Below are 51,645 nucleotides of genomic sequence, written 5' to 3' on the forward strand. Positions count from 1 at the left end.
TTTGAGGGCTAATACCAAACCACCAGTTGAACTGGTGGTTGCTGACTTAAAATTATTTTCAAAGAAACGAGGACTCAATGAATCAGCAATCCAAAACTATTTTAAAAAAAGCTATTATTGGTATTTTATGTTCAGTTATTCTGATATTGTTAGACCAGTTTACAAAACATCTTGCAGTAAAGCACCTGAAAGATCAGATGCCTGTTGTTTTATGGAAAAATGTTTTTGAACTCAGTTATTTAGAGAACCGTGGTGCAGCTTTTGGTATCCTTCAGGGAAAACAGTGGCCACTTATCATTTTCACAGTGATTGTTTTAATGATTATCATATATTTATATCTGATGCGTATTCCATCCGAAAAGCATTTCGGATTACTCAATGTAATCGCCATTCTGTTTTTTGGCGGTGCGATCGGTAACTTTATTGACCGGGTCATGCAGGGATATGTTGTTGATTTTTTCTATTTCAGGCTGATCGATTTCCCTGTATTCAACGTTGCAGATATATACGTGACTGTGGCTGCAATACTTTTAATATTATGTCTGTTATTTTATAAAGAAGAAGATTTTGAACGTATTCTTCCGGCAAAAAAGAAAAAATAACAATATCTGCATGCCAGAAATACCGTATCAGACAAGAATGGAGTATTTATGAAACAGGAAACTTTCGAAATAGAGGCAGAATATGAAGGAGAACGCTTAGATAAATATCTAAGCGTTATTTTTGAGCAGTCTGAGAGTACTTCAAATGCACCTTCACGTTCTTTTTTTCAAAAATTAATCAAAGATGGACATGTAACAGTAAATGATTCCCAGGAAAAGGCAAATTATCGTCTGCATATGGATGATCTTGTATGTGTGGAAATTCCCGATGCTGTAGAAACACCGATCCTCCCGGAAAATATTCCTCTTGATATTTTATATGAAGATGATGATCTTCTCGTTGTCAATAAACCGAAAGGAATGGTTGTTCATCCATCCGCAGGCCATTATTCAGGTACTTTGGTCAATGCAGTCATGTTTCACTGTAAGGACAGTCTTTCAGGCATTAACGGTGAAATACGTCCGGGAATCGTACACAGGATCGATATGGACACAACCGGTTCACTGATTGTATGCAAAAATGATGAAAGCCACGTTAAAATTGCCGAACAGATCAAAGAACACAGTGTCAACCGCAGATACCGCGGTATTGTATATGGCGTTGTAACGGATGATGAAGGGACGATCAATGCTCCGATCGGCAGACATCCGACCAACCGGAAGAAGATGGCAATCAATGAAAAGAATGGGAAACCTGCGATCACACATTATAAAGTACTGGAACGTTTTTCAAATTATACTTACATGGAATTCAAATTAGAAACTGGCAGAACCCATCAGATCCGCGTACATATGGCAAGTATCGGTCATCCATTGCTTGGAGATACCGTATATTCCAGTGGAAAAAGTCCATTTAAGACGCAGGGTCAGACACTCCATGCCATGACTATTGGTTTTGTACATCCGTGCACGAATGAATACATGGAAATATCGGCTCCACTTCCGGAATATTTTTTGAAAATATTAAAAAGTTTGCATTAAATTTCGAAAAATTATTTTATTTTTCGAGAAAGTGTAGTATAATTATACAAAAGAAAGTGAGGGATTTTTATGTCAAATAAGATATATACCATTGGACGTGAATTTGGAAGCGGAGGTAAAGCAGTCGGTGAGGCGCTTGCTGACAGACTTGGTATCGAATTATACGATAAAGAATTATTACAGCAGGCGGCAAAAGACAGTGGTTTTTGCGAAGAAATTTTTGAAAATCATGATGAAAAACCAACCAGCAGTTTTTTATATTCACTGGTTATGGATACATATTCCGTTGGAAGTTATAATTCTTCACCATTTTTGGATATGCCATTGAACCATAAAGTATTCCTTGCACAGTTTGAAACGATCAAAAAGATTGCAGATCGTGAATCCTGTGTTATCGTCGGCAGATGTGCGGATTATGCACTGGCAGATTATACGGACTGCATCAACATTTTTATTCATGCAGATATGGAGAAACGTATCAAAGCTGTCAGCAAACGTCTGAATATCACAGAGAACAAGGCGAAAGATCTGATCCAGAAAAAGGATAAACAGCGTGCCAGCTATTACAATTATTATTCCAGCAAACGCTGGGGCGATTCCAACAGCTATCATTTGACTCTTGATGCAGGAAAACTTGGTATTGATGGATGTGTCGATATGATTTTAAAATTCCGTGAAATTATGGATGCACAGAAATAAAATACGAAAAAGAATATGCTTAATATAATTTTTATCCTCATCAAAGCCTTTTTACTTTGATGAGGATATTTGATTTTTTAATGTAGAAAAGTGTATGCAGATCATCCGAAATATGTTAAATTTTTAATAGAATTTTTTTATAAAAAACGAAGAAAAGGGAGTAACTACAGATTATGAGACTCATAGTACAGCGTGTAAGCACAGCTACATGTCGGGTAGATGACCGGATAACAGGAACTATTCAGAAAGGTTTTATGGTGTTAATCGGTATATCTGATTCTGACACAAAAGAGATTGCAGATAAAATGATAAAAAAACTAATTGGACTTCGTATTTTTGAAGATTCTGAAGGAAAGACAAATTTATCATTGCAGGATGTTGCAGGAAGCCTGTTATTAATATCACAGTTTACTTTATATGCAAATTGCAAAAAAGGAAACAGACCGTCTTTTATAGGTGCTGGCAAACCAGATATGGCAAAGGAACTTTATAACTACATTATTGATAATTGTAAGAAACAGGTACCAATTGTAGAACAGGGAATTTTTGGGGCAGACATGAAAATTTCTCTTGTAAATGATGGACCTTTTACAATCATTCTTGATTCTGATGAAATCGTTGGGTAAAGATTTATTGTATCAGACACAAATTTCGTATGTATCAGAGTATCAATGTTTTATGTATTGGTAATTTTATATGTTCGCAAAACACAAGTTTAACGAATAGTTATTACACATCCGCACATCACGCCTATAGTTTGCCTGCGGCAATTTTTGCAAGGCATTGCAAAAACAACGGGTGCTACTTTAGCGCATGGCATACGGTAAAATCCGGCAACATCAGACAAGGGAGCACCCTCCAAAATCACGCCTAAAAAAAACAGGGGAAACCGGAAACACCGGCGCCCCTTTAAATTATTTACGTCGTTTATCTTTATTTTCTTCCAGTTCACTGATAAACCAGTCACGCCCGATTTTTTTTGCAGTGATATAACCACCACGGCGAGCCTTGGCGCGTGCATAAGACGCGTCAATGCCATTTTTAAACGCCCATTCAGTAAGTGGAATATCTCTACCAGTTTCCATTTCCAAAGTCACTTGTGAATGTGCTTCTTGATCAACATCACGGCTATATTCAAAGGCTACCAAAGAATAAGCGTCCTCTAAACATTTTACATTATCCGGGACCCAGTCAATATAAATTTTCTTAATTGATTCCAAAACTTTCAAACAACTTTCATAGTCTGCACTTGTCAAATATCCCATATAACTTTCCTCTCTTTCTTTTGATATATTTATTATATACCGCTAGAGGGAGAATGTCAAGCAAATAATGCACCGCTAGAGGGAGAATATTGCACAAATATATCATGTACTTTTTGTGCAAAATTCCGGTTATTTTCCCGAATTTAAACAGCTAAAAATTATAATACTACGCCGAGGAAAATAACCATTAGAAAATGAAAGTCCGTTATAGAATTATCGGGTGCAAGCCAACACCGTTGGCATTTTGCACCCGATAATTCACTGAATACCCAAAAACGGTATTTTCTTAAGTATAAACATGATCATGCGCCATATTTTATCAAAATTTACAATTACAAGCACAACTGGTATCAGCCATTTAACCACGGATAAATCAACAAACACACTGAACAATCCAACCGCAGACGTCAACACACCGACCAATTCATCCAGTACACTCTGTATACCGGACGGTAATGTAGGCAAGCTTATAGGCGCAAAAACAAGTTTAAGTAATGCAAATATCAGTTCTAACAATCCCTTAATAATCATTGAGTCAACACCTCTTTCAATTTATTCTGTAATAACAAAAGAACCGCACCGACCATAATAATATCAGTCACAAAATAGATCTTTTGCTGAATCTCGGGCACTTGTTTGCTATATGCCGATAAACTAATAGTCTGTTTAGGAATAATATAAGTATCTTCCCACTTTAAACCGGGAAACACGATACCAGTATCAGTACCGGACGCACCTTTAATACCGTTAAGCAGTTTCACAAACATATCTATTGGTGTATAGAGCATGCCTAACTTATCAGAAAAAAATTTATTTAGGCGGTCAAAATAGTCTTTGAAATAGCCATCTTCAGGCACAAATACAGACACTAAAGCGTTAATCAATCCCGAAAAGAAGTTATTGAAAAAGGTTGTAATCTTGTTAAGCAAACCGGACATAATACCAGTTTGTTTTTTGCTTTCCTCTGTTTGCTGTTTGCTTTCATCAGTCTGTTTTTTCGCCTCTGCTAATTGGTCTTTAGACGTGTTATCAATATTATTCAATTTGCTTTCTATCGTTCCAGTCTGCTTACCTAAATCAGTAAGAACCGCCTTTACATTCTTAAATGTAAAAATACGGTCATAGTTAACCCCGAAAGCGTCCGTAACAGTAAATGAAATATGATCGACCATTTTCAAAGTAAACTTAGACGAAGCACTTTTCTCAATAAAAATTGTAGGTGACTTATCAGAACCAAAAGAATATTCCTGTCCACCAACTATAACATACCAATCTTTTCCAATACGATTAACCGTTAATTGTGAAGTATTATGTTTCGCACCATCTTTTATAGCGTCGTCATAAGAAAGTGCTAACTTATACCAATGTGTCGGATCGAGTTGATTAATACTATACGACTTTGAATATGTGATATCAAAATAATATGTCACACTGCCCGAATTAACGGTGCCGGAATCCGTACTAGCACCGCCAGTAATAGTTTTACCCGCATAAGTGAAACTTGTACTGCCCTCACGAACAGAAAAACTTTGTCTATTACCCGCCAATCTAAAAGACTTTTCGATATCAGCATTGGGATAAGTTTTAGTCGTTGCCGCTTTAACGTCTACGCAATCCAACACAACAGCGGAAAAAACTACGCAAAACGCTAAACACAACGGCAAAACCGAGGAAGAAAAGAAACGCCATACTTTCATTCGGTGTCACCCCCTGTCTCAAATCTGAATATTTTCCGAAACTGCCATAACTAAACGCCGGAACAGACGTTAAATTATAGGTTGTATAATCAACGTTATAAGATGAGGACGAACTGTACCGATAAATGTCAATACAGGGATAATTTCCTTGCACAACACTATCACTATCAATATCCAAATCATACACAAGACGATAATGCTCCACCCAGTAATCATTGTTATACGGAAATTCTCTACTACAAAAGCAGAGATAATCTGTATCGCCGAGATTAGAAAGAACACCCCTATAATAGTCAATATAATAGGCGGGCAACTGATAAGATACGCCGTCGTTAGAAGCATAACTGGCAATAGGCGAAACATCATTAGTAAGAACAACAGGAACACCCCCTAACTCATCATCCATCAATTTTTCTTCTGTATCATCATCCGAACGCACAACATAAACAGGAATACCACCCGTTTCCGTATCGTAAAGATCAGACAGACCAATATCCTCTATGCTTTCTTTTAATTCAGTATCGTCATTATCAATGCTATCAGCAGAAGTATCAACATGAGACTCCAAACCGTTTTCGCTATGTTCCGTATCAACCGTCCCAGTCTCGGCAGACTCCATAGAATCTTCCTCAACAGGTTGTAAATCATCCAAAACATTCTCATCCATGCCATACCCCCTTATTTAAAATCAATCTTACCACCAAACGCCATTTTCATGAACGTGGTTACAATCATTTCTCCGATTGCAAATGCCATGCCATAAGGAATAGCACCCTTAACAACTTCCGTGAATAACGCAATACCATCTATCATGTATACCTCTTCTTTCCTTGCCATTCGTTCCGATAACGTTTCATTTTTGCATATGTATCATAGCAATCATAAAGCACCGGAGAATGAAACCAAACATATGTTTTACTTGTTTCAGTTATCAACTTACCGTTTTCCTCATGACTTTTTGAACCATCAATCAAACGGTTAAACTGGAGAACTTTACAAAAGTTACTGCACAACACAACATTGCGAATTTGTTCACGGAACGGTTTAGCTAAACGCCCATAAACTTGCGTCGTACCTACGATCGTTTTTCTTTGTTTCCTTTGTTGTGAAACCTCTATCATAATATCAATATCAATATTCTTACTTTCCAATGAGTTGAACTCCAAGTGTATTTCATCAATCAGATAAATTACACCCAAGTAACCATTCTCAAGATTTTTCAAACAGTCAATGCCGTTATACTCAATAACTTGAGTCCCCGGCGGCAACCCCTTGATATCAACATTCGTGCACAAAATAGCTTGTGGATATGCATAGCAAAGTTTTTTAACATACTGCACCGCACTCAATGTTTTACCACTACCCTGTTCCCCACAAAATATCATCAATCCCTCGGGCTTGAAATAATCGGGATGTTCCGCAAGAAAAGCTGTATTGTGCTTTATTACTTTAAAAACATTAAAGGGATTCAATGAACCCTCTAAATATTGACCGCAAACACTCATATCACACCACCTTAAAAAATAAGAGGAGCGACCGCCCCTCTTAAACCAAACTTAGAATCTAAGTTTTCCCGATCTGAAAGCCGCCATCAGTGTACGTGCTAATTTACGAACACCCCACCACATGAACACAAGACCGATACCAGCACCAACGACACTTGCAAGCACACCCACGACAGTAGAAACACTAATCTGCCCTGTCATAGCTGTTAAAACGCTCGCCCAATCGGAAGCACTAACCGCACTAGATGCCGCAACAGTTGAACCAATAGGCATAATCCACACCCCCTTTACTTAAGTGATACATTTACAAGAAACGCACGACCACCAGACAGTTCATAATTGAACAATATTTCTTTTCCAATGTCGGACGGTTTCAACAAGTCAACCTGTTCTTTAGGCATAAAGATTTCATCCGTTTTCTGCCCTACACAACCATTCTCTTTTTCACGATCTGTTAAATCCTGCACAACGTTCACAACGCAATACGTTTCACCATTTTTCCTTGATACAAACTTACGATACCCAACTAACTTTGTCATGTCTTTTTTCCTCTCTTTCATTCTTTAAAGGGTAATTATTTAGTTATCAATGTTCGCTTGCGTTTAACCTTGAAATTTGATAAAATAGATATGCCAATATCAATATCAAAACAAAGTTCGGTTGCATATAGGTTACCATCCTGTTTTCCAATACTTGACGGTTTCCAATGCACCGACAACAACCATTCGAACATTAATAAGATGTTAACTAGTAGTTAACTGCCTTACAAGTATTATAATACACTACTATATAGCAGTTGTCAAGTAGTTAACTGCTAATTATATATTTTTTTTTCGAGGAATTTACTATGGGTAAAAATAAAACAAAAGTAACTGGTTTCAGAATAGAGGATGAATCCATACTTGAAAAACTAAATATCATTGCAAAAGAAAACTGCCGAACAAGAAATAAGGAAGTAGAATACGCACTAAAACAGTATGTAGAAAACTACGAACAAAACCACGGCAACATAAAAATTAGCATGCTTAAAAACGACGGAAAAATAGATACGGTTAACATGTAGCCTACTTGTCAAACACCGTCTTTTCATCATTAGACAATTTAATAAAGCCATCCATAAACTCTTTACATGTACCTGTATGTATCTTACCATCCTTAAATATACGCACCTCATGAATACGTCGGAGAAACGCACACCATGTTTCATACTGGTCACGTTGTAAATCTCTGTACTGGTCACGCAATGAGATATTCGATACAATATAGACTTTAGTAAAGCAAGCCTGTTTATTAGCATATCTACACCGCAATTCAACAGGATAGCCGTCTAAATAGTTGAGCATATCGCCTATGCGGAGACTAGAACGGAATTCCTCAAATACAATTACATCTTGCCCTTTATAGCCGTCAAAAGGATGTTCGTAGTCTGTCACACGGAACACATTAGAATAGCCATACTGCTCCATAATTGACCTTGTTTTTCCGCTCCCGGTATCTCCGTAAATATAAACGGTTGTAAGTTCACGCCAATCGTTTTTATATTTTTCTTCCAAGACCGTTTGACGTGCACGCTCAATTTTATCGAGATTAAGCAGATATTGCGGATTGCTTTCAATAATTTCATAATTTGTTAACCCCTCTTTTATCATGGCATATAGATCGTCTATATCGTTCCTATGCCCCTGTCGTTCAACAGGAAGTTCGCCCCATTCCTCTTGAGTATCTTCCACCCTAGTATCTTCTTTATCCGTATTCGACCATCTGCCACACTTAAAAACATAGTCTCTATTTTCGGAACTTGTACCCTTGCAAACATCAAAATGCGCACCATCAAACCGCTTTTTCATAGTGCTAAACCGGACAGCACCAGAGCAGACTAGAAAGATATGCGTGTGATACGTTCCACCCTCATGCCCGATTTCATCAGACATGCACCAGTACAAACACCCCTTGAACCCTTGTAAGATGGTTTTTAGTTTATCATGTTTGAATCCCTTTTCTTTAGGATTGTTAATAGTTACAAGCCATTTTCTAGATTGTACATCATTCATAATGCGACACCCCCATATTTATTTTGCGACTGCGACAGAAGTTAGTAAAGTCATGTCGCAAGTTCAAACCCTTATTTTATAAGGCATTAAATACGTTTTGCGACTGCGACAGAAGTCGGGGGTAATACTAACCCCGACTTACCCACTCACACCCTCAGACGTTCTCTGTATGCGCCTAAAAGACAAAATCTCCTACCCCTGTACGTCTACAGGCATTTTGCCACACTGTGAGGGGATAACCGATTTTGGCGCATAAAAATAGATAGAGCTTTTCGCCCTATCCCCCTAAAGTATTTTATAAAATTATCCGATTACATAACTAATTCGTTAAACTTTTATTTTTTAAATAGTGCTAAATACAGGCTTGCACGACAGGCGGTAGGATGTACAAGCCTAACGCACTATTCAAAAAATACTTTTCAGTTTAACGAATAGTTATGTTTGGAATCAGATGATACAGTTTGTCAACTCAATGTACGCTGTGTCGGCAACATTTCTCATCTGCATTTTTACTAAAAATATTGTATAATAAAGAAAGTTCAGGAGGCTTACATATGAAATTACAGCAATTATACAGCTATACCAGAAAAGCAATTGATGAATATCAAATGATCGAATCCGGCGACAGAATCGCCATTGGTATTTCCGGAGGTAAAGATTCTCTCACACTTTTATATGCATTGAGTGGTTTGCGCCGATTTTATCCCAAAAAGTTTGACTTGTTAGCTGTGTCAGTAAATCTCGGTTATGAAGATTTCGACCTCACTGCCGTATCAGACATATGTCGTGAACTTGATGTTCCATATCATATCGTTAACACAGAAATAGCTAAAATCATCTTCGAAGAACGTGATGAAAAGCCTTCCTGCTCCTTATGTGCGAAAATGCGCAAAGGAGCATTAAATCAGGCTATTAAGGAACTAGGCTGCAATAAAGTGGCATATGCACATCATATGGATGATGTGATCGAAACTGCATTTTTATCCATGATTTATGAAGGACGTTTTTATGTATTTCCTCCAAAAACTTATATGGCTGATTCTGATCTTACGATAATCCGTCCTCTGATCTATGTATCTGAAGCAGAGGTAAAAGGATTCCGAAATAAATATCATCTTCCAGTCGTAAAAAATCCCTGTCCAATGGATGGTAATACCAGACGTGAATATGTAAAACAGCTTATAAGACAGCTTAATTTGGACAATCCAGGTGTAGAAACCAAACTTTTTCATGCTATCTTAACCGGAAATATACCTGGATGGTCAATTATAAACAACGAACAAAATTAAACTTTATACAAAGTTGTATTCTTTACTCTCATACTTATTATGAAAATAAAATTTTTACTGTAAAGTGCGTAGAATGGAGACCTGCTATGAAAGAAAAAGCATATTATGAAACAATAAATGTAAAGAATGAAGTAAAATTACGAAAACTATTAGAGGCATTACCCCCTTTTTGCAAACAATTTTTTATCGGCATCGAAGCAACCAGCTCCTCCAGGACAAAAATTGCATATGCTTACGATATCGGCTGTTTCTTTGATTACCTGCATACAACAAATCCGATCTGTGCCAAAATGAATATTACTGAGTTTCCCATATCTATTTTAAATGAGATTACACCAATGGATATCGAAGAATATCTCTCTTATCTGAAATATTACGAAAAAGACGGAACGGAACATACAAATGATGAGGTTGGACTAAAACGAAAACTTTCTTCTTTACGCTCCTTTTATCATTACTATTATAAAAATGGACTGATTGAAGATGATCCTACAGTTAAAGTAGACATGCCTAAAATACATGAAAAGAATATCATCCGTCTGGATGTTGATGAGGTTGCAAAACTTCTTGATGAAGTAGAATCCGGTGAAAATCTTACTGCAAAGCAGCAACAATATCACGAAAAAACAAAAGTACGGGATCTTGCAATGATGACACTTCTGCTTGGAACAGGTATCCGTGTTTCAGAATGTGTTGGTCTTGATATGGAAGATGTTGATTTTAAAAATAATGGTATTAAGATTCACCGCAAAGGTGGCGCAGAGGTTGTTGTATATTTCGGAGATGAGGTTCGCAAAGCACTTATGGATTACTTTGTGGAACGTCAGAAAGTTACTGCAGCTGACGGAAGTATTAATGCCCTCTTTTTATCGCTTCAGAATAAACGCATGAGTGTGCGAACTGTTGAAAATATGGTAAAAAAATACTCCAAACTGGTAACAACCTTAAAACATATTACACCGCATAAACTCCGCAGTACCTATGGTACGTCACTCTATCGGGAAACCGGTGATATTTATCTGGTTGCGGATGTTCTTGGCCATAAAGACGTCAATACTACCCGCAAACACTACGCTGCTCTTGATGATGAAAGGCGAAGAAGTGCTGCTAAGTATGTCAAGTTAAGGGAAGTTTAACTGATAGAATATACAAGTATATAGATGAATCATGAGAATAAATACGAAAGACATTTTGTAACGCGATTATTATTGAAATGATATGATACAAAAGTGTTATCCGTTCAAGAACTATATAACACTTTTGTACAATATCCAGAATTTTACATCTCCGGCAACAGAATACTGTTGATTTTTTCTTGAATCCTGTGCTGCACCAGTTCTGCAATCTCATGTGTTTTCAAAGAACCGTATTCGTCAAATAAAATAGGTTTCAGATAATGTACCTGTGTTGTAACAGGTCCCAGATTAAAACTGTTAAAAACCTTATAGGAATCGATCAGAGCAACCGGTATGATCGGTGCTTTTGTCTTTAAAGCAATTTTAAAACTTCCTGCTTTAAAATCACATACATTATTACGATTATTAAAATCATATCCCCCTTCCGGGAAAAGAATATAACGTTTGCCCTGTTTGACATCTTCTGAAACTTCATTGATGATCGTAAGTGCCTGTCTTACATCTTTTTTATCAAGACGTTTTCCCTGCAGCAGATCAACAAATTCCCGGACAAGAATTGTATTGGACTTTGCGCGATCCATAACAATGGAACACGGATTTTTATGTGTATAGATAATACCAAGTGCATCATATTTTCCCTGATGATTCGGATACATCATATAACCACCCTCAGATGGGAGATTTTCCAATCCATATGCTTTTGTTTTAATTCCACCAGTCGTTTTCATAAGGCGGATCACGTGGCGCGCAAGCTCATATCGCTCTTCTTCTGAATATTTTTCAGGATGATCCGCTTCCTTTCGCATCTTTGGAATCATATATGGTGCCCTGAAAAGATTCATAAGAATTACATAAATAAACTTTAACATAACTTCAATGCTATCCTCCGTACCTGGCACAGAAACATCCTGAAAAATTCATTCTACCCAATGATGCTTTTTTGCCGAATGTAACTATTATAGCCTATTTTGAAGAAAAATACAACATTCTTACATATGGCTCCGTCAAGGTCTATTTTAAGTATTCTGCTGAATAATATGGTACCGTCAGATATTCCCCCTCATGGATGTCATCCGGGAAAACATGATTGATCGTACATACTTCTTCTATATACTCTGAAGTATCTTTATAATCATCTGTCATATATATCCCCGCAATGTCACTCAATGTCTGTCCCGGTATGATCTGTATGCTGGTGTAATATTTATAAGTAGTACTCGATTCACCGGCTGCCTGCGCACGGATAGTACCAAAACATGTAAAGCAGATAATTCCAAATAATACCATTGATAATGCGATCAAAAAAACTGGTTTCTGATTCTTCCTATTCTCTCTTATGCTTCTCATAAATAACCTCCATCTAATGCGAACATCTGTTGCGAACAACTGTTTGTATATCTGTATCATAATACACGAACATTTGTTTGTCAATAATAAAATCGAACAAATTTTCGGAATATATGTTTGCATTTCTGTTTGTAATATGATAGAATAAATAATAAACACAGGGCAGAATAATCCCTTTACAAATTGATGAAATATATTTTATCGTATAACAGGAGGCACTTTATGGCATATGGCAAAATCAGCAGTAAGCAGCAAGAAATATTAGAATATATCAAGCAGGAAATTTTAAACAAGGGTTATCCTCCTGCTGTTCGCGAGATCTGTGAAGCAGTTCATCTGAAGTCAACCTCTTCTGTTCATTCACACCTTGAGACACTTGAGAAGAATGGCTATATCCGAAGAGACCCTACAAAACCACGTGCAATCGAGATTATTGATGACAATTTTAATTTAACCAGACGTGAAGTTGTTAATGTTCCTATCCTCGGTCAGGTAGCTGCTGGTCAGCCGTTACTTGCTGTTGAAAATATCGAAAATTACTTTCCGATTCCTACTGAGTTTATGCCGAATGCAGAAACATTTATGCTAAAGGTAAAAGGTGACAGTATGATCAATGCAGGAATATTTAATGGTGATAAGATTCTTGTACAGAAACAGTCTGACGCACAGAATGGAGATATTGTTGTTGCTCTTGTAGATGATTCTGCAACAGTAAAGACTTTTTATAAAGAAAATGGTCACTATCGCCTGCAGCCGGAAAATGACACCATGGATCCAATTATTGTAAACGAATGTTCGATCCTTGGAAAAGTATTCGGTATTATGCGATTTTTAAATTAAAGAGAAAAAGAAAAAATCACCAGCTTTTCATTATGATCTGGTGATTTTTTCTTCATATGAGATTTATATATGCAAAAATAGTTTCTATTTATAATATCTGATTACCTTTATAAAATTTTATCCCTTACAGTTCATCCACACTGATTTCTTTACCATCTTTCCAAATACGTTCCAGATCATAAAACAGTCTGTCTTCCTTTGAAAAAATATGAATAATGATATCATTATAATCCATCAGAATCCATGTAGATGACTGGTTACCTTCTACCTGTCGTACTTTAAGATCTGCTTTATACAAAGCCTCATCGACTGCATCGCGCATTGCCTGGATCTGGTTCTGATTCATTCCATCTGCAATGATAAAAAAATCTGCGATCGGTGAAATCTCACGGATATCAATTACTTTGACATCCTCTGCTTTTTTGTCTTCCAGTGCTTTTACTGCTATTTTACAATATTCTGCTGAAGTCATAAATTTACTCTCCTATTATTCTGTAGATTTTCCGGTACTGTTCACTCACAGTCAGGAATAGATTTAAGTTTCAAAATATTAATTATGATTTTTCCTGTACTGCCGGTAAAAATCATACGTCATCTTTGTCGTTGAATCAATGCTTCCACCACGGCTGGACAAATAAGCAAGCGTATCATGCAGTATTTCCGCCATACAGGCATCTAAATCCTCGAAGGCAATCTTTCTTATATAAGGAAGATTCTCAGCCTTATCGCGCCCAGGCTCAATATAATCTGCAATATAGATGATCTTATCTAAAAGGCTCATATCCGGCTCACCTGTCGTATGAACTTTGATCGCATGCAAAATCTGTGGATCAGACACCTCGTACACAGTTTCAGCCAAAAAGGCTCCTAATTTTGCATGTAAAAGATATGGGCTTTTGTATTCTACCGGATTGATCAGAATATGATTTTGCTCACACATTTCTATTTTCTGGTCATTCGGGATGCATTTTGCACAATCATGAAGTAACCCTGCAAGCATTGCCTTTTCCATGGAATACTCATGTGCCATGGCAAGACATCCTGCCGTATACATAACACCTTTTGTATGTTCGTAACGTCCTTTATCCAGTTCTTTTTTTAATTTTTTTCGAATTTCAATAAGTTCCATGATGCCCTCCATTCCTGCCCGTTTCACAATGAAAATACCATTTTCATCACAGGTCTGTGACATGGCATAAATCCTGTGTGCCTTATCCTCTATTTTTCTTCATATAAATGGCGTTTCTTAATATATGTCATTACTTTAGAAGGAATCAGGGATATATCTGTCTTTCCACATTTTAAAGCTGACCGGATCTCACTCGATGAAATATCTGTTTTTCCACCTGTAATTGGATAAATTTCAGCCGGAAACAATTTTTTCAGGGCAGAAATCTTTTCCTCAACTTCCGACAAATTCATATCATCACGTACCGCAGCCAGAATAACTGCCTTTTCGCAAATAATCTCTGGATGATACCATTTTTCAAGATAATCAAGTGAATCTGCACCCATAATAAAGAAAAATTTCATATCCGGATATATTTCTTCTAATTTTGTGAGCGTCAGATAAGTATAACTTGTCCCTTCCGCATCGACTTCAATTCGCGAAAGTTTAAAATATGGGATATCGCAGATAGCCAGCTCTGTCATTTCTGCCCGGATGTCTGCGGCTGTCATTTTATTTTCATCTTTATTTGGTGAATGACCTGCCGGAATAAACCATACCTCATCTAATGCAAATTCTTCATATGCACTCTGTGCAATATTTAAATGTCCCTTATGAATCGGATCAAAAGAACCGCCTAAGATACCAATTTTCTTTAAGTGCTTTTGTCCGACCCTGCACTCTGCTTCTAACATATCAGCCTGGCAGCTCGTACTTGGTATTTTTCTTTGCCTGACGGAATAAAATGATTTTCTTTCCAATTACTTTTACAACATCAGAATGTGTTCGTTCTGCTGTCATTGCAGCGATTTCCCTCGGATCATCGATACAGTTTTTTAATACAGCTACTTTGATGAGTTCTCTCTTTTCTAAGGCTTCATCCAACGCCGTGATGATCTCCGGCGTAAGGCTTGCTTTTCCGATATGAAAAATCGGATCCATTGTACTTGCACACCCACCAAGGTATGCGCGCTGTTTACTTGTTAATGCCATAACGTTCCTCATTTCCGCACCGTTTCCCAGTGCCATTAATATCACATCAGTTTCTTATTATTTATAATAATCAAATTCAAATCCATACATACGCACAGTATCACCATCTTCGATTCCCTGAGTTTCTAATTCTTTTAGGATGCCCTGTTCTTTCATAAATTTCTGGAAGAATAAAAATCCTTTTTCGGAATCGATATTGGTATAACCAAGCATTTTTTCAATCTTTGGTCCCTCAATCTCAAATGCTCCGTCTGCCGCCTGTGAAATCGTGTAAGGCTCATCCTTAAAGAATCGTAATGCCGGATCAAACTCAGGTTCATAGATCACCGGTTCACTGCTGCAGTGATCAAGCAATTCCTGTACGTGATACAGTAACTCTTTTAAGCCCTTTCCACTGACTGCCGAGATTGGGAATACACGGATTCCGTCTTTTTCAAACTCCTGTCTTAAAGACTGGACGATCTCATTCTCATCACCGTACACGGCATCCATCTTGTTTGCTGCAATCACCTGCGGCTTTTCTAAAAGTTTCGGATCATATGCCTCTAACTCTTTCATGATAGCACGGATATCTGCAATTGGATCACGTCCTTCCGTTCCAGCTGCATCGACCACATGGATCATAACTTTTGTACGCTCAATATGGCGTAAAAACTCAAGTCCAAGTCCGACACCTTCAGACGCACCTTCAATAAGTCCTGGAATATCTGCGATGACAAATCCCTTTGCACCGTCTAAGTCTACAACTCCAAGATTTGGCTGCAGGGTTGTAAAATGGTAATTCGCGATCTTCGGCTGTGCATTGGTGACTCTTGACAATAACGTTGATTTTCCGACATTTGGAAATCCGACCAGCCCGACATCTGCGATTACCTTTAACTCTAGCTTTACTTCAAGTTCGATCGCATCTCCACCAGGCTGCGCATATTTCGGTGCCTGCATGGTAGAAGTTGCAAAATGCTGGTTTCCAAGACCGCCACGGCCACCTTTTAAAATTACCTGCCTGCGGTTATCGCCGGACATATCAGCGATCACTTTTCCGGATTCTGCATCTTTAATTACAGTTCCAGCAGGAACCTTTAAGATCAGATCCTCCCCATTCTTACCATGGCAGTTACGTTTTCCGCCCTCTTCTCCAGGCTGTGCGGCAAATTTTCTTCTGTGACGGTAATCAGTAAGTGTATTTAATCCGTCGTCAACCACGAATACAATATCACCGCCGCGTCCGCCGTCTCCGCCATCCGGACCACCATCCGGTACATATTTTTCCCTGCGGAAACTAACATGACCGTCTCCGCCTTTTCCTGATTTTATAATAATTGTTGCTCTGTCTGCAAACATATTTTTCTACCTCAAATTTAACAAAAACATATACATAAAGCCGTTATCATCATAACCTCTGGTACATGTAAATTATCTGTCACATTCTTAATACAAATAGAACCCGGCTATTACATCCATCTGCGATGGATGTGCCATCTGTGATGGGTGTTCATAGTCGGGTCCACAGTACATTTTATTCAGCTACTGGATAAACGGAAGCCTGTTTTTTATCTCTTCCTTTTCTTTCGAATCTTAAAATACCATCTGTTAAAGCAAATAATGTATCATCTCCACCGATACCTACATTAACACCTGGATGAATCTTTGTTCCACGCTGTCTGTATAAAATGTTTCCAGCTTTTACAAACTGTCCGTCTGCTCTTTTTGCTCCTAATCTCTTAGATTCGGAATCACGACCGTTCTTTGTAGAACCAACTCCCTTTTTATGAGCAAAAAACTGAAGGTTCATATTTAACATGTCTTACACCTCCCTGAATTTTAGAATGATATAATCATTTCCATAAGTGTTTTGTATTCCCTGCAAACCTAAAACCAATGACCTCATAAGTAGATCGGCATCATGTCCTGCCGGGGAAGAAAACGATAAGCTTATCTTTCCTGTCTCCTCATCCGAATCAGTAGAAAAGGCATCTTTCGTATATAAGCCGAGACTGTTTACCGTATTGATGACCAATGCGGAAATCCCTGCACACACAATATCTTCGCCTTCCTCTGCATATCCGGCATGTCCAAGACATTCAAAGCCTAAAAACTCGTTGTCACGGTTTCTGAAAATCGTTATCTTTGTCATAACAACTTTCCCTGTCGATTACGCGTTGATCTTTTCAATCTTAACCTGTGTAAACGCCTGTCTGTGACCGTTTTTCTTGTGATAGCCAGTCTTTCTCTTGTACTTGTAAACGATAACTTTTTTACCTCTGCCCTCTTTTACGACAGAAGCCTCAACAGAAGCGTTTGCTACATCAGAGCCAACTTTGATACCGTTGTCAGATACAGCTAAAACCTGATCAAAAGTTACTTTCTCACCAGCTTCTTTTCCGAGCTTTTCAATGGTAATGATATCGCCTTCGGATACTTTGTACTGTTTACCACCTGTTGCTATAATTGCGTACATATGGCACCTCCTATTATCATTACTCGCCAGTTATGGTGCCTTCTATCTGGTTTTAATACAGAATAGACGGACTTTTAGACCTCACTGTGCGGCATACTTCGTTACTTTAGCATATTTTTTTTATTACGTCAACTGTTTTTTTCATATTTCAAAAATATTTTTAAATAAAAGCAAAATATATTAAAACTAATGCTCCAAGCACAATCCTGTACCAGCCAAATACTTTAAAGTCATGTTTTCTGATATAGGACATCAGGAAACGGATCACAATAATTGAAACAAGGAATGCCACCACTGTTCCAACTCCTAAAATGATAAACTCTGCTCCAGTAAATGCGAATCCGAACTTTAAGAGTTTTAACAGACTCATGCCAAGCATAACCGGAACTGCAAGATAAAATGTAAATTCTGCAACGGCAACACGTGAAACACCGATGATCAGTCCACCGATGATCGTTGCACCGGAACGAGAAGTTCCCGGAATTATGGAAAGCACCTGAAATAATCCGATCATAAACGCTGTCTGATAAGAAATATCAGCCAGTGTCTTTATCTTCGGTTCTCTTGTCTTATTCCAGTTTTCGATCAGAATAAAAGCTACACCATAAAAGATCAGTGCAATGGCAATTACGACCGGAGTATGAAGATGTGCTTCAATATAATCATCAAATAAAATCGTAACAGCCGCTCCCGGAATGCATGCTACAACTACCTTAAACCATAAAGAAAATATATCTTTTCTTATTACCGGCTTTGTTTTATCTTTAAACTGAAACGGAAACATCCGGTTCCAATAAAGAACAACGACTGCAAGGATCGCACCGAGCTGGATAATAATAAAAAACATTTCTTTGAAAGAATCGCTTGCGTTTAACTGCAGAAATTCATCAACTAAAAGCATATGTCCGGTGCTGCTGATCGGCAGCCATTCTGTAATTCCCTCCACGATTCCAAGAAAAATTACTTTTAAAATCTCAATAAAACTTAAATCCATTTTACACTCCATTCCTGTCAGGATAAACTCTCCCGCAATGATTTTTTTATTTTTTTTCTGGTAACCTCTACCAGACCGAGTTTTGTCATCTCGACAATCTGCGTTGGTACCGGATCTTTTTTCAATGCCGCTCCAAAAGCATTCAAAAGTTCCATTTCTGCCTTCTTTGATTCCAGATTAATAAAATCAACGATCACAATTCCCGAAATATTGCGGAGCCTTATCTGCCGTGCAATTTCTTCTGCAGCTTCTATATTCACTTTAAGGAAATTTTCCTGCATTTCTTTTTTTGCAATATTCTTTCCGGTGTTTACATCGATCACCGTCAATGCTTCTGTCGGCTGGATGACAAGGTACGCTCCAGACTTTAGCCATACCCGCTCCCTCAATGCATCATGAAGCTGCGAAGCAATTCCACTAAGGGCAGCTAACGAAATCATTTCGTCATTATAATAACGGATTTTTAATCCATGCCCGGTAAGTACTTCATCTACTCTCGATTTAATACTGCCTCCGGTCACAAGCTGCTCTGTGCCAATGCCATACATGCCACAGATTGATTCATAAATTGTCCGGTCATCTGTCACAACTTCTTCCAGATCTGTTTCATAAAGCCCGTTTAACATCTTCTTCCACGGCTGATCCTCTTTATGAACAAGAGAATAGCAGTTTAAATGTTTTGAACCTGAAATACTTCTTTCGACCTCTTTTTCAAGCTGAATTAATTCAAAAAGCAGTTCATCTTTTGATGCCTGCGCTGCATTCGTACGGATGATCACACCACATTTTAACTGATCTTCCTTTGGCAGAAAACTTTTCACAGTGTTTAACAGTTCTTCTCTTTTTTCATTTCCAAGTTTAGAAGAGACACCGATCTTTCGTTTTCCAGTCGTAAGGATCACATATTTTCCAGTGAAAGTAAGGTTTGTGCTTACGGAAGGATCCTTTGTCTTTAACGCTTCTTTTACTACCTGGACAAGAAGTTCATCTCCTGCACATATCGCCTTTTTTTCGGACTGCTTCTTGGTAAAAACCGGATTTTTCAATTCCTGTAACGGAAGATAACAGTTTTGTCCCGGAGCAATACGGACAAATGCGGCATTCAGATTCTTTACAACATTTTCCACCCTGCCGATATAAATATTTCCAAGTAAAGACGTCCCTGTCAGAGATTCCGGCACCACTTCTATTAATTTTTTCCTGTCATCACAGAGAGCTGCAATGCGGTATTCTTTTTTTTCTATTTCTGTCGTTGTAATGATAAAACGGTTCATCGGATCACTTCACCCATTTTTCCAAGGGAGATAAATCCATCACCTGCAGGATCTATTGCATACACATCCCTGCGGTGAATCTGGATCGCATTCTGGTCATAAGTATAACCCATCGCCTGAAACATTGCTTCAAGTACAAGTTCCGGTTTTAAGTTATCAGTACTTCCGGTGGATACCTTTAAATAAAACACTGGTCTGCCTTCTCTTTCTGATACGTCAAATGCATATACAAGCTGCTTTAAGTCCATGACTTTCTCGCTCTTTTTTGTCTGTTTCGTGACCAGAAATTCTTCTTTTTCTGTAAAATATCTGCGGATACCATCTGCAAAAGCAGGAACATCTGCAGCCGGTTCATAACCATCTTTAAAGTAAAGGTCATAATCTGCAGCAGCTACCATGGACATTGCTGTTTTGGCGTTGTCCGGCAGTTTTACATATTCAGTAACTTCCACACCTTCCACCATAGTATCGTTCAGCGCCTTGATCGATGCTTCACTTGATCTGGTAGAATTTACTTCAATATCAAGATACTCCCCATCACTGGTGATTCCGACACCAAGCGGTGCCGCAAAAGACATGATCTGGTGCGGGGAAAAACCTTCTGAATAACAGATATCAATTTCTGCCCTGCGCATTGCTTTCTGAAAATAACGCATAATATCCAGATGTCCGATAAAACGCATTACTCCGTATTTACGGAATTTAATCCTTATTTTTATCATAATGTCAACCTTACATTAACCCTTTCTTCTTTTACATTAAGTATCTCATGTAAAACATTAAGTATCTGTTCTTAACGCTCTGCCATACAAACTCCAGTTTTAAACCGGGCTGCACCACATCCGGAACAGCGCATCCTGCAGTTTGGAGTTACATTCTCTCCCATAGCATTTTGCCATTCACGTTTTAAGAATTCTTTTGTCACACCCGTATCAATAAAATCCCATGGAAATACTTCGTCGAGGGAACGTTCTCTCTTGGTGTAAAAGTCCATATCTACACCGCATTCATCAAATGCATCTAACCATCTCTGATAATCAAAATATTCGGACCACGCGTCAAATATGCCGTCATGCTCATAAACAGTACGGATCACACTTCCAACTTTACGGTCACCACGTGCTAATACACCCTCTAATACTGTCACGTCTGCTTCATGCCAGTTATATTTGATACTTTTACGGTTTAACTGTTCCTTTACCGTATCATTTACAACCTTCGCACGTGCAATATAATCTTCCGGATCATGCATGGATGCCCACTGGAACGGCGTAAAAGGCTTTGGCACGAAAAATGATGTTGAAATTGTGATCTGGCATTTACCATTCCGCCTGTCCTTCGGGATCTCATAATACCGCACCGCAATATCATTTGCCAGTTCCGGTATTGCTTTCATGTCTTCTTCTGTTTCTGTCGGAAGTCCTAACATAAAGTAAAGTTTTACCTTATTCCAGCCACCCTCGAATGCCATACCGGCACCTTCTAAGATAACCTCTTTTGTAAGTCCTTTATTGATAACATCTCTAAGCCGCTGGGAACCAGCTTCCGGGGCAAATGTCAGGCTGCTTTTTTTGATATCCTGTACTTTTCCCATAACATCTAATGAAAATGCGTCGATACGCAAAGATGGAAGTGAAATATTAACTCCCTTTCCTTTAAATTCTTCAATCAGAAATGTAACAAGTTCCTGCAGCTGTGAATAATCAGAGGAACTTAAAGAACTTAAAGAAATCTCTTCATGTCCGGTTGACTTTAACATCTTGTACGCAAGTTTCTTTAAACGTTCCACATCCTTTTCACGTGTCGGACGGTAAACCATACCAGCCTGACAGAAACGGCAGCCACGGATACATCCCCTTTGGATTTCAAGAACAACACGATCCTGTGTTGCCTTGATAAACGGTACGATCGGTTTTTCCGGGTAAACAGCCTGTGTCATATCGGTAACGATCTGCTTTGTGACTGTATGCGGTATATCCTCAAAAATCGGTTCAAATTCTGCGATCGTGCCATCTTCCTTATAACTTACTTCATATAAAGATGGTACATAAATACCAGGAATCTTTGCCGCCTCATGTAAAAACTCTTTGCGCGAAGCACCGCTCTGTTTCTTTTTTTTGTACAGATCAAGCAGTGTGTCATAGGAAACCTCTCCTTCTCCCATATAAAACAGATCAAAAAATTCTGCGATCGGTTCAGGATTATAAGTACATGGACCTCCACCGATCACGATCGGATCATCCTCTGTACGGTCTGCCGCCTCAATCGGGATCTGACTTAAATCTAAGATCTGTAAAATATTGGTATAGCACATTTCATACTGGATCGTGATTCCTAAGAAATCCGCATTTTTAACCGGCTGCTGTGATTCTAAGGAAAACAGTGGAATCTTCTCATCCTTTAAAATTTTATGCAGATCCGGCCACGGAGAATATACACGCTCACACCAGACATCCTCCCTTTTATTTAACATATCATATAAGATCTGGATACCAAGGTGTGACATTCCTATCTCGTAAACATCTGGAAAGCACATCACGAACCGGATATCAACCGCATCTTTATCTTTTATCACACTATTTAATTCGTTACCTATATAGCGTGCTGGTTTGTCGATCTTCATCAGTATCTCATCGGATAAAGCTAATTTTGTCATTTAAAAAAATCCTTTCTCTTTTCTCTCTTGCGCTCAATGTATCATAACATAATTTTTGAGATTTGTATAATAATGATTATCACAGATCATTTCTGTGACCGTCTGTGTGCTGTAACCACAAATATCCGTATGTGTATACATACAGGCTAAAAAAACTGCAAAAATGCATAAAGAAAGAAAAATACGCAGTTTTAGTGCAGCTGCAAATCCCATTTCCGGTGCAGAATACTCTGATTCTCCTGTCCGCCTTTTTTGCATGCCGTTTTCCTCATAAAAAGAGTCACGGATATTCTGCACATATTCCCTTCGTCTGTCTATTATTTGTCTGTCCATAAAAATCTCCATTCTTGCGTGTGAAAAATGTATTTTTCACACTATCCTCATTTCCAAGCCAGTCTGTCTGTATATAATTATATTACATACAAATGTTTTATATGCGGTATTAGTTTACCATAAAAATATTATGTATACTTATCGTTTTATTTTTTTCTTTCTTGAAAATGGGATCTGAAGCCATTTCAGTAATGTATTATCAAGGATCATTGCACCGAATGCCGAAATAAAAAGTGTCAGGACCATCATAACGATACAGCCACCTGCAATGCCACCGCTCAATACATCAACATGTAGCTTCTGCTTTACCACAAAATGAAGTACACCCCAGTGGATCAGTAAAATAGAATAACTGTACCGGCTGATCCACTGCACAAAAAAACTGTTTTTTGTTTTCTGAACTGCAAGTCTTTTTACCAATATAAAAATAGCTGCTGAAAATGCCATCATTGTCGGTGAATTCTGATAGATATAATCTACATAATTATTTCCGTTCCAGATCCACATACATGTTTCCAAAAAAGCAAGGAAGCCCGCCATCAAAAAAACATTTTCCATTTTTCTGCTGCATTTTTCGGCAAGAAAATATCCAAACAAAAAAGTTCCCGCAAAAGAATCTACAACGATTCCAAACACAGATTTTACCCCAAACAAGGGCAGATAAGTATCCAGCGTGCAGATGATAAATATTACTCCGATCACACCCGACAACACATTATCCGGTATATTGTGTACGATATACCGGATAAACGGTGTCAACACATACAACCAGATAATTACATAAACAAGCCAGAAATGCGGTGCCTCCACCGGGGCACCTGTTAAGATCCGTTTTAACATCAGAAACCAGTGGTCTGGTTTCAGCCAGTCAATCCCCTCTTTTGCAACAACATAGAGGATATAATAGACAACCAGAGGTATCGCTACTTTCGTGAAACGTTTTCGAAAAAAAATACCGGCCGGCTCATTTTTTACCGGAAGCAGCAACGCTCCGCTTAACATTACAAAAAGCAGATTACAGGATAAAAGAATATAATTAAAGATGGTAAGCACCCGAAATGCGATACTTCCGTATTCTGTCATGGACGCAGCAAGTGAAACTGTATGTACCCCGATCACAAATACGGTTGCTATGACACGCAGATCATCAATGTAGATCTTACGATTTTTTATATTCTTATTTCCAATAAATATTTGTTTTATTTTTTCCAGCATAGGATTCTCCCTTTTGCGGCTTTTATGTGATTATGGATTTTCCCTATTACCCAAAAAAACTTTGCCGTACTTTTCAGTATAGCAAAGTTTTTCTATTCCCTCAACCGTTGAATATGTAATTATTATCTCTGGGAAAGTTCCTGAGTAATCTCCTCCCAGGTAACTCCTTTTTCTGCCATTAAAACCATCATGTGATACATAAAATCAGATATCTCGTATTTGATATCTTCCGAATCCGGATTTTTAGCGGCAATGATGATCTCTGATGCTTCCTCTCCGATTTTCTTTAAGATCTTATCAAGTCCTTTATCAAACAGATAGTTGGTATAAGAACCTTCTTTTGGATTTGCCTTACGGTCTAAAATGATTGCATAAACATCTTCTAATACCTTAAGCGGATTCTTCTCCATGTATTCTTTTTTAACGATCTCGTTAAAGAAACAGGAACCATTTCCGGTATGACATGCCGCACCGATCTGTGATACTTTTGCTAAAATTGTGTCATAATCGCAGTCAGCAGTCAATGACTTTACATACTGGATATGACCCGATGTCATTCCTTTGATCCATAATTCCTGACGGCTTCTGCTGTAATAGGTCATCTTTCCAATATTAATCGTCGTCTCAAATGCCTCTTCATTCATATATGCAAGCATCAATACTTCATCTGTACGATAATCCTGCACGATAACCGGAACCATACCATCTGAATTTTTCTTTAAATCTGCCCATTTTAATGCAGGTTCAAAGTTGTCCATCTTAATTCCACCTGCGGAAAGCTGGGACTTTATTTCCATGATATCTGTTTCCGGATCATTGATAAAAGAACCGGCGATTCCACGCACATTTTCCCGTTTTAATGTCTCAATAATTTTTTCGTAATCACATTCCTCAAAATATACGACATAAGGAACATCCGTAATATTTTCGATCGCAGTCAGAACACCGGTATTTAAAACCAGAAGCTCATGAAAATGCTCCTGCATTTCCTCCTGATGTTTAAAAACAAAATCAACATTTGCTACTGATACGAGGATGCGTTCTTTTCCAAAACGATCGCTTGCCTCTCTTGCGATATCCATACTGTTAGATTTCGCACCGTTTACAATAACCTGCAGACATCCGGCATAAATAAACTTCTTAACATCTTCAAAACGGCTGATATTCCCGCCGGCACAGACTTTGATCTCAACATTACGATTGATGTTTTTGATCGTTTGAATATTTTTTTCATGTTCTTCATCATCCTCCGATAGATCAAAGATAATGATCTTATCAATACCACTGTCATTATAAAGACGTGCAAGGCTGATCACATCCCATCCCATCGGTTCAAAATTATCCATACCTTTTACAGCCTGTCCATTTTTCAGATAAATGGTGGCGACAATGTTTTTATGTTCCATATTATAAAACTCTCCATTCCTGCATTTTCCTGATAAGCGATATGCTTTTCTCTTTCATTGATCACAGATTCATTTCTGCAGGAATTGTCAAGTCTCCTACAGACTGCCCTTTGTGGACAGCACATCTGTGATACGCGGGTCATAACCGGTTGCTTCATCTAAAGCTCTCGCAAAAGCTTTAAACATTGCTTCGATCATATGATGATTATTGCCTCCTGACAGTACACGGATATGCAGATTCATGCCCGCCGCATAAGAAACGGCATAGAAAAATTCTTTTACCATTTCCGTATCCATATACCCCACCCGTTCTACGGTAAATTCACCGTCAAAAACAAGATACGGTCTGCCGGAAAGATCCACGGCACAAAGCACTAAAGTTTCATCCATCGGCAAAATACAGCTTCCAAAACGTTTGATGCCTTTTTTATTTTTTAGTGCTTTACGGATCGCATTGCCAAGCACGATTCCGGTATCCTCGATCGTATGATGGCAGTCTACCGCAAGATCCCCTTCTACTTTAACATCAAGATCAAAGAAACCATGTCTTGCAAAGCCGTCAAGCATATGATCAAAAAAGCCGATTCCGGTATCAATATCTGCTTTACCGGTTCCATCTATGTTCAGATTGATCTTTATATCTGTCTCTTTTGTTTTTCGTACGTACTCCGCTGTTCTTTCCATTTTATCACATTCCTCTCTAGTCTTCAAACCGTACCCGGATTGAATTTGCATGTGCAGTTAACTGCTCACATTCAGCAAACTGTACGATATCTTTATAGATCGGTTCAAGTGCCTCCCTTGAATAAGAGATAATACTTGATTTTTTGATAAAATCATCCACACTAAGCGGCGAGAAAAATTTTGCTGTTCCGTTGGTCGGCAGCACATGATTTGGTCCGGCAAAATAATCACCAAGCGGTTCACTTGAATATTCTCCGACAAAGATTGCTCCTGCATTGCGGATCTTTGTCATTGTCTCAAACGGATTCTTTGTAACAAGTTCAAGATGTTCCGATGCGATCTCATTTACCGTTGCAATGGCTTCATCCATGTTTTCTGCTACCAGAATATATCCATAATTATCTAAGGATTTCTGAATGATCTCTTTTCTGGATAACTGCGCCACAAAGCCTTCCACTTCTTTTGATACCTGCTCAGCCAAGGTTCTGCTTGTTGTGACAAGAATCGCAGAAGCCATTTCGTCATGTTCCGCCTGTGAGAGAAGATCTGCCGCAACAAATCGCGGATTTGCTGTCTCATCTGCCAATACCATGATCTCACTCGGTCCTGCGATAGAATCAATACTTACAAAACCAAATACGGCTTTTTTTGCAAGTGCCACGTAAATATTACCAGGACCTACGATCTTGTCTACTTTCGGAATACTTTCCGTACCAAATGCCAGCGCTGCGATTGCCTGTGCCCCACCGACTTTATAAATAGCATCCACACCTGCCTCTTTTGCAGCGACCAAAGTTGCCGGATTGACTTTTCCGTCTTTTCCAGGCGGCGTTGTCATAACGATTTTCTTTACACCTGCAACTTTCGCCGGAACGATATTCATAAGCACAGAAGACGGATAAACCGCCTTTCCCCCCGGTACATAGACACCGACTTTCTCTAAAGCTGTCACTTTCTGACCTAAAATAATTCCGGATTCCTCAGAGTCAAACCAGGAATACTGGCGCTGCTTCTCATGATATTTACGGATATTTACCAATGCTTTACGGATCACTGCAAGCAATTTTTCATCAACTTTCTCATATGCCTCTTTGATCTCGTCCTCTGTGACCAGGATATTTTCTGCGTTAATGTCAGCTCCGTCAAAACGCTTTGTGTAATCAAAAATCGCTGCATCACGGTTCGCTCTCACATTTTCTATGATCTCATTTACTCTGCCTTCAAATTCACCATAAGAATTCGGGCTTCTTTTTAAAAGATTTTCCAATATATTTGTTCTTGCTTCTTCTGTCAGTTCTATAATACGCATACTTCTCCTCCATTCCAGAATATCTGCTGCATCTCTTTTATTTCAGATACACTGCAGCAGACATTTTATATTATTTAATTACGGTCTTTAAATCAGAAATCAGTTTTGTAATACGCTCATTCTCCATCTTCATGCTCACCTGATTAACTACCATGCGGGCAGAAAGCGGACAGACCTCCTCAAGCACTGACAAACCATTCTCACGCAGTGTTGAACCTGTCTCTACGATATCACAGATAACCTCCGACAATCCAACGATCGGTGCTAATTCAATCGATCCATTCAGTTTGATGATCTCAACTGTCTGGTGTTTCTTATTATAAAAATAATCTTTTGCAATACGCGGATATTTGGTCGCAACACGGATCAGTTCGTGGTGGTTTAACAGTTCTTTGGCGCTTTCCGGTCCGCAGATACACATGCGGCATTTTCCAAATCCAAGATCTAATACCTCATAAATATTTCTGCCTTCCTCTAAGATCGTATCCTTTCCTACGATACCGATATCCGCAGCGCCGTATTCCACGTAAGTCGGCACATCCGGTCCCTTTGCAAGGAAAAAACGAAGTTTTAACTCTTCGTTGACGAAAATCAGCTTTCTGGTATCTTTATCCTTCATCTCCTCACAGGTGATCCCGATCTGTTCAAACATCTCTAAGGTTTTCTTTGCAAGTCTGCCCTTTCCAAGTGCAAAGGTTAAATATCTCATATCTTCCATCGTATCTGTCTCCTTACATAAATGTCACATTTACACAATGATTCTGTTCTGCGTAGGCACGATAATCTTCTTCGGTTTTTGAGATATCTCTTGCCATAAGCTCCACATTGCTGCCGCACTTACGCAGCTCCATTGCCTTTTTGACTGCCTCACTGCGCATTTCCTGTCCATAAATAATAAGTTCATTCTGATACTGCACCGGAATCTCAATCTTTTGTCTCGAAAGTGCTGCCATCAACTGGTCAATAACGATCGCAAAACCGATAGATGCAGATTCTTTTCCGAAATAAGTCAGAAGTTCATCATAACGGCCGCCTTTTACGATCGGTTCACCACTTCCAAACGTGTATCCCGCAAAAATGATACCTGTATAGTACTGGTAATTGCTTACAATCCCTAATTCCACGGAAACATATTTATCAATTCCATAAATCTTTAAAACCTGATGTAATTCTTCCAGACGTTCGATCGCGTTCAAAATACGGGGATATGCATCGGCATATTTCTTAGCTGTCTGCAGTTCATCTGCACCGGTATAGAGATTACCAAGCATTCCAAACAATGCTTTTAAATCATCGTTTAAGTTCAGGGGCTCTGCAAACTCAGTTACGCCGAAATAATTTTTATTGGAAATAAGATCATGAAGTTCTTCTTCCTGTTCCTCATTCAGACCGGCCGCATCTGTTAAGCCGCGGAAAAATTCTGCATGACCGACAGAAAGCTGAAACTCTTTCAGACCGGCTTTTTTTAAACAATCAATTACCATGGCAATGATCTCTGCATCTGCATCTACCGTAGAATCCCCTAAAAGTTCTGCACCAAGCTGTGTGCTTTCCTTTAATCTGCCCTGATAACTGTTGTTATTCAAAAATGTATTGCCCATATAACACAGGCGGATCGGCATGTTCTCCTCACCGAAATACATTGCAGCACAGCGTGCGATAGAAGGTGTAATATCCGGACGAAGTACTAACGTATTTCCTTCCCGGTCAAAAAACTTATACAGATCCTTCGAAGGTGTTGTTCCGATCTCTCTGCCAAATGTGTCAAAAAACTCAAATGTCGGTGTCTGAATCGGATGATAACCATATTGTTTCTGCACTTTTAATAATTCATCCTGTAAAATCAGCTTTTTCTCGCATTCGTCATTGTAAATGTCCCTGACACCCTCAGGTGTATGTAATAACTGTCTTTTCATCGCATCTCCATTCCGGGACGTTCTATAACAGGTGCCTCTGTTTTCTATCGTCCCTGCACACATTTTTCTTTCACTTTAGCGTGCTACCTTGTTACCATATGAAACTGTTGTTTATTATATTGGAAAACAAATGGAATGTCAATCCCTTGCCAGTAAATCTTTTTGCAGGGTATCCAGATAGGGAACCAGAACTGCCTTTCCTTTTGGGAGAAAATAATCAGGCTCTAATTCTTCATACCGGAAACTTTTTCTTCCACCCTCTTTGGCTCGGTTCCAGAATTCTAACAGCTTTACAAGACGCAGATAATAAAATTCATCCCTTGCGGTAAAACTGATCAGGAAAAATGAAATTCCTCCCTGTTTTTCATAATTTTCCATAAACGTCACCTGATGTTCATGAATATTCTGAAGAGGAAATGTATCCGTTGCACATTCTTTTGCATCAAAGCAGACCGGAATCCCCTGTACAGCACCAATGTAATCAACCGTACTTTTCTGGTCAAAATATGCCAGAGTGATATGTCTGGTTTCCTTGTCAATGTTGATCGGTGTGATCGGCGTTGGCACTTTCTGGATCAGTGCAAGTCCGTTTGCCAGATAGGTTTCATTGGTACGGTTGATAAATTCTTCTAAGGTAGAACCGCGGAGTCCTCTTGAGTTCCAGGTTGCCATGATAATACTCCATTTCTGCCCATCTTTTGGGCATTCTGCTTTTACATGCAGGTTTTGCATGCAGCTACAAATGATCTACAAGGTTTTTTATGATTGATTTTCAATTATTTTCCATGCCCGTTCAAACTCACTGCCACATGGTGCCGTGATCTCTTTTCCATCCTCAAATACAAAACGACTCGCATGGAGAAGCTGGGATGTTATATTCGCATTTTTCTTAAAATATACGTTAACATCAGAATTTCCATATTTATAATCTCCGATGATCGGATGCCCGGTTGATGCAAGATGCGCACGGATCTGATGCGACCGTCCGGTCATCAGATGTACTTCAAGTTCAGTATAACCACCCCTGCAGCGTATCGGGCGGTACTCCGTTTCGATTGGAAGCCATTCCCCCACAGAAGGCTTTGTTTTTCGGATCAAAACCTGATTTTCCGTTTCATCTTTTTGCAGATATCCTTTCAGATAAGAAGATTCTTTTACCGTTCCCCTTACGATACAACGGTAATATTTCTGTACAGTACGCTCTTTTAGGGCTTTTGCCATATTCTGAAGTCCCTTTAAGGTTTTTCCGGCAGCCAGCAGTCCTGACGTATTACGGTCAAGTCGGTTACAGATGGACGGACGGAATGTCCGGAATGAACTTTCTGTCAGTTCTCCCTTAGCGATCAGATATGCAAGAATATATTCATTTGCCGAAATATCCTCCGGTTTTGCTTTTTGTGAAAGCATCCCCGTTGGTTTATTGATAAAAATAATATCTTTGTCTTCATAAACAACCTGAAGTTTACGTTTTCCTGACGTAAATTCCTTCGAAAGTACATTAAGTGCCTCATATTCCGGGTTAGATGTTGTACTTCCACTGAATTTTTCGAAGGTTTCATCTGAGAAAAACAGTTTTACATCATCACCTTTATTGAGTTTTTCCGTTCCATCTGCCTTTTTCCCATTTAAAGTAATGTTCTTTTTCCGGAGCATTTTGTATATAAAGCTGCCCGGCGCATTGCCAAGCAGCTTTTTTAAATATTTGTCGAAACGCTGTCCCGCTTCGTTGTCATTAATTTTAAATTCACGCATTGATTTTTCTTTCTATTTCTTTTTATGAATATTGCGGATCGTCTTTTTCTTCTTTGCACCGGTACTCTGTCTGGCTCTGTTTCCGGCTGTAGCCGTCCGTCTGTCGTTTTTTGCACCATTCCTGCGGAAAGTATTTTCTCCCTGATGTTCTCTTCGCGGACGGATCAGGCAATGTTTATCATATCCGATCAGATCAGTTCTTCCGGCTTTTGTGAGAGCTTCAACCACCAGATCATAATTTTTCGGATTCCGGTACTGGATCAGGGCTCTCTGCATTGCCTTCTCGTGCGGATTGACGGCAACATAAACCGGCTCCATCGTACGCGGATCTAATCCCGTATAGTACATACAGGTCGAAATCGTTGAAGGCGTCGGATAAAAATCCTGCACCTGTTCCGGCATATACCCAAGATCCCGTAAAAATTCAGCCAGCTCTACTGCTTCTTTTAAAGTAGAACCCGGATGGGAGGACATCAGGTACGGAACCAGATACTGTTTTTTACCCAGTTTTTCATTCATGTCCTTATATGCCTTCACAAATTTCTTGTAGACCTCAACACTCGGTTTTCCCATCTTCTCTAATACAGCATTCGATATATGTTCCGGTGCAACCTTAAGCTGACCGCTGACGTGATGTTCACAGAGTTCACGTAAAAAAGTACGGTCTTCATCATAGATCAGATAATCAAACCGGATACCTGAACGAATAAAAACTTTTTTTACATTTGGAAGCTGTCTTAACTTCCGAAGCAGGGAAAGATAATCTTTGTGGTCTACTTTCAGATTTTTGCACGGCTGCGGAAACAGACACTGCTTATGAGGACACACACCTTTGGTGAGCTGCTTGTCACATGCCGGTGCACGGAAATTTGCCGTTGGCCCTCCTACATCATGAATATATCCTTTAAAGTCCGGCTCCCAGACGATCTGGTTTGCCTCCGCTAAAATGGATTCATGGCTCCTGGTCTGAATAATGCGTCCCTGATGGAATGTCAATGCACAGAAACTGCATCCACCATAACAGCCACGGTTGCTGACTAAAGAAAACTTTACTTCTTCAATCGCAGGTACCCCGCCTGCTTCCTCATAAGACGGATGGTATGTTCTCATATAAGGAAGCGAATATACCTGATCCATCTCACTCTGTGTCAGAGGTTTTGATGGCGGATTCTGTACCACAAACATTTTGCCGTCATAAGTTTCGAACAGACGTTTTGCCACAAACGGGTCTGTATTGCTGTACTGTACATAAAAACTCTTTGCATATTCTTTTTTGTCTGCAAGCAGTGCTTCATAATGAGGCAGTTCGATCGCATCATAGATGTCTTCACGTTTTCTGGTCTTATATACAGTACCATCAATAAATGTAATATCTTTAATGTCAAGACCACTGTCTAGGGCATCTGCAATTTCTATGATACTGTGTTCACCCATACCATAGGAAATGATGTCTGCGCCGGAATCTAAAAGAATTGAACGTTTTAATTTATTCGACCAGTAATCATAATGTGCAAGCCTTCTTAAACTCGCCTCAATCCCACCAATGATGATCGGTTTATGTTTATAGGTCTGCCGGATCAGATTACAATAGACGATCGTTGCATAATCCGGACGTTTTCCCATTACACCTCCCGGTGTGAAGGCATCATTCTGTCTTCTTTTTTTCGAAACAGAATAATGATTTACCATGGAATCCATATTTCCCGCGGAAACAAGAAATCCAAGCCGGGGTTCACCTAAAATATTGATGGATTCTTTATCATGCCAGTCAGGCTGCGCAATAATTCCGACTTTATAGCCATGCGCCTCTAATAAACGCGATATGATTGCATGTCCAAATGACGGATGATCCACATAAGCATCACCACACACATAAACAAAATCAAGCTGGTCTATGCCGGCTTCTCTCATGTCCTCTTTGCTGATTGGTAAAAAACCGTTTTTCATGTTAATCCTCATTTCTGTATGTTACGTTACAGGCAATTTAAATATCCGATATACCTCTGCCTGTTTTGTCTTTTTTTCTTATCTTACATTACGCAGCCGCTGTAATTCCGGTTCTGTCAATGGACGATATTCACCGGGCGCAAGATCATCCGGCAGAACAAGTGTACCCATTTCCACACGTTTCAGATAAGTAACCTTCTTCCCGACCGCCTCAAACATCCGTTTGACCTGATGAAACTTCCCTTCTGTAATTGTTAACCTGATCTTTGAATTGTCACCCTGATGCAGAATCTCCAGAAGTGCCGGTTTTGTAGGCTTCTCCTCACCTATGTCAACTCCATTTTTAAAAAGGTTAACATCTTCTTCTGTGACCAGTCCGTCAATTTCTGCATAGTAAACCTTCGAAACATGCTTCGTTGGACTAAGCAGATCATGCGCTAATGCTCCATCATTTGTGATAAGCAGCAATCCTTCGGTATCAATATCAAGTCTTCCTACCGGAAAAAGATCATGCCTGGCAGTGTCAGTCAGATAGTCCATAACTGTCCGGTGCAGATTATCTTCTGTTGCACTCACACAGCCAGCCGGTTTATGGAATAGATAATATTCATACTCTGTATACGTGAGTGGGTTTCCGCGATAACATACCGTATCATTTTTTTCATCCACCTTTTGTTCCGGTTTCTTTATCACTTCCCCATTTACGGTGACAAGACCGGAACGGATATATTTTTTTACTTCACTTCTGCTCCCTGTTCCAAGTTCGGTCAGCAATTTATCCAGCCGCATGTTTTCTCCATTCTTTCAGATGCATCTGTATAGATCAGCTCTTATTTTCTGTATTTGTGTTATGTTCACAATCATATTGCCTGAAAAATTTATAACTTACCTGAGTACGCCGCCCTGTCTTTCCCATAAATAAGATAGCATTGGATATGAATTGACAGAAAACTCCGTTCCATTTTTATCATTCATATAAATCCCCATATGAAGGTGAACCACAAAATTCCCAGTTGTTCCCTCCACGTCGCTGTAGCCGGTATCTCCCATAAATCCAAGGAATGTCCCAGCCGATATCTGTTCACCGATCTGAAAATCTTTTGCATACTCTGCCAGATGAGCATAATAAAAATATGCTCCGGACGGACTGCGGATTCCGATCCGGTAGCCGCCAAGACGCAGCCAGCCTATATTTTCCACGACACCGTCCGTCATGCTGTAGACCGGATATATTCCGCGCACATTTTCAGATGCCATAATATCGCATCCTTCATGACCACGGTCACCGCCAAAAGTCCGGCTCTGCATCCAGCTGTTTTCAAAACCGACCGTATCATCTGGTTTTCCCACAATTTTTCCAACCGGGAAACACAAAAGATCACTCCAGGCACATTTGACATATTCCTTTATTTCTGAAAATTCATCACCACGATATTTTTTTGCATCAGAAAGCTGCTCTTTCAATATCCGAGGATCTGTTATCTGACAGTCTGATGCAAAATACATCGTCAGTAATTCACTGAATTTGTCAATATCTGATTCCGCGGCATCAAAAAAGGTATCGCTCTGATCTTTTGTTAGGTTATGGTTCCGCAGATTGTCAAATGCCTTTTCATAAGAAAAACAGTTTCTCCTGTGTGCACTCTCTGATATTTCTTCTGTCAAAAGTACCTGAAGCACTGCCATTCCAAGTAAAAACAGGCACTGCCATAATCTGACTTTTTTCATAAGATCAGCCTGGACTCCCTCATTTTATTTGTGATATTAATTTTTACTATTTACATCTCTTTAAAAATTCCACGATCAGTTTCCATACCTTTTCCGTAGAAGAAATGCTGAGACGTTCTTTTGGTGTATGAATATCAAAATTATCCGGTCCAAAAGAAACACAGTCTAAATCTGCGATCTTGCCAGATAAAATACCACACTCAAGTCCCGCATGAATTGCTTCAAATACCGGCTCTTCATGGAACAATTCTTCATATACCGCACTGATTCCCTCACGGATATCTGACTCGGCACGATATTCCCATGCCGGATAATCTCCGCTTACAGAAATCTCACCACCCAAAAACTCAGCTAAGTATTCTAATTTGTCTTTTAATTCTTCTTTTCTGGTAGAAACGCTGCTTCGTACAGAAGCCGTCAGCTCCAGAGCATCTTTGGTCAGTTTCATGATTCCCGTATTTAAAGATGTTTCAACCAGTCCAGGCATTACCATGCTCATATGCTGTACACCATTTGGTACATTGCGCAGATAGAATATCACTTTTGTCATGGAAGAATAAGATAATACATCATATTCGCCTGCTCCATTTTCTTTTACTTCAATGCAGACAGCCGGATCTGAAACAGCATATTCTTTTTTAAAGATATTCTCTAATTCCGAAACATAATCCAGAAATTCTGTCTTTTTTTCCTCCGGGATAACAATTTCTGCTTCACTCTCACGTGGGATTGCATTATCTTTTAATCCGCCTGCAAGTGAAACAATTGCCATTTCCATACGATCAAAAAAATATTTCAATACGCGTCCCATCAGAATGTTTGCATTTGCATGTTCTTTATCAATCTCACTGCCAGAGTGACCGCCCTCTAAACCGGTTACAGTCAGCCCCACACTATACCCCTGCTGTGTCTGCCATGTTACTGGGATCACCGTGTCCACGGTCATGCCTCCGGCACAGCTTGTCAGGAAATGACCTTCCACATCAGAGTCAATATTTAACATCTTGTGGCCTTTTAACATGGAAAGGTCTATAACTTCTGCCCCAAGCATACCGATCTCTTCATCTACCGTGATCACAGCTTCCAGCCTCGGATGTGCGATTTCCGGTGAATCCATGATTGCCAGTATATAGGCAACTGCAATACCATCATCACCGCCTAATGTCGTTCCTCTTGCTTTTAAGAAATCGCCATCCACATAAAGATCAAGACCATCTTTTTCAAAATCAATCTCCACGCCCTTTTCTTTTTCGCAGACCATATCCATATGTCCCTGCATGATGATCGGATCTGCATTTTCATAACCGGCAGATGCCTCCTTTATGATCACAATATTGTTTGCCTCATCCTGGTAATATTCCAATTCATGCTCTTTTGCAAAAGAAACCAGATAATCACTGATCTGTTTTGTGTTTCTTGAGCCATGCGGAATCTCTGCTAATTTTTCAAAATATGCAAATACTTTTTTTGATTCTAACTCTGGTAAATTTAATTTGTTCTTCATAGACGCCTCCTGTTTCTCATATATTCTAATATGAAAAAAAAATTATTATTCTTGTATATCCTTATTTTTGTTATTTATATTTTATTTTTCCCCAAAAGCGCAGTAACTGCAGCTGCAAATGGACTCATTCTGTGGTATGAGCGTGTGCTTCCCTCTCTACTGCCATTTGCTATTTTATCCAATATACTGATCTACTCCGGTTTTACGGAATATCTCGTAAAACTCTTTTATCCTTTTCTCCGCCTGATCTTACCAACCAGCAGAAACGGTTCGTTTGTATTACTTTCAGGTTTTCTGTTTGGTTTTCCAATGGGAAGTAAAAACTGTGCTGAAATGTTAAAATGCGGGCAACTGGAATACATAGAAGCAAACATACTGTTTATGGTTACAAACAATATCAGTCCTGTATTTATCAGCGGTTATATCCTCTGTCAGGAGCTCCAGATGCCTTCTCTGATCTTTCTCAGCTATCTGGTGTTATTTCTTCCTCCCATTATCACCGGGAGAATTCTGTTCGCCATCGTACAAAGGAGAAGAAAAACACTTGCCAGGCAAAACAGTAAAAACATCAGCACATACAAAAAGCCAGCATCTGGATCTCAAATAAATTTTAAAATCATAGACGCCGGCATCATGAACGGTTTCGAAACATTAACCAGACTTGGAGGTTATATTATGCTGTTTTCCATGATTTCTTCCATGCTTCAGCTGATTCCATTTCCGGAAAGCATAAATCTGATGCTCTGCGGATTTACAGAAATCACAAACGGTATCAAAGCCGTGAGTCAGTCATCTCTCTCACCTGCACACCGCTACACACTTGCCATGGCATTTACCGCTTTCGGCGGGCTCTCCGGTCTGGCACAAACTGGTTCAATGATAAAAGGAACCAGTCTCTCCATCAAAACATATGGAATGTTTAAACTTATCATGACCGTAATTACTGCTGTTCTGGCATGGGCTGCTGTATCTCTTGTGTATCCGGCTGCTGTTCTTCCTGCAGGTCTGCCGTAGGATTCAACTCGGCACGATTTGTGGTGACAACATCAAGAAATCCCTGCAGAGCACTCATATATGCCTCGCTTCTTGCCTTTGAAGAATCCATTGCATGCGAGATCGTGCTCTCTAAATTCTTTAAAATATCGTCTGTATACTGCATAGCGCCCATACGGATGTTATTGGCATCATTGGTCGCATTGTCTAAGATCTCCTGTGCCTGCTTCGTTGCGATCATGACAACTTCATTTGCCTGTGCATATGCCTGCTGCATAATTTCATGCTCGCTGACAAGTTCATCGGTTTTCACCTGCGCCTGGGCGATGATTGCATCCGCTTTTGCCTGTGCATCTGCTAAGATTGCCTCTTTATTGCTGATAATCTTCTGATATCGCTTGATCTCATCCGGAGTCTTACTACGGAGTTCATTTAATAATTCTTCCATAGTCTCACGGTTTACAATGATCTTAGACGGTGCAAAGGCCTGTGTCTTACAGCCGTCAATATAATCTTCGATCTCATCTATTATCTGTTCAATTCTGCTGGCCATAGTAACCACTCCTTATTTTTTAATCTGATACTTTTCATAAATCCGGTCTATAAAACGTGTCGGCACAAACTTGGATAAATCTCCTCCATAAGATGCAAATTCTTTCACGATCGTAGAACTCAGATAAGAATACTGGAGACTGGTTGTCAGAAAAATCGTCTCTACTTCCGGATTTTCCACATGATTTGTCTGTGCTATCTGCAGCTCATATTCAAAATCGGTTACAGCCCTGAGTCCTCTTACAATGATCGTTGCGTCAATTTCCCTCATATAATCAACTAACAGACCATCAAAACATGTCACTGTAACATTTGGCATAGAATCCGTCATCTCTTTAATCATACTAACACGTTCATCTAAAGAAAACAACGAATTTTTTGCGCTGTTATTAAGTACCCCGACAACAAGTTCGTCCACAATTTTAGCAGATCGTTCTATAATATCTAAATGACCTAATGTCAGCGGATCAAAACTTCCCGGATAAATTGCTTTTTTCATAGGTTCCTCCCATACAGATGGATCACATAATTTTCTCTAGTTGTTTCTGATGATAAATGCATGTTCATTTGTCTTATATGTCTTTAAGCGTTTTAATGTATATCCCATGTCTGACAGATAGTCAAATGACGTATCGAGAGAAGCCTCAACAATGATCATCCCATTTTCTTTTAAAAGTGAGGAGTCTTTCAGGTAAGTTAACACCTCATATTCCAGTTCCTGTTTATATGGAGGATCCATAAAGATGATATCAAACCGGTATTTTCCTTCCATCGCTCTTAAAGCAGATAAAACATCCGAATTATATAATTTCGTCTCTTTTGTGAACTTTGTAAATTGAATATTATCCTCTACACATGCAGCCGCCTTTTTATTATTTTCAACAAAAACCGCATACTGTGCCCCCCTGCTGACTGCCTCAAGTCCCATCTGTCCGCTTCCGGCAAACAGATCTAAAAAATAACATCCCGGAACCTCGTCCTGTATGATATTAAACAAAGTTTCTTTGATACGGTCAGTGGTAGGTCTGGTGTCAAGTCCCTCTACTGTCTTTAAAGGAAGGCTTCTCGCTGTTCCTGCAATAATTCTCATATTACACTCCATTCTTGCCCGTATTCAGGGCATCTCAAGTTTGTGCGCAAGCACAAATCTTGCGTGTAAAAAATCTTTGATTTTTCACACTAATCTCCATTATACTCTTTTTCTATACATTTCTTTAGCAGTAAAAGTGCACTCTCTGCAGCACTTTTTCTTACATCCATGCGGTTACCGGAAAACAAATGACGTTCCGTCACTGTTTTTCCATTCAGATAACAACCGATAAAAACCAGTCCGACCGGGCACTCTTTTGTTCCACCGTCCGGTCCCGCAACGCCTGTCACGGACACGGCAGCCATGGTTCCTGCTGTTTTTGCTGCCGAAGAAGCCATATCTGCTGCTGTCTCACTGCTCACCACGCCATAAGTGTCAATGGTTTCAGGTGCAACATGTATCATTTTTACTTTTGCTTCGTTCGAATATGTCACATAGCCTTCGGTAAAGAATTCTGAAATTCCCGGAACATTGATCAACGTCGATGCGATCATCCCACCGGTAGCGGATTCAGCCGTGGTAATCGTGATTTGATATTTTTTTAACAAACTATAAATGGAATATTCCAGCGGCTCCTGTGCCACATTTTTCCCGGTACAGGAATCACTGGAATCATATACATGTTCAGCCAACTGCTATTCTCCTATTTCTGCTCTTTTAAAACATTTTTGTTCTTGGCAATATAGTCGATCAAAGATACAACTGTAAGTATAAGTGCAATGTATGTAAGAACCGTGCCAAGCACTGCAAAAAACTGATTTGGGATATCTAAGATCAATACGATCACCATCAGCATCTGGAAAACCGTTTTAAATTTTCCCCAATAGCTGGCAGCAATTACAATTCCATTGTCGGCCGCAACCAGACGAAATCCGCTGATAATAAATTCTCTCGCGATGATAATGATAACGATCCATGCTGCAAGCTGTCCTTTTTCAATCAGACAGATCATTGCTGAGCAGACAAGCAGTTTGTCTGCCAGCGGATCCATAAATTTTCCAAAATCAGTAACCAGGTTATATTTTCTCGCAATCTTACCATCTAACATATCAGTAAGGCTTGCAATAATGAAAATTGCTACTGCAATATAATTTCCATAACCTTCAAAATACGGAGCAAGCATAAAAAAAACAAAAAACGGAATCAATATCATACGCATTACTGTCAGTTTATTTGGTAAATTCATAATTTACACTCTCCATTCTGCACAATAAATTTTAAATACGATCAGATCAATTCTCCAATCAGATCATACTCATAAGCACCGGTCACACGTACCTTTGCAATATCTCCAGTCATGAGTTCTTCATCTGTGTTGATAAAAATGTAGCCATCCACATCAGGCGCATCACGGTAAGTTCTTCCGACGTATGCATTTTCATCGCTCACTTTTCCTTCAATGAAAACGTATAACTCCCTGCCTTTCATAGTCTCATTTTTATCAAAAATGATCTCTTCCTGCAGCTCCATGACATCCGCCTGCCAGTCTTTTTTCAGTTCTTCGTCAACCTGATCTGCAAACTCAGCAGCAGGTGTTCCTTCTTCCGGCGAATACGTAAAAGCTCCGAGACGGTCAAACTCCATATCATTGATAAACTGCATCAATTCTTCATGCATTTCCTGCGTTTCGCCTGGAAAGCCACAGATCAGTGTAGTACGCAGTGTAATATCCGGAATACGTTCACGTAAATGCGTAATTATCCGTACCAGATCAGCATTGTTTGTTCTTCGTCCCATACGTTTTAATATGGTATCGTTTGCATGCTGGATCGGAATATCCAGATAATGGCACACTTTCTCATTGCGGATCATTGCATCAATAAGGTCTTCGTATATTTCTTCCGGATAACAATACATGATACGGATCCAGAACAGACCATCAATTTTGTTTAATTCATCTAACAGGCGATGCAGTGACTTTTCACCATAGAGGTCTACTCCATAAAGTGTGGTCTCCTGTGCTACTAAGATAAGTTCTTTTGCTCCGGCAGCAACCAGCTCTTTTGCCTGTGCGATCAGATCTTCCATCGGAACACTGCGGTAATTACCACGGATGTACGGAATGATACAATAAGTACATCGTTTATTACATCCCTCTGCGATCTTTAAATACGCAAAATGTCCACCTGTTGTCACAGACCGTTTTGTATGCAGTGTCGGAAGTCCCTCTAATGTTTTAAAATTTTCATAGTGTTTGCCCTCTAAGGACTGATGAACTGCGTTTACAATGTCTTCGTAGGAATTCGTACCAAGGATTGCATCCACCTCCGGGATTTCCTTGATAATCTCCTCTTTATAGCGCTGTGCAAGACATCCTGTCACAATCAGGGCTTTTAACCTGGCTTCTTTTTTCAGTTCTGACATCTCAAGGATGGTATTGATGCTTTCCTCTTTTGCATCATTGATAAAACAGCAGGTATTGACAATAATTATGTCCGCCTCCCGCTCATCATCCGTCATTTCGATCCCATCATCCCTTAACATGCCAAGCATAAACTCTGTGTCGACTAAATTTTTGTCACATCCGAGTGATACAAATAAAAGTTTTAAATTATTCTTCATCCGATGACTCCGGTAAAATCTTTACTTTTCCTTCATAAAGTTCTTCTACTGCGATAGATAATGGTTTCGGGCATACTTTCTTCTCTGCCATCGGCTCATCACCTGCAATAATCTGGCGTGCTCTTTTTGCCGCTGCGATCACAATAGAATAACGGCTGTTTACAACCGGCTCCTCGCCGATCTCCACACCGTCATTTACAACTTTCATTAATTCTACATAAGATGGATGTATCATAATAATTCCCCTTTCTTTGCGCATTGCGCATATGGCGGTTACCCGCACTTAAATTCTTATATTTATGCTACAGATAGTAATCTGTGTCATGGACAAACTATTTTGAAAATGCTTTTAGTTCATTCCGCATTTCCTGTATCGCTGTCGTATTTCGATTCACGCGGTAATGTTCATTTTTTATGATCTGATGAACTTCCTCCACGCATTCTTCTAATATATCATTGACCACAAGATAATCATAGGACTCAATGCCCTCTGCCTCTTCAACAGCTCTCGCCAGTCTTGACTCAATTACATCCATGGTCTCTGTTCCTCTGCCTACCAGACGATTTTTTAACTCTCCGGCGCTTGGCGGAGTCACAAACAAAAGTAACGTATCCGGAAACTTTTCTCTGACTTTCAGTGCTCCCTGGATCTCGATCTCTAAGATGACATCTTTCCCGGCTTCTAACTGTTCTTCCACATATGCTTTCGGTGTTCCGTAATAATTGCCAACGAACTGGGCATATTCGATCAATGCATCTTCTTCTATCATCTGTTCAAACTGTTCTCTGGTGCGGAAAAAATATTCCACACCATCTGTTTCGCCCGGTCTTGGATTTCTTGTTGTGGCTGAGATAGAAAGTGCATAGCTGTCAGCATATTTTTTCATCAGTTCTTTCATGATGGTTCCTTTTCCAGAACCGGAAAATCCGGATACCACCGTAAGGATTCCTCTATTCTTTCGCATCATCATATACCTCTGTCACATTGCCGTTAAACCGGCCTGCAAGTGTCTCCGGCTGCAATGCTGATAAAATGATCTTATTATTTTCTGTAAAAATGACACTTTTCGTTCTGCGTCCCTGTGTCGCATCGATCAGATTTTCCTGTTCCTTGCCTTTCTGTACCATACGCTTTGCCGGTGCAGAATCTAAGGATACGATGCAGACAATCTTATCGGTATTGACCATATTGCCGAATCCGATATTCATTAACTTTGCCATACACCACCGCCCTATTCTATATTCTGAATCTGTTCCCTGACTTTTTCGATATCCGTCTTTAAGCTGATACCGATATCAGAAATTTCAAGATCATTCGTCTTAGAAAGGATCGTATTGGCTTCGCGGTTCATCTCCTGTGCGATAAAATCAAGCTTTCTGCCCACACTTCCGCCTGTCTCTAAAGTATCTTTGGTACTCTTAATATGACTGCGCAGCCGGACTGTCTCTTCATCCACACAGATCTTATCCGCAAAAATTGTTACTTCTGTTGCAATTCTTGCATCATCAATCTGACGGTCACCTAACAACTCAGCCACTTTAGCTTCTAAACGTTCCCGATATTCTTTAATGATCATAGGAGAACGTTCCTCGATAAAGTCAACATAAGAAAGCATGCCATCAAGTTTCTCGCACAAATCTTTCTTTAAATGTTCGCCTTCTTTGATCCGGCTCTCCACGAGCTGCTCTGCTGCACCACGTATCGCCCTTTCAAGTCCCATCCAAAGCGATTTTTCATCGATACTCTGTTCTTCCATGGCAAACACTTCCGGATATCTTGAAAGCGTACTCACACGGATATCATTATCAAGTCCGAACTTCTCAGCCATCTGATTTAAATATGTCAGATACTGGGCTGCAAGTGCTTCATTGTATTTTAATGAAACATTATCCTGCGTAAAATCTTCATAACTGATAAAGATATCGACTTTTCCCCGTTCCATATACTCTTTCAAAAGAGTGCGGATCGCACTTTCAAAGAAATTCAGCTTTTTGGGCATCTTGATATTAACATCGAGATAACGGTGATTGACCGCTTTTATCTCTACTGTAAATTTACGGTCTTCATCCGCAAATTCACACCGGCCGAAACCGGTCATACTTTTTATCATATCTTTCTCCGTTTCTGCAAAATAACCTGTCACGTAAAAATCACTTATGCATCACGGCTTCATCTCTTTCTCGTATGCATAAGTGATTTTATTATAAAGCGAATTTGGTTTCAAGTCAATATAGCGGATTTTTTATTTTACTTTAATTTTCAGACTGCAACGACTATTTATGTTTTTCATCATATTGCTTTCTGTGCTTCCATGCAAAGAAAAGTGCAGCGCCAACAACAAAAACAAGAACTACATAATGCAACATCATTTTGTATAGAAACTATACACATACATATGGAGGTATGTATGATTGCAGACAAAATTAAGCTTTTACGGGAAGCAAGTCATCTGACACAGACAGAGCTTGCAAAAAAGTTAAACATCACGCGAAGCTGCGTCAATGCCTGGGAAATGGGTATTTCCGTTCCATCTACCACTTACCTGATCGAACTCGCCTTACTTTTTCATGTTTCTACAGACTTTTTACTAGGCTTAGAACAAAATAATACCATTGATATTTCCACGCTTTCTGAACGTGAAGCTGTACTAGTCTATGAATTGGTGGATTATTTTACTTCACAAAAAAAGATGTTGTCGGCTGACAACATCTTTTTGGGTTGGCAATATTACTTTCTTACTGTTCATACGGAAGTAATTCCGCAAGATATCCTTTCTTTTTGAGTGCTTCCTCTATCTCATTTAACACTTCTTCACTCTCAGCGCTGATCTTATGAAAATGATATCCAGACGTCACATTGAGAAGTGGTGTTGATTTTCCTGTTTTTAAATCATCCATAAAATTCTGCACATCACGCCTGCTCTTGATGTTTAACGAGGCATCTAACTTTCCATAAACCCGGTGATTGACCATGACATTGACCACACAGCCACCAAGATCAACGATTGTGGTAAGTTCATCCTCCACCTGTTCATTGGTATGACAGACTTTAAATATCTTAGACGCCTGTTTCGGCTCATCTAACAAATATCCCCTTGCCGTAGAAATAATCGGATACCCTTGTGTGCGGAGAAGTGCAATATCCTGTACCACAACCTGTCTGCTGACACCTGTTTTCTTTCCAAGTGCTGTACCCGACACCGGTGTATCTGCTTCCCGTATCATGGTAAGGATTTCTTTTCTTCTGTCTGTTCCGGTCATTTCTTTTTCCATTTACGATCCTCTCCTTTTTGACTCTCCACTTATTTTAGCTGAATCTGTTTATTTTTACAAGCGTTACTGAAGGGAATCTGTTACTTTCAAATGTTTCAGACTGACATCTAAGATCGGTGCAGAATGTGTCAGTGCACCACTGGAAACATAATCAACGCCAAGCTCTGTGATCGTCCTGATATTTTCTTTTGTGATATTTCCGGAACACTCTGTCTTTGCTCTTCCAGCGATCAGACGGATTGCCTCCGCCATCTGTTCCGGTGTCATATTATCAAGCATAATGATGTCTGCACCAGCTTTCACAGCTTCTTTTACCATATCAAGATTTTCTGTTTCCACCTCAATCTTACGGACAAACGGAGCATAGGCTTTTGCCGCAAGAACTGCCTCTTTTACACCACCTGCCGCGTCAATATGATTATCTTTTAACAGCACACCGTCAGACAAATTGTAGCGATGATTCTGTCCACCACCCACGCAGACCGCATATTTTTCAAAAATACGCATACATGGTGTGGTCTTTCTTGTATCAAGCAGTGTTGTACTGCTGCCTTCTAATAACTGCGCAACCTCACGTGTATATGTTGCAATACCACTCAGACGCTGTAAATAATTAAGGGCTGTACGTTCTCCAGATAAAAGCACACGCACATCTCCCTTTACCGTTGCAAGAAGCTGTCCCTTTTTAACAGCATCACCGTCTTTTACCTCAGTACCATCCTGTTTTTTTGCCCATATCACTTTTGTAGAAGCATCTAACATGGTAAATACACGCTCAAATACCGGAAGGCCTGCGATCACGCCATCCTGTTTGCAGATCAGTTCCACCTCTCCGGCTTTATATTCCGGCATTACTGCGTTAGTGGATACATCCTCACTGTGAATATCTTCCTCTAAGGCAAGACGGATATATTTGTCAGCAACAAGCTGCATGGTAATTGGATTCAAATTCATGATCTTTATTTCCTTTCTCTTCGTTTTGTATTTTTATTGCTGCACGTTTTGCAAATACAAGGCTTTCTAACAGACTGTTGCTTGCAAGACGGTTTTTTCCGTGAACACCATTGCAGCTTGTTTCCCCGGCTGCGTAAAGATGCGGCATTGTAGTCATGGAATCACGGTCCACATGAACACCACCCATAAAATAATGCTGTGCCGGTACGATCGGTGCCGGTTCTTTCAACAGATCATAGCCTTCTTCTAAACAGCGCTCATATATGTGTGGAAAATGTTTTAAAATAATTTCTTTTGGAACATGTGCAAATGAAATCCATTCATGTTCCACACCTTCTTTTTTCATCTCTTCCTGAATCGCTTTGGTCACAACATCACGCGGCAGAAGTTCATTAACAAAACGTTCTCCTTTGTGATTGAGCAGAATCGCTCCCTCTCCCCTTGCTGATTCCGAGATCAGAAAACTTCTTCCGGGTTTTTTGCTGTAAAGACAGGTCGGGTGGATCTGTACATAGTCCATGTGTTCAAGTTCCACACCATGTTTTTCGGCAATCCGGCATGCATCGCCGGTCAGGATTGGAAAATTAGTGGAATGTTCATAAAGTCCGCCAATTCCTCCCGTCGCCATGATCGTGTTTTTGGCATGGATATGTAGTGTCCCGCCTTCTTTTGTTTCTGCAGCCATACCGGTACATTTTCCACCATCCACCAAAATATCTGTCATTGTCGTATATTCTAAAATGGTTACATTAGAACATTTTTTTACATGCGATAAAAGTGTCGTCGTAATTTCTTTTCCGGTAATATCCTCGTGAAAACAAATTCTTGGTCTTGAGTGTGCTCCCTCTCTGGTATATGCAAGGCTGCCATCCGGATTCTTTGCAAACCGTACACCAAAATTCAGCAGATCATTGATCACATCCCTGCTGGAACGTATCATGATATCAACGCTCTCTTTCCGGTTTTCATAATGCCCTGCCCGCATGGTATCTTCAAAATACGAATCGTAATCCTCTTCATCCCGTAATACACAGATTCCTCCCTGTGCCAGCATGGAATCACAGCTTTCTAAGTCTTCTTTTGAAAGCATAAGAACACTCATTTCTTCTGGCAGATTTAAAGCTGCATAAAGTCCTGCCACACCACATCCTGCAATTGCCACGTCGTAATACAGATTTCTCATATCTGACCTCATTTCTGTGCTGCCACCTGATATAATTTATATTTTACAGCACACATTACTTTTATTTTCCTGCAAGTTCTAACATTCTCGCCAGTGCATTTTTTGCTGCTTTTTCCGTTTCCGGTTTCGCATGGATTTCATTCTCTCCCGTTTTTAAAACATGAAGCACTTTTTCAGGCGTGATTTTTTTCATATTCACACAGGTCGGTATCGTCTCCGGGAAATAAAATTCTGCATCCGGTCTGCGCTCTTTTAATTTTGTAAGAACTCCACACTCCGTACCAATGATAAATTCTTTGTCACTGCTCTCACCGGCGAAATTGATAATTCCGCTTGTGGAACCGATAAAATCTGCAATCTCAATAATTTTACGGTTACATTCCGGATGAACCAGAACTTTTGCATCCGGGTGCTCTGCCTTTAAGTCAAGCAATTCCTCTGCCTGCATAAATTCATGCACAATGCAGAATCCCTCGTTGTAAATAAATTCTTTTTCCGGTACTGCTGCTGCAACAAAATGAGCCAGATTCCGGTCCGGAATGAATAAAATATGTTTGTTCGGCAGATTTTTTACGATCTTTACCGCATTTGCGGAGGTCACACATACATCAGACCATGATTTAATCTCCTGTGTTGAATTGATATAACACACAACTGCCAGATCCTCATACTGGTTTCTCGCCGCTTCGACAGTTTCTTCTGTCACCATATGTGCCATCGGACAATCTGCAGCAAGATCCGGCATCAATACCGTTTTATCCGGATTTAATAGTTTTGCGCTCTCGCCCATAAATGTCACTCCGCAGAGTACAATTGTCTTATTATCAAGTTCTGTTGCCTTTTTACTCAGAAAATAAGAATCTCCGATATAATCAGCAAGCGCCTGTACCTCCGGTCTTACATAATAATGTGCTAAAATCACAGCATCTCTTTTCTTTTTCCACTCTTCTAATTCTTCTAAACTAATCATATACCCTCTTAACTCTCTTTCAAAAATCTTATTTTGCCCATCAATCCCAGATTTTTACTGAAACTTTTCGTAGTATATCACTTATCATTACATATGACAAGACACATGTTTGAAATTATGTAAAGTTTTTTTACAGAAAACAATCAATCATTCTGAATCCATACATAATCCAGACTGTTTTGCAGCATATTAAGCAATAGAATGTATGACCCACATTCGGTTACTGCAAAAAAATATGAAAAAGAGGTATTATATATGTTAAACGGAGATACCATAAAGTTACTGCGTGAATGTGATGCCGGCACAAAAATGGCAGTTTATTCCATGGATGAGATCTGTGATAAAATCTCAGATACAGATTTCAAAAATGTTGTCACAGCATCCAGGCAGAAACATGAACGTCTTGGTAATGAAATCCATACACAATTAGAAAAATTCGATGATTCCGCCAAAGAACCGAACGTATTTGTAAAAGGAATGTCCTGGCTGAAAACAAATGCCAAATTAGCTGTCGAGGAAAGCGATGCTGTGTGTGCCGATCTGTTAACCGAAGGATGTAACATGGGTGTCAAATCACTCTGCCGTTATTACAACCAGTACGCAGCTGCAGACGAACAGGCACAAGGATTCTGCAAGGAACTGATCCATCTGGAAGAAAATCTCGCCAAAGAAATACGAAGTTATCTATAGGCAGACAAATCAAAAAAGACAATAACAACCTTTTGGATTGTTACTGTCTTTTTTGTTATCTGCCTTTTACAACAAATTCCTGAATTTCTTCCATAACCATATCATCTTCTTCATGTATCGTCAGAGTCAGTGGCTTTGACAGATCCATTGTGCAGACGCCGATAATAGATTTTCCATCCACAATATATCTGCCTTTTGCAAGATCAAATGTTCCCTTATGACTGCTTAGAATATGACATAGTTTCTTTGCTTTTTCCGGTGCATCGATCAATACTTCTATCTGCTTCAAAACAAAATCCTCCTGTTTTTGTTCTTGTATAGATATAGTATTCCACAATTTCCCACCGGTTATTCATTATTCAGCAAGCAATGCTTCAATCTCATCAAGCACTTCTCCAAACACATCAAGTGCTTCCTGGATCGGCTTTGGTGTTTCAAGATTAACGCCTGCAATTTTAAGGAGTTCTACCGGAGAGGCAGAACATCCGCCTGACAAAAATTTCTTATAACGCTCTACTGCAGGTGCTCCCTCTTTTAAGATTCCATGTGCCAGTGCAACCGCGGAAGAAAATCCCGTTGCATACTGATATACATAAAAATTATAATAAAAATGAGGGATTCTTGCCCACTCATAGGCAATCTCAGGATCTGATACCATATCCGGTCCAAAATATTTGCAATTCAGGTCATAATACAGTTTATTTAATGTCTCAGCAGTCAAGCTTTCTCCCTCTTCTGCCATCTTATTACTTAACATTTCATACTCTGCAAACATTGTCTGACGGTAAACAGTTCCTTTGAAGCTGTCAAGATAATGGTTGAGCAGATAAGCGCGCTCTTTTTTATCTGTCGTATTTTTCAGAAGATATTCCATTAAAAGTACTTCGTTACATGTAGATGCCACTTCCGCAACGAAAATCTTATACTGGGAATAAATATATGGCTGCGCTTCGTTTGAATAGTAGGAGTGCATTGCATGTCCCATCTCATGTGCAAGTGTAAACATGTTATCAAGCGTATCATTGTGATTTAACAATACATATGGATGTCCGCCATATGCGCCTGCAGAATAAGCCCCGCTTCTCTTTCCCTCATTCTCATAAACATCGATCCAGCGGCTTTCAAATCCTTCTTTTACCTTTGCAACATATTCTTCGCCGAGTGGTGCTAATGCCTTTAAAACAGTCTCTTTTGCCTCTTCAAAAGAAATCTTCTTTGCTGCATCTGCAATCATTGGTGTATACACATCATACATATGAAGTTCATCTACACCGAGACATTTTTTACGAAGACGTACATAACGGTGCATTTTGTCCATATTTTTATTGATCGTATCGATCAGATTATAATACACAGACGGAGAAACATTGTTTGCATCCACTGCTGCTTCCAATGTTGAAGCATAATGTCTTGCATTTGCATAAAAAATCTGCTGTTTTACCTGTCCATTATATAATGCAGCAAGTGTATTAGCATACTGTTTATATACACCGTAAAAACCTTCAAATGCGTCTTTGCGCACGCGGCGGTCTGCAGACTCTTCAAACGGCACAAAATTACCGTGGGACAGTCTTACTGTATCACCCTCTTCATCTTTGATCTCCGGGAATACAAAATCAGCATTGTTGATAATAGAATATACCTGTCCGGATGTCTCTGCCATATCCCCTGTCATCGCCACCAGCTTTTCCATCTCCGCAGAAAGCGTATGTGCTTTGGTACGCTCAATCTCTTCAATCTGCTTCCGGTAAAGTTCCAGTTCCGGCAGTTCTTTATAATATCCTTCTAATACATTTTCATCCATTGTAAGAATCTCCGGGACAATAAATGCTGTGCGGCTCGACACTTTTGTCATCATGGAATACATTTTCTGAGACATTGCCTGATGCGCAGTATTTTTCTGATCCTCATCAAACAGTCTCTCTGCATATTCAAAATCATAATCCAGTTTTTCTCCTGCTTTTGCTGCATTTTCCAATACAAACAGCAGATTTTTTGCAGATGCAGCTACCTTGCCTTCCATTTTCCCAATCTCATCCAGGATCTTATCAATCTCCGTTAAATCTTTTTTCCAATCCTCATCGGATGCATACATATCTTTTAAATTCCATGTATATTCTTCTTTTACTTCACTTCGTTTTAATAATTTTTTTGCCATTGTAAACCTCCAGATTTTTACTGCCAGAAAATAATTCCAACACTCTTTAATTTACGCTCTGCAAAAGAAATTGTAAAGAAAAATATTGATGTTTTTTTATCTATTGTTTATTCGGTGCAAGGAACAGCTCGTAGAAGTTATTCAATGCATCCGGTTCTCTGCTGTTTCCGATTCCATGGTCTTCCACATATTTTTTTATCTCTTTGATGGTTTCTTTTGATAATACATAGGTTTCAACCGGGGTATCATTATCCATATTATTTAATGCTGATTCCAGTGCCGCACGGTATTCCGGATCGACTTTCCAGATAGAATTATCTTCAAGTCCTCCTTCTTCATACGGCTTATGATAATATTTGCTGTTGATGAAACGGGTAACTCCGGTCAGATCCATCTGTGTGATCTTCTTCGGTGTTGTATCGGTTACATACACCATGATCTGTTTCACATAAGTATTTCCTGTATGGTCAA

At 39.4% G+C, this 51,645-nt stretch carries 64 protein-coding genes and 1 pseudogene; 12 read left to right on the forward strand and 53 right to left on the reverse strand.

Annotated features, from left to right (window positions below; translation table 11 throughout):
* Nucleotides 1-77 precede the first annotated feature (77 nt).
* From lspA to dtd, 4 genes are all read left to right on the forward strand, one after another.
* Entirely contained in the window at nucleotides 78-602 is a 525-nt protein-coding gene (gene lspA, locus DXA60_RS14840) for a signal peptidase II (RefSeq protein WP_117922138.1), read from the forward strand.
* Nucleotides 603-650: 48 nt separating this feature from the next.
* A complete protein-coding gene (locus DXA60_RS14845) occupies nucleotides 651-1,583 on the forward strand; it encodes an RluA family pseudouridine synthase (RefSeq protein WP_117922139.1) in 933 nt (310 codons plus the stop codon).
* A gap of 69 nt (nucleotides 1,584-1,652) precedes the next feature.
* Nucleotides 1,653-2,282, forward strand: coding sequence for a cytidylate kinase-like family protein (locus tag DXA60_RS14850; RefSeq protein ID WP_117922140.1), 630 nt, complete (start codon nucleotides 1,653-1,655; stop codon nucleotides 2,280-2,282).
* A gap of 173 nt (nucleotides 2,283-2,455) precedes the next feature.
* Nucleotides 2,456-2,908, forward strand: a complete 453-nt coding sequence (dtd, locus tag DXA60_RS14855; protein WP_117922141.1) for a D-aminoacyl-tRNA deacylase — start codon at nucleotides 2,456-2,458, stop codon at nucleotides 2,906-2,908.
* A gap of 288 nt (nucleotides 2,909-3,196) precedes the next feature.
* Here the strand turns inward: dtd and DXA60_RS14860 are convergent, their stop codons facing one another.
* The 8 genes from DXA60_RS14860 to DXA60_RS14890 form a co-directional block, all read right to left on the reverse strand.
* Complete coding sequence (locus DXA60_RS14860) at nucleotides 3,197-3,547, reverse strand: hypothetical protein (RefSeq protein ID WP_117922142.1); 351 nt, start codon at nucleotides 3,545-3,547, stop codon at nucleotides 3,197-3,199.
* Nucleotides 3,548-3,805: 258 nt separating this feature from the next.
* The gene (locus DXA60_RS14865; protein ID WP_117922143.1) at nucleotides 3,806-4,078 is read right to left on the reverse strand and encodes a hypothetical protein; all 273 of its coding nucleotides are present in this window, start codon (nucleotides 4,076-4,078) and stop codon (nucleotides 3,806-3,808) included.
* Nucleotides 4,075-5,244, reverse strand: a complete 1,170-nt coding sequence (locus DXA60_RS14870; RefSeq protein ID WP_147345399.1) for a hypothetical protein — start codon at nucleotides 5,242-5,244, stop codon at nucleotides 4,075-4,077. The genes DXA60_RS14865 and DXA60_RS14870 overlap by 4 nt, the downstream gene beginning before the upstream one ends.
* Nucleotides 5,147-5,911, reverse strand: a complete 765-nt coding sequence (locus tag DXA60_RS14875) for a hypothetical protein (protein ID WP_117922145.1) — start codon at nucleotides 5,909-5,911, stop codon at nucleotides 5,147-5,149. Before DXA60_RS14875 ends, DXA60_RS14870 begins: the two co-directional genes overlap by 98 nt.
* A gap of 11 nt (nucleotides 5,912-5,922) precedes the next feature.
* Nucleotides 5,923-6,057 carry a hypothetical protein gene (locus tag DXA60_RS19460; protein ID WP_278336455.1) on the reverse strand — a complete coding sequence of 45 codons (135 nt, stop codon included), beginning with the start codon at nucleotides 6,055-6,057 and terminating at the stop codon, nucleotides 5,923-5,925.
* A complete protein-coding gene (locus DXA60_RS14880) occupies nucleotides 6,054-6,749 on the reverse strand; it encodes an ATP-binding protein (protein WP_117922146.1) in 696 nt (231 codons plus the stop codon). Before DXA60_RS14880 ends, DXA60_RS19460 begins: the two co-directional genes overlap by 4 nt.
* A 51-nt stretch (nucleotides 6,750-6,800) precedes the next feature.
* On the reverse strand, nucleotides 6,801-6,950 hold the full coding sequence (locus tag DXA60_RS14885; protein ID WP_199536236.1) for a hypothetical protein: 150 nt from the start codon (nucleotides 6,948-6,950) through the stop codon (nucleotides 6,801-6,803).
* 86 nt (nucleotides 6,951-7,036) lie between these two features.
* A complete protein-coding gene (locus tag DXA60_RS14890) occupies nucleotides 7,037-7,288 on the reverse strand; it encodes a hypothetical protein (protein ID WP_117922147.1) in 252 nt (83 codons plus the stop codon).
* A gap of 308 nt (nucleotides 7,289-7,596) precedes the next feature.
* Here DXA60_RS14890 and DXA60_RS14895 point away from each other — a divergent pair, with 308 nt between their 5' ends.
* On the forward strand, nucleotides 7,597-7,812 hold the full coding sequence (locus tag DXA60_RS14895; protein ID WP_117922148.1) for an Arc family DNA-binding protein: 216 nt from the start codon (nucleotides 7,597-7,599) through the stop codon (nucleotides 7,810-7,812).
* 1 nt (nucleotide 7,813) lies between these two features.
* On the opposite strand, the gene DXA60_RS14900 is transcribed toward DXA60_RS14895, so the two are convergent.
* Complete coding sequence (locus tag DXA60_RS14900) at nucleotides 7,814-8,800, reverse strand: replication protein (protein WP_117922149.1); 987 nt, start codon at nucleotides 8,798-8,800, stop codon at nucleotides 7,814-7,816.
* Between the two features lie 554 nt (nucleotides 8,801-9,354).
* Here DXA60_RS14900 and DXA60_RS14905 point away from each other — a divergent pair.
* Nucleotides 9,355-10,089 carry a tRNA 2-thiocytidine biosynthesis TtcA family protein gene (locus DXA60_RS14905; RefSeq protein WP_117922150.1) on the forward strand — a complete coding sequence of 245 codons (735 nt, stop codon included), beginning with the start codon at nucleotides 9,355-9,357 and terminating at the stop codon, nucleotides 10,087-10,089.
* Nucleotides 10,090-10,175: 86 nt separating this feature from the next.
* The gene (locus tag DXA60_RS14910; protein WP_117922151.1) at nucleotides 10,176-11,225 is read left to right on the forward strand and encodes a tyrosine-type recombinase/integrase; all 1,050 of its coding nucleotides are present in this window, start codon (nucleotides 10,176-10,178) and stop codon (nucleotides 11,223-11,225) included.
* A 143-nt stretch (nucleotides 11,226-11,368) separates the two neighbouring features.
* Here the strand turns inward: DXA60_RS14910 and DXA60_RS14915 are convergent, their stop codons facing one another.
* Nucleotides 11,369-12,094, reverse strand: coding sequence for a lysophospholipid acyltransferase family protein (locus tag DXA60_RS14915; RefSeq protein ID WP_117922152.1), 726 nt, complete (start codon nucleotides 12,092-12,094; stop codon nucleotides 11,369-11,371).
* Nucleotides 12,095-12,236: 142 nt separating this feature from the next.
* A complete protein-coding gene (locus tag DXA60_RS14920) occupies nucleotides 12,237-12,572 on the reverse strand; it encodes a hypothetical protein (RefSeq protein ID WP_117922153.1) in 336 nt (111 codons plus the stop codon).
* A gap of 222 nt (nucleotides 12,573-12,794) precedes the next feature.
* On the opposite strand from DXA60_RS14920, the gene lexA reads away from it, so the two are divergent.
* Nucleotides 12,795-13,412 (forward strand): transcriptional repressor LexA, encoded by a 618-nt coding sequence (gene lexA / locus DXA60_RS14925; RefSeq protein WP_117922154.1) that lies wholly within the window; start codon nucleotides 12,795-12,797, stop codon nucleotides 13,410-13,412.
* A 124-nt stretch (nucleotides 13,413-13,536) separates the two neighbouring features.
* On the opposite strand, the gene rsfS is transcribed toward lexA, so the two are convergent.
* From rsfS to DXA60_RS15050, 25 genes are all read right to left on the reverse strand, one after another.
* Entirely contained in the window at nucleotides 13,537-13,884 is a 348-nt protein-coding gene (rsfS, locus tag DXA60_RS14930; RefSeq protein ID WP_006856091.1) for a ribosome silencing factor, read from the reverse strand.
* A gap of 78 nt (nucleotides 13,885-13,962) precedes the next feature.
* Nucleotides 13,963-14,541, reverse strand: coding sequence for a bis(5'-nucleosyl)-tetraphosphatase (symmetrical) YqeK (yqeK, locus tag DXA60_RS14935; RefSeq protein ID WP_117922189.1), 579 nt, complete (start codon nucleotides 14,539-14,541; stop codon nucleotides 13,963-13,965).
* 89 nt (nucleotides 14,542-14,630) lie between these two features.
* Nucleotides 14,631-15,275, reverse strand: a complete 645-nt coding sequence (nadD, locus tag DXA60_RS14940) for a nicotinate-nucleotide adenylyltransferase (protein WP_117922155.1) — start codon at nucleotides 15,273-15,275, stop codon at nucleotides 14,631-14,633.
* Nucleotide 15,276: 1 nt separating this feature from the next.
* On the reverse strand, nucleotides 15,277-15,573 hold the full coding sequence (gene yhbY, locus DXA60_RS14945; RefSeq protein ID WP_117922156.1) for a ribosome assembly RNA-binding protein YhbY: 297 nt from the start codon (nucleotides 15,571-15,573) through the stop codon (nucleotides 15,277-15,279).
* A gap of 57 nt (nucleotides 15,574-15,630) precedes the next feature.
* Entirely contained in the window at nucleotides 15,631-16,914 is a 1,284-nt protein-coding gene (gene obgE / locus DXA60_RS14950) for a GTPase ObgE (protein WP_117922157.1), read from the reverse strand.
* A 175-nt stretch (nucleotides 16,915-17,089) separates the two neighbouring features.
* Entirely contained in the window at nucleotides 17,090-17,374 is a 285-nt protein-coding gene (gene rpmA, locus DXA60_RS14955) for a 50S ribosomal protein L27 (RefSeq protein WP_006856086.1), read from the reverse strand.
* A gap of 3 nt (nucleotides 17,375-17,377) precedes the next feature.
* Nucleotides 17,378-17,707, reverse strand: coding sequence for a ribosomal-processing cysteine protease Prp (locus tag DXA60_RS14960; RefSeq protein ID WP_117922158.1), 330 nt, complete (start codon nucleotides 17,705-17,707; stop codon nucleotides 17,378-17,380).
* An 18-nt stretch (nucleotides 17,708-17,725) separates the two neighbouring features.
* Nucleotides 17,726-18,031 carry a 50S ribosomal protein L21 gene (rplU, locus tag DXA60_RS14965; RefSeq protein WP_006856084.1) on the reverse strand — a complete coding sequence of 102 codons (306 nt, stop codon included), beginning with the start codon at nucleotides 18,029-18,031 and terminating at the stop codon, nucleotides 17,726-17,728.
* Between the two features lie 160 nt (nucleotides 18,032-18,191).
* A complete protein-coding gene (locus tag DXA60_RS14970) occupies nucleotides 18,192-19,025 on the reverse strand; it encodes an undecaprenyl-diphosphate phosphatase (protein ID WP_117922190.1) in 834 nt (277 codons plus the stop codon).
* A gap of 17 nt (nucleotides 19,026-19,042) precedes the next feature.
* Nucleotides 19,043-20,299 (reverse strand): ribonuclease E/G, encoded by a 1,257-nt coding sequence (locus DXA60_RS14975; RefSeq protein ID WP_117922159.1) that lies wholly within the window; start codon nucleotides 20,297-20,299, stop codon nucleotides 19,043-19,045.
* Nucleotides 20,296-21,021 carry a TIGR03936 family radical SAM-associated protein gene (locus DXA60_RS14980; protein WP_117922160.1) on the reverse strand — a complete coding sequence of 242 codons (726 nt, stop codon included), beginning with the start codon at nucleotides 21,019-21,021 and terminating at the stop codon, nucleotides 20,296-20,298. The genes DXA60_RS14975 and DXA60_RS14980 overlap by 4 nt, the downstream gene beginning before the upstream one ends.
* A 71-nt stretch (nucleotides 21,022-21,092) precedes the next feature.
* Nucleotides 21,093-22,955, reverse strand: coding sequence for a TIGR03960 family B12-binding radical SAM protein (locus DXA60_RS14985; protein ID WP_117922161.1), 1,863 nt, complete (start codon nucleotides 22,953-22,955; stop codon nucleotides 21,093-21,095).
* A 33-nt stretch (nucleotides 22,956-22,988) separates the two neighbouring features.
* Complete coding sequence (locus DXA60_RS14990; RefSeq protein WP_241070675.1) at nucleotides 22,989-23,288, reverse strand: hypothetical protein; 300 nt, start codon at nucleotides 23,286-23,288, stop codon at nucleotides 22,989-22,991.
* Between the two features lie 138 nt (nucleotides 23,289-23,426).
* Nucleotides 23,427-24,503, reverse strand: coding sequence for an acyltransferase (locus tag DXA60_RS14995; RefSeq protein ID WP_117922162.1), 1,077 nt, complete (start codon nucleotides 24,501-24,503; stop codon nucleotides 23,427-23,429).
* A gap of 122 nt (nucleotides 24,504-24,625) precedes the next feature.
* A complete protein-coding gene (hisIE, locus tag DXA60_RS15000; RefSeq protein WP_117922163.1) occupies nucleotides 24,626-25,909 on the reverse strand; it encodes a bifunctional phosphoribosyl-AMP cyclohydrolase/phosphoribosyl-ATP diphosphatase HisIE in 1,284 nt (427 codons plus the stop codon).
* Between the two features lie 96 nt (nucleotides 25,910-26,005).
* Entirely contained in the window at nucleotides 26,006-26,593 is a 588-nt protein-coding gene (hisB, locus tag DXA60_RS15005) for an imidazoleglycerol-phosphate dehydratase HisB (protein WP_117922164.1), read from the reverse strand.
* A gap of 16 nt (nucleotides 26,594-26,609) precedes the next feature.
* Complete coding sequence (gene hisD / locus DXA60_RS15010) at nucleotides 26,610-27,902, reverse strand: histidinol dehydrogenase (protein WP_117922165.1); 1,293 nt, start codon at nucleotides 27,900-27,902, stop codon at nucleotides 26,610-26,612.
* Nucleotides 27,903-27,972: 70 nt separating this feature from the next.
* Nucleotides 27,973-28,620, reverse strand: a complete 648-nt coding sequence (gene hisG / locus DXA60_RS15015) for an ATP phosphoribosyltransferase (RefSeq protein WP_117922166.1) — start codon at nucleotides 28,618-28,620, stop codon at nucleotides 27,973-27,975.
* Between the two features lie 13 nt (nucleotides 28,621-28,633).
* Entirely contained in the window at nucleotides 28,634-29,818 is a 1,185-nt protein-coding gene (gene hisZ / locus DXA60_RS15020; RefSeq protein WP_117922167.1) for an ATP phosphoribosyltransferase regulatory subunit, read from the reverse strand.
* Nucleotides 29,819-29,956: 138 nt separating this feature from the next.
* Entirely contained in the window at nucleotides 29,957-30,490 is a 534-nt protein-coding gene (locus DXA60_RS15025; RefSeq protein ID WP_117922168.1) for a Holliday junction resolvase RecU, read from the reverse strand.
* Between the two features lie 87 nt (nucleotides 30,491-30,577).
* On the reverse strand, nucleotides 30,578-31,570 hold the full coding sequence (locus DXA60_RS15030; protein WP_117922169.1) for an RluA family pseudouridine synthase: 993 nt from the start codon (nucleotides 31,568-31,570) through the stop codon (nucleotides 30,578-30,580).
* A 12-nt stretch (nucleotides 31,571-31,582) separates the two neighbouring features.
* A complete protein-coding gene (locus DXA60_RS15035; protein ID WP_199536237.1) occupies nucleotides 31,583-33,517 on the reverse strand; it encodes a YgiQ family radical SAM protein in 1,935 nt (644 codons plus the stop codon).
* A 78-nt stretch (nucleotides 33,518-33,595) separates the two neighbouring features.
* The gene (locus DXA60_RS15040; protein WP_117922171.1) at nucleotides 33,596-34,306 is read right to left on the reverse strand and encodes a pseudouridine synthase; all 711 of its coding nucleotides are present in this window, start codon (nucleotides 34,304-34,306) and stop codon (nucleotides 33,596-33,598) included.
* A 96-nt stretch (nucleotides 34,307-34,402) separates the two neighbouring features.
* Nucleotides 34,403-35,245, reverse strand: coding sequence for a M23 family metallopeptidase (locus DXA60_RS15045; RefSeq protein WP_117922172.1), 843 nt, complete (start codon nucleotides 35,243-35,245; stop codon nucleotides 34,403-34,405).
* Between the two features lie 46 nt (nucleotides 35,246-35,291).
* On the reverse strand, nucleotides 35,292-36,749 hold the full coding sequence (locus DXA60_RS15050) for an aminoacyl-histidine dipeptidase (RefSeq protein WP_117922173.1): 1,458 nt from the start codon (nucleotides 36,747-36,749) through the stop codon (nucleotides 35,292-35,294).
* Between the two features lie 30 nt (nucleotides 36,750-36,779).
* Here DXA60_RS15050 and DXA60_RS19805 point away from each other — a divergent pair.
* Nucleotides 36,780-37,145, forward strand: a pseudogene (locus DXA60_RS19805) (nucleoside recognition domain-containing protein); the annotation flags it as partial.
* A 279-nt stretch (nucleotides 37,146-37,424) separates the two neighbouring features.
* A complete protein-coding gene (locus DXA60_RS19315; protein WP_243006912.1) occupies nucleotides 37,425-37,763 on the forward strand; it encodes a hypothetical protein in 339 nt (112 codons plus the stop codon).
* Here DXA60_RS19315 and DXA60_RS15060 read toward each other — a convergent pair.
* The 10 genes from DXA60_RS15060 to DXA60_RS15105 form a co-directional block, all read right to left on the reverse strand.
* Nucleotides 37,690-38,295, reverse strand: a complete 606-nt coding sequence (locus tag DXA60_RS15060; protein ID WP_117922175.1) for an ATPase — start codon at nucleotides 38,293-38,295, stop codon at nucleotides 37,690-37,692. The genes DXA60_RS19315 and DXA60_RS15060 overlap by 74 nt on opposite strands.
* A gap of 12 nt (nucleotides 38,296-38,307) precedes the next feature.
* Nucleotides 38,308-38,793 (reverse strand): pantetheine-phosphate adenylyltransferase, encoded by a 486-nt coding sequence (coaD, locus tag DXA60_RS15065; protein WP_117922176.1) that lies wholly within the window; start codon nucleotides 38,791-38,793, stop codon nucleotides 38,308-38,310.
* 36 nt (nucleotides 38,794-38,829) lie between these two features.
* Nucleotides 38,830-39,384: a 16S rRNA (guanine(966)-N(2))-methyltransferase RsmD gene (rsmD, locus tag DXA60_RS15070; RefSeq protein ID WP_186898757.1), complete on the reverse strand. Its 555-nt coding sequence runs from the start codon at nucleotides 39,382-39,384 to the stop codon at nucleotides 38,830-38,832.
* 89 nt (nucleotides 39,385-39,473) lie between these two features.
* Nucleotides 39,474-40,016, reverse strand: coding sequence for a CinA family protein (locus tag DXA60_RS15075; protein ID WP_117922178.1), 543 nt, complete (start codon nucleotides 40,014-40,016; stop codon nucleotides 39,474-39,476).
* Nucleotides 40,017-40,027: 11 nt separating this feature from the next.
* Nucleotides 40,028-40,570 carry a CDP-diacylglycerol--glycerol-3-phosphate 3-phosphatidyltransferase gene (pgsA, locus tag DXA60_RS15080; RefSeq protein ID WP_117922179.1) on the reverse strand — a complete coding sequence of 181 codons (543 nt, stop codon included), beginning with the start codon at nucleotides 40,568-40,570 and terminating at the stop codon, nucleotides 40,028-40,030.
* Nucleotides 40,571-40,611: 41 nt separating this feature from the next.
* The gene (gene rimO / locus DXA60_RS15085) at nucleotides 40,612-41,946 is read right to left on the reverse strand and encodes a 30S ribosomal protein S12 methylthiotransferase RimO (RefSeq protein WP_117922180.1); all 1,335 of its coding nucleotides are present in this window, start codon (nucleotides 41,944-41,946) and stop codon (nucleotides 40,612-40,614) included.
* A complete protein-coding gene (rpoZ, locus tag DXA60_RS15090; protein ID WP_186898755.1) occupies nucleotides 41,936-42,181 on the reverse strand; it encodes a DNA-directed RNA polymerase subunit omega in 246 nt (81 codons plus the stop codon). The genes rimO and rpoZ overlap by 11 nt, the downstream gene beginning before the upstream one ends.
* A gap of 97 nt (nucleotides 42,182-42,278) precedes the next feature.
* Nucleotides 42,279-42,917: a guanylate kinase gene (gmk, locus tag DXA60_RS15095; protein ID WP_117922182.1), complete on the reverse strand. Its 639-nt coding sequence runs from the start codon at nucleotides 42,915-42,917 to the stop codon at nucleotides 42,279-42,281.
* Nucleotides 42,898-43,167, reverse strand: a complete 270-nt coding sequence (locus tag DXA60_RS15100) for a DUF370 domain-containing protein (protein ID WP_117922183.1) — start codon at nucleotides 43,165-43,167, stop codon at nucleotides 42,898-42,900. Before DXA60_RS15100 ends, gmk begins: the two co-directional genes overlap by 20 nt.
* Before the next feature lie 11 nt (nucleotides 43,168-43,178).
* Nucleotides 43,179-44,057: a YicC/YloC family endoribonuclease gene (locus DXA60_RS15105; RefSeq protein WP_117922191.1), complete on the reverse strand. Its 879-nt coding sequence runs from the start codon at nucleotides 44,055-44,057 to the stop codon at nucleotides 43,179-43,181.
* 297 nt (nucleotides 44,058-44,354) lie between these two features.
* On the opposite strand from DXA60_RS15105, the gene DXA60_RS15110 reads away from it, so the two are divergent.
* A complete protein-coding gene (locus tag DXA60_RS15110; RefSeq protein ID WP_330418438.1) occupies nucleotides 44,355-44,729 on the forward strand; it encodes a helix-turn-helix transcriptional regulator in 375 nt (124 codons plus the stop codon).
* Here DXA60_RS15110 and DXA60_RS15115 read toward each other — a convergent pair.
* The 4 genes from DXA60_RS15115 to nadA all read right to left on the reverse strand — a co-directional run bounded on the left by DXA60_RS15115 (nucleotide 44,683) and on the right by nadA (nucleotide 48,326).
* A complete protein-coding gene (locus DXA60_RS15115) occupies nucleotides 44,683-45,219 on the reverse strand; it encodes a transcription repressor NadR (protein ID WP_117922184.1) in 537 nt (178 codons plus the stop codon). The genes DXA60_RS15110 and DXA60_RS15115 overlap by 47 nt on opposite strands.
* Nucleotides 45,220-45,282: 63 nt before the next feature.
* Nucleotides 45,283-46,167, reverse strand: a complete 885-nt coding sequence (gene nadC / locus DXA60_RS15120) for a carboxylating nicotinate-nucleotide diphosphorylase (RefSeq protein WP_199536238.1) — start codon at nucleotides 46,165-46,167, stop codon at nucleotides 45,283-45,285.
* Nucleotides 46,136-47,356, reverse strand: a complete 1,221-nt coding sequence (locus tag DXA60_RS15125; RefSeq protein ID WP_117922185.1) for an L-aspartate oxidase — start codon at nucleotides 47,354-47,356, stop codon at nucleotides 46,136-46,138. Before DXA60_RS15125 ends, nadC begins: the two co-directional genes overlap by 32 nt.
* A gap of 61 nt (nucleotides 47,357-47,417) precedes the next feature.
* Nucleotides 47,418-48,326 carry a quinolinate synthase NadA gene (gene nadA, locus DXA60_RS15130; RefSeq protein ID WP_117922186.1) on the reverse strand — a complete coding sequence of 303 codons (909 nt, stop codon included), beginning with the start codon at nucleotides 48,324-48,326 and terminating at the stop codon, nucleotides 47,418-47,420.
* Nucleotides 48,327-48,581: 255 nt separating this feature from the next.
* Here nadA and DXA60_RS15135 point away from each other — a divergent pair, with 255 nt between their 5' ends.
* Nucleotides 48,582-49,016 carry a hypothetical protein gene (locus DXA60_RS15135; protein ID WP_241070677.1) on the forward strand — a complete coding sequence of 145 codons (435 nt, stop codon included), beginning with the start codon at nucleotides 48,582-48,584 and terminating at the stop codon, nucleotides 49,014-49,016.
* Between the two features lie 55 nt (nucleotides 49,017-49,071).
* On the opposite strand, the gene DXA60_RS15140 is transcribed toward DXA60_RS15135, so the two are convergent.
* The 3 genes from DXA60_RS15140 to DXA60_RS15150 form a co-directional block, all read right to left on the reverse strand.
* Nucleotides 49,072-49,305 (reverse strand): HPr family phosphocarrier protein, encoded by a 234-nt coding sequence (locus DXA60_RS15140; RefSeq protein WP_241070678.1) that lies wholly within the window; start codon nucleotides 49,303-49,305, stop codon nucleotides 49,072-49,074.
* Nucleotides 49,306-49,371: 66 nt separating this feature from the next.
* Nucleotides 49,372-51,174, reverse strand: coding sequence for an oligoendopeptidase F (gene pepF / locus DXA60_RS15145; RefSeq protein WP_117922188.1), 1,803 nt, complete (start codon nucleotides 51,172-51,174; stop codon nucleotides 49,372-49,374).
* A gap of 100 nt (nucleotides 51,175-51,274) precedes the next feature.
* Nucleotides 51,275-51,645 (reverse strand): hypothetical protein (locus DXA60_RS15150; RefSeq protein ID WP_330418440.1); only part of this gene is annotated, 371 nt, incomplete at its 5' end.

Origin of the sequence: Roseburia sp. OF03-24 (assembly GCF_003463035.1) — a bacterium.
In the GTDB taxonomy this organism is placed as follows: Bacteria; Bacillota; Clostridia; order Lachnospirales; family Lachnospiraceae; genus Roseburia; species Roseburia rectibacter.

Bases quoted from the DNA above. Each gene is read 5' to 3' on its own strand.
- DXA60_RS14860 (WP_117922142.1), bottom strand. From the start codon at position 3,547: ATGGGATATTTGACAAGTGCAGACTATGAAAGTTGTTTGAAAGTTTTG.
- DXA60_RS15035 (WP_199536237.1), bottom strand. From the start codon at position 33,517: ATGAAAAACGGTTTTTTACCAATCAGCAAAGAGGACATGAGAGAAGCC.
- nadD (WP_117922155.1), bottom strand. From the start codon at position 15,275: ATGTTAGAAGCAGAGTGCAGGGTCGGACAAAAGCACTTAAAGAAAATT.
- DXA60_RS14980 (WP_117922160.1), bottom strand. From the start codon at position 21,021: ATGATAAAAATAAGGATTAAATTCCGTAAATACGGAGTAATGCGTTTT.
- DXA60_RS15105 (WP_117922191.1), bottom strand. From the start codon at position 44,057: ATGATAAAAAGTATGACCGGTTTCGGCCGGTGTGAATTTGCGGATGAA.
- rsmD (WP_186898757.1), bottom strand. From the start codon at position 39,384: ATGAGAATTATTGCAGGAACAGCGAGAAGCCTTCCTTTAAAGACAGTA.
- DXA60_RS15110 (WP_330418438.1), top strand. From the start codon at position 44,355: ATGATTGCAGACAAAATTAAGCTTTTACGGGAAGCAAGTCATCTGACA.
- DXA60_RS15050 (WP_117922173.1), bottom strand. From the start codon at position 36,749: ATGAAGAACAAATTAAATTTACCAGAGTTAGAATCAAAAAAAGTATTT.
- DXA60_RS14990 (WP_241070675.1), bottom strand. From the start codon at position 23,288: ATGGACAGACAAATAATAGACAGACGAAGGGAATATGTGCAGAATATC.
- DXA60_RS14875 (WP_117922145.1), bottom strand. From the start codon at position 5,911: ATGGATGAGAATGTTTTGGATGATTTACAACCTGTTGAGGAAGATTCT.
- DXA60_RS19315 (WP_243006912.1), top strand. From the start codon at position 37,425: ATGCTGTTTTCCATGATTTCTTCCATGCTTCAGCTGATTCCATTTCCG.
- lexA (WP_117922154.1), top strand. From the start codon at position 12,795: ATGGCATATGGCAAAATCAGCAGTAAGCAGCAAGAAATATTAGAATAT.
- DXA60_RS14975 (WP_117922159.1), bottom strand. From the start codon at position 20,299: ATGAACCGTTTTATCATTACAACGACAGAAATAGAAAAAAAAGAATAC.
- DXA60_RS14960 (WP_117922158.1), bottom strand. From the start codon at position 17,707: ATGACAAAGATAACGATTTTCAGAAACCGTGACAACGAGTTTTTAGGC.
- DXA60_RS14905 (WP_117922150.1), top strand. From the start codon at position 9,355: ATGAAATTACAGCAATTATACAGCTATACCAGAAAAGCAATTGATGAA.
- pepF (WP_117922188.1), bottom strand. From the start codon at position 51,174: ATGGCAAAAAAATTATTAAAACGAAGTGAAGTAAAAGAAGAATATACA.
- DXA60_RS14845 (WP_117922139.1), top strand. From the start codon at position 651: ATGAAACAGGAAACTTTCGAAATAGAGGCAGAATATGAAGGAGAACGC.
- DXA60_RS15025 (WP_117922168.1), bottom strand. From the start codon at position 30,490: ATGGCAACCTGGAACTCAAGAGGACTCCGCGGTTCTACCTTAGAAGAA.
- DXA60_RS19460 (WP_278336455.1), bottom strand. From the start codon at position 6,057: ATGATAGATGGTATTGCGTTATTCACGGAAGTTGTTAAGGGTGCTATT.
- pgsA (WP_117922179.1), bottom strand. From the start codon at position 40,570: ATGAATTTACCAAATAAACTGACAGTAATGCGTATGATATTGATTCCG.
- DXA60_RS14920 (WP_117922153.1), bottom strand. From the start codon at position 12,572: ATGAGAAGCATAAGAGAGAATAGGAAGAATCAGAAACCAGTTTTTTTG.
- DXA60_RS14995 (WP_117922162.1), bottom strand. From the start codon at position 24,503: ATGCTGGAAAAAATAAAACAAATATTTATTGGAAATAAGAATATAAAA.
- rimO (WP_117922180.1), bottom strand. From the start codon at position 41,946: ATGAAGAATAATTTAAAACTTTTATTTGTATCACTCGGATGTGACAAA.
- DXA60_RS14915 (WP_117922152.1), bottom strand. From the start codon at position 12,094: ATGTTAAAGTTTATTTATGTAATTCTTATGAATCTTTTCAGGGCACCA.
- DXA60_RS14880 (WP_117922146.1), bottom strand. From the start codon at position 6,749: ATGAGTGTTTGCGGTCAATATTTAGAGGGTTCATTGAATCCCTTTAAT.
- DXA60_RS15100 (WP_117922183.1), bottom strand. From the start codon at position 43,167: ATGGCAAAGTTAATGAATATCGGATTCGGCAATATGGTCAATACCGAT.
- rsfS (WP_006856091.1), bottom strand. From the start codon at position 13,884: ATGACTTCAGCAGAATATTGTAAAATAGCAGTAAAAGCACTGGAAGAC.
- yhbY (WP_117922156.1), bottom strand. From the start codon at position 15,573: ATGGCATTAACAAGTAAACAGCGCGCATACCTTGGTGGGTGTGCAAGT.
- rpmA (WP_006856086.1), bottom strand. From the start codon at position 17,374: ATGTTAAATATGAACCTTCAGTTTTTTGCTCATAAAAAGGGAGTTGGT.
- hisB (WP_117922164.1), bottom strand. From the start codon at position 26,593: ATGGAAAGAACAGCGGAGTACGTACGAAAAACAAAAGAGACAGATATA.
- hisD (WP_117922165.1), bottom strand. From the start codon at position 27,902: ATGCGTATTATAGAACTGACAGAAGAAGCAAGAACAAATATATTGGAA.
- DXA60_RS15060 (WP_117922175.1), bottom strand. From the start codon at position 38,295: ATGGCCAGCAGAATTGAACAGATAATAGATGAGATCGAAGATTATATT.
- hisG (WP_117922166.1), bottom strand. From the start codon at position 28,620: ATGGAAGATATGAGATATTTAACCTTTGCACTTGGAAAGGGCAGACTT.
- DXA60_RS15030 (WP_117922169.1), bottom strand. From the start codon at position 31,570: ATGCGTGAATTTAAAATTAATGACAACGAAGCGGGACAGCGTTTCGAC.
- DXA60_RS14910 (WP_117922151.1), top strand. From the start codon at position 10,176: ATGAAAGAAAAAGCATATTATGAAACAATAAATGTAAAGAATGAAGTA.
- rplU (WP_006856084.1), bottom strand. From the start codon at position 18,031: ATGTACGCAATTATAGCAACAGGTGGTAAACAGTACAAAGTATCCGAA.
- lspA (WP_117922138.1), top strand. From the start codon at position 78: ATGAATCAGCAATCCAAAACTATTTTAAAAAAAGCTATTATTGGTATT.
- DXA60_RS15125 (WP_117922185.1), bottom strand. From the start codon at position 47,356: ATGAGAAATCTGTATTACGACGTGGCAATTGCAGGATGTGGTGTGGCA.
- hisIE (WP_117922163.1), bottom strand. From the start codon at position 25,909: ATGGAACATAAAAACATTGTCGCCACCATTTATCTGAAAAATGGACAG.
- DXA60_RS14970 (WP_117922190.1), bottom strand. From the start codon at position 19,025: ATGGATTTAAGTTTTATTGAGATTTTAAAAGTAATTTTTCTTGGAATC.
- coaD (WP_117922176.1), bottom strand. From the start codon at position 38,793: ATGAAAAAAGCAATTTATCCGGGAAGTTTTGATCCGCTGACATTAGGT.
- rpoZ (WP_186898755.1), bottom strand. From the start codon at position 42,181: ATGATACATCCATCTTATGTAGAATTAATGAAAGTTGTAAATGACGGT.
- gmk (WP_117922182.1), bottom strand. From the start codon at position 42,917: ATGATGATGCGAAAGAATAGAGGAATCCTTACGGTGGTATCCGGATTT.
- DXA60_RS14850 (WP_117922140.1), top strand. From the start codon at position 1,653: ATGTCAAATAAGATATATACCATTGGACGTGAATTTGGAAGCGGAGGT.
- DXA60_RS15040 (WP_117922171.1), bottom strand. From the start codon at position 34,306: ATGCGGCTGGATAAATTGCTGACCGAACTTGGAACAGGGAGCAGAAGT.
- nadA (WP_117922186.1), bottom strand. From the start codon at position 48,326: ATGATTAGTTTAGAAGAATTAGAAGAGTGGAAAAAGAAAAGAGATGCT.
- yqeK (WP_117922189.1), bottom strand. From the start codon at position 14,541: ATGGAACTTATTGAAATTCGAAAAAAATTAAAAAAAGAACTGGATAAA.
- obgE (WP_117922157.1), bottom strand. From the start codon at position 16,914: ATGTTTGCAGACAGAGCAACAATTATTATAAAATCAGGAAAAGGCGGA.
- DXA60_RS14900 (WP_117922149.1), bottom strand. From the start codon at position 8,800: ATGAATGATGTACAATCTAGAAAATGGCTTGTAACTATTAACAATCCT.
- dtd (WP_117922141.1), top strand. From the start codon at position 2,456: ATGAGACTCATAGTACAGCGTGTAAGCACAGCTACATGTCGGGTAGAT.
- DXA60_RS14870 (WP_147345399.1), bottom strand. From the start codon at position 5,244: ATGAAAGTATGGCGTTTCTTTTCTTCCTCGGTTTTGCCGTTGTGTTTA.
- DXA60_RS15115 (WP_117922184.1), bottom strand. From the start codon at position 45,219: ATGGAAAAAGAAATGACCGGAACAGACAGAAGAAAAGAAATCCTTACC.
- DXA60_RS14885 (WP_199536236.1), bottom strand. From the start codon at position 6,950: ATGACAGGGCAGATTAGTGTTTCTACTGTCGTGGGTGTGCTTGCAAGT.
- DXA60_RS14895 (WP_117922148.1), top strand. From the start codon at position 7,597: ATGGGTAAAAATAAAACAAAAGTAACTGGTTTCAGAATAGAGGATGAA.
- DXA60_RS14985 (WP_117922161.1), bottom strand. From the start codon at position 22,955: ATGACAAAATTAGCTTTATCCGATGAGATACTGATGAAGATCGACAAA.
- DXA60_RS14865 (WP_117922143.1), bottom strand. From the start codon at position 4,078: ATGATTATTAAGGGATTGTTAGAACTGATATTTGCATTACTTAAACTT.
- DXA60_RS14890 (WP_117922147.1), bottom strand. From the start codon at position 7,288: ATGACAAAGTTAGTTGGGTATCGTAAGTTTGTATCAAGGAAAAATGGT.
- hisZ (WP_117922167.1), bottom strand. From the start codon at position 29,818: ATGAAAAGACAGTTATTACATACACCTGAGGGTGTCAGGGACATTTAC.
- DXA60_RS15135 (WP_241070677.1), top strand. From the start codon at position 48,582: ATGTTAAACGGAGATACCATAAAGTTACTGCGTGAATGTGATGCCGGC.
- DXA60_RS15045 (WP_117922172.1), bottom strand. From the start codon at position 35,245: ATGAAAAAAGTCAGATTATGGCAGTGCCTGTTTTTACTTGGAATGGCA.